General features: G+C 64.8%; 51 protein-coding genes and 1 pseudogene (2 of these 52 cut by a window edge). 20 read left to right on the forward strand and 32 right to left on the reverse strand.

All coding sequences use genetic code 11. The features are described from left to right. The 10 genes from EPN33_13980 to EPN33_14025 all read right to left on the reverse strand — a co-directional run. Positions 1–33: the beginning of a heme lyase CcmF/NrfE family subunit gene (locus tag EPN33_13980; GenBank protein TAN20891.1), read on the reverse strand. Its footprint begins 1,998 nt before the window's first position; only the first 33 of its 2,031 coding nucleotides appear in the window; the start codon lies at positions 31–33; the stop codon falls past the left edge of the window. Positions 34–245: 212 nt separating this feature from the next. Next, positions 246–674 carry a PIN domain-containing protein gene (locus tag EPN33_13985; GenBank protein ID TAN20892.1) on the reverse strand — a complete coding sequence of 143 codons (429 nt, stop codon included), beginning with the start codon at positions 672–674 and terminating at the stop codon, positions 246–248. After that, the gene (locus tag EPN33_13990; GenBank protein TAN20893.1) at positions 671–955 is read right to left on the reverse strand and encodes a type II toxin-antitoxin system prevent-host-death family antitoxin; all 285 of its coding nucleotides are present in this window, start codon (positions 953–955) and stop codon (positions 671–673) included. Before EPN33_13990 ends, EPN33_13985 begins: the two co-directional genes overlap by 4 nt. A 20-nt stretch (positions 956–975) precedes the next feature. Then, entirely contained in the window at positions 976–3,030 is a 2,055-nt protein-coding gene (locus EPN33_13995; GenBank protein ID TAN20894.1) for a S9 family peptidase, read from the reverse strand. A gap of 17 nt (positions 3,031–3,047) precedes the next feature. Next, entirely contained in the window at positions 3,048–4,193 is a 1,146-nt protein-coding gene (locus EPN33_14000) for an efflux RND transporter periplasmic adaptor subunit (GenBank protein ID TAN20895.1), read from the reverse strand. After that, a complete protein-coding gene (locus tag EPN33_14005; GenBank protein TAN20896.1) occupies positions 4,186–7,371 on the reverse strand; it encodes an efflux RND transporter permease subunit in 3,186 nt (1,061 codons plus the stop codon). The genes EPN33_14000 and EPN33_14005 overlap by 8 nt, the downstream gene beginning before the upstream one ends. Continuing rightward, positions 7,372–8,862, reverse strand: coding sequence for a TolC family protein (locus EPN33_14010; GenBank protein TAN20897.1), 1,491 nt, complete (start codon positions 8,860–8,862; stop codon positions 7,372–7,374). It abuts the gene before it with no gap. Between the two features lie 54 nt (positions 8,863–8,916). Continuing rightward, a complete protein-coding gene (locus tag EPN33_14015) occupies positions 8,917–11,652 on the reverse strand; it encodes a PAS domain S-box protein (protein TAN20898.1) in 2,736 nt (911 codons plus the stop codon). Beyond that, complete coding sequence (locus EPN33_14020; GenBank protein ID TAN20899.1) at positions 11,649–12,803, reverse strand: sensor domain-containing diguanylate cyclase; 1,155 nt, start codon at positions 12,801–12,803, stop codon at positions 11,649–11,651. The genes EPN33_14015 and EPN33_14020 overlap by 4 nt, the downstream gene beginning before the upstream one ends. Before the next feature lie 57 nt (positions 12,804–12,860). Continuing rightward, positions 12,861–14,180, reverse strand: a complete 1,320-nt coding sequence (locus EPN33_14025; protein ID TAN20900.1) for an antitermination protein NusB — start codon at positions 14,178–14,180, stop codon at positions 12,861–12,863. A 71-nt stretch (positions 14,181–14,251) separates the two neighbouring features. On the opposite strand from EPN33_14025, the gene EPN33_14030 reads away from it, so the two are divergent. Both EPN33_14030 and EPN33_14035 read left to right on the forward strand, forming a co-directional pair. Continuing rightward, a complete protein-coding gene (locus EPN33_14030) occupies positions 14,252–15,649 on the forward strand; it encodes an alternative thymidylate synthase (GenBank protein ID TAN20901.1) in 1,398 nt (465 codons plus the stop codon). A 68-nt stretch (positions 15,650–15,717) separates the two neighbouring features. Next, entirely contained in the window at positions 15,718–16,038 is a 321-nt protein-coding gene (locus EPN33_14035) for a hypothetical protein (GenBank protein TAN20902.1), read from the forward strand. A 249-nt stretch (positions 16,039–16,287) separates the two neighbouring features. Here the strand turns inward: EPN33_14035 and EPN33_14040 are convergent, their stop codons facing one another. The 5 genes from EPN33_14040 to EPN33_14060 all read right to left on the reverse strand — a co-directional run bounded on the left by EPN33_14040 (position 16,288) and on the right by EPN33_14060 (position 22,580). Further along, positions 16,288–16,752: a cytochrome c gene (locus EPN33_14040; GenBank protein TAN20903.1), complete on the reverse strand. Its 465-nt coding sequence runs from the start codon at positions 16,750–16,752 to the stop codon at positions 16,288–16,290. 80 nt (positions 16,753–16,832) lie between these two features. Continuing rightward, entirely contained in the window at positions 16,833–17,318 is a 486-nt protein-coding gene (locus tag EPN33_14045; GenBank protein ID TAN20904.1) for a carboxymuconolactone decarboxylase family protein, read from the reverse strand. Positions 17,319–17,322: 4 nt separating this feature from the next. Further along, entirely contained in the window at positions 17,323–19,443 is a 2,121-nt protein-coding gene (locus tag EPN33_14050) for an elongation factor G (GenBank protein ID TAN20905.1), read from the reverse strand. A 64-nt stretch (positions 19,444–19,507) separates the two neighbouring features. Beyond that, positions 19,508–20,278 carry a hypothetical protein gene (locus EPN33_14055; GenBank protein ID TAN20906.1) on the reverse strand — a complete coding sequence of 257 codons (771 nt, stop codon included), beginning with the start codon at positions 20,276–20,278 and terminating at the stop codon, positions 19,508–19,510. A 10-nt stretch (positions 20,279–20,288) separates the two neighbouring features. Further along, positions 20,289–22,580 (reverse strand): ATP-dependent DNA helicase Rep, encoded by a 2,292-nt coding sequence (locus EPN33_14060; GenBank protein ID TAN20965.1) that lies wholly within the window; start codon positions 22,578–22,580, stop codon positions 20,289–20,291. Positions 22,581–22,657: 77 nt separating this feature from the next. Here EPN33_14060 and EPN33_14065 point away from each other — a divergent pair, with 77 nt between their 5' ends. The 3 genes from EPN33_14065 to EPN33_14075 are packed head-to-tail and all read left to right on the forward strand — an operon-like array spanning position 22,658 to position 25,481. Continuing rightward, positions 22,658–23,959 carry a 3-deoxy-D-manno-octulosonic acid transferase gene (locus EPN33_14065; GenBank protein TAN20907.1) on the forward strand — a complete coding sequence of 434 codons (1,302 nt, stop codon included), beginning with the start codon at positions 22,658–22,660 and terminating at the stop codon, positions 23,957–23,959. Further along, positions 23,956–25,137 (forward strand): hypothetical protein, encoded by a 1,182-nt coding sequence (locus EPN33_14070; GenBank protein ID TAN20908.1) that lies wholly within the window; start codon positions 23,956–23,958, stop codon positions 25,135–25,137. The genes EPN33_14065 and EPN33_14070 overlap by 4 nt, the downstream gene beginning before the upstream one ends. Continuing rightward, positions 25,134–25,481, forward strand: a complete 348-nt coding sequence (locus EPN33_14075) for a rhodanese (protein TAN20909.1) — start codon at positions 25,134–25,136, stop codon at positions 25,479–25,481. The genes EPN33_14070 and EPN33_14075 overlap by 4 nt, the downstream gene beginning before the upstream one ends. Positions 25,482–25,500: 19 nt before the next feature. Here the strand turns inward: EPN33_14075 and EPN33_14080 are convergent, their stop codons facing one another. The 3 genes from EPN33_14080 to EPN33_14090 form a co-directional block, all read right to left on the reverse strand. Then, positions 25,501–25,809, reverse strand: a complete 309-nt coding sequence (locus EPN33_14080) for a hypothetical protein (protein ID TAN20910.1) — start codon at positions 25,807–25,809, stop codon at positions 25,501–25,503. A 305-nt stretch (positions 25,810–26,114) separates the two neighbouring features. Further along, positions 26,115–26,498 (reverse strand): DUF1634 domain-containing protein, encoded by a 384-nt coding sequence (locus EPN33_14085; GenBank protein ID TAN20911.1) that lies wholly within the window; start codon positions 26,496–26,498, stop codon positions 26,115–26,117. 1 nt (position 26,499) lies between these two features. Next, on the reverse strand, positions 26,500–27,396 hold the full coding sequence (locus EPN33_14090) for a sulfite exporter TauE/SafE family protein (protein TAN20912.1): 897 nt from the start codon (positions 27,394–27,396) through the stop codon (positions 26,500–26,502). Positions 27,397–27,458: 62 nt separating this feature from the next. Here EPN33_14090 and EPN33_14095 point away from each other — a divergent pair, with 62 nt between their 5' ends. Continuing rightward, positions 27,459–27,689 (forward strand): AbrB/MazE/SpoVT family DNA-binding domain-containing protein, encoded by a 231-nt coding sequence (locus EPN33_14095; GenBank protein ID TAN20913.1) that lies wholly within the window; start codon positions 27,459–27,461, stop codon positions 27,687–27,689. Between the two features lie 120 nt (positions 27,690–27,809). Then, on the forward strand, positions 27,810–29,171 hold the full coding sequence (gene dnaB, locus EPN33_14100; protein TAN20914.1) for a replicative DNA helicase: 1,362 nt from the start codon (positions 27,810–27,812) through the stop codon (positions 29,169–29,171). A 19-nt stretch (positions 29,172–29,190) separates the two neighbouring features. On the opposite strand, the pseudogene EPN33_14105 reads toward dnaB, so the two are convergent. The 3 genes and pseudogenes from EPN33_14105 to EPN33_14115 form a co-directional block, all read right to left on the reverse strand. Beyond that, a pseudogene (locus EPN33_14105) lies at positions 29,191–29,381 on the reverse strand (type II toxin-antitoxin system RelE/ParE family toxin). Between the two features lie 101 nt (positions 29,382–29,482). Beyond that, positions 29,483–30,424 (reverse strand): rhomboid family intramembrane serine protease, encoded by a 942-nt coding sequence (locus tag EPN33_14110; protein TAN20915.1) that lies wholly within the window; start codon positions 30,422–30,424, stop codon positions 29,483–29,485. A 21-nt stretch (positions 30,425–30,445) separates the two neighbouring features. Beyond that, positions 30,446–30,979 carry a peptidylprolyl isomerase gene (locus EPN33_14115; GenBank protein TAN20916.1) on the reverse strand — a complete coding sequence of 178 codons (534 nt, stop codon included), beginning with the start codon at positions 30,977–30,979 and terminating at the stop codon, positions 30,446–30,448. Between the two features lie 57 nt (positions 30,980–31,036). Here EPN33_14115 and trxB point away from each other — a divergent pair, with 57 nt between their 5' ends. Continuing rightward, entirely contained in the window at positions 31,037–31,978 is a 942-nt protein-coding gene (gene trxB / locus EPN33_14120) for a thioredoxin-disulfide reductase (protein ID TAN20917.1), read from the forward strand. Positions 31,979–32,088: 110 nt separating this feature from the next. Here trxB and EPN33_14125 read toward each other — a convergent pair whose 3' ends face one another. Next, positions 32,089–32,838: a class I SAM-dependent methyltransferase gene (locus EPN33_14125; protein TAN20918.1), complete on the reverse strand. Its 750-nt coding sequence runs from the start codon at positions 32,836–32,838 to the stop codon at positions 32,089–32,091. Positions 32,839–32,883: 45 nt separating this feature from the next. On the opposite strand from EPN33_14125, the gene EPN33_14130 reads away from it, so the two are divergent. The 8 genes from EPN33_14130 to EPN33_14165 all read left to right on the forward strand — a co-directional run bounded on the left by EPN33_14130 (position 32,884) and on the right by EPN33_14165 (position 42,908). Beyond that, entirely contained in the window at positions 32,884–34,080 is a 1,197-nt protein-coding gene (locus tag EPN33_14130) for an aminopeptidase P family protein (protein ID TAN20919.1), read from the forward strand. Positions 34,081–34,122: 42 nt separating this feature from the next. After that, positions 34,123–34,596 carry an acetyl-CoA carboxylase biotin carboxyl carrier protein gene (gene accB / locus EPN33_14135; protein ID TAN20920.1) on the forward strand — a complete coding sequence of 158 codons (474 nt, stop codon included), beginning with the start codon at positions 34,123–34,125 and terminating at the stop codon, positions 34,594–34,596. 14 nt (positions 34,597–34,610) lie between these two features. Next, a complete protein-coding gene (accC, locus tag EPN33_14140; GenBank protein TAN20921.1) occupies positions 34,611–36,005 on the forward strand; it encodes an acetyl-CoA carboxylase biotin carboxylase subunit in 1,395 nt (464 codons plus the stop codon). 3 nt (positions 36,006–36,008) lie between these two features. Then, positions 36,009–36,725, forward strand: a complete 717-nt coding sequence (locus EPN33_14145) for a thiamine phosphate synthase (GenBank protein TAN20922.1) — start codon at positions 36,009–36,011, stop codon at positions 36,723–36,725. Between the two features lie 58 nt (positions 36,726–36,783). After that, on the forward strand, positions 36,784–38,286 hold the full coding sequence (locus EPN33_14150; GenBank protein ID TAN20923.1) for an amino acid permease: 1,503 nt from the start codon (positions 36,784–36,786) through the stop codon (positions 38,284–38,286). Positions 38,287–38,302: 16 nt separating this feature from the next. After that, positions 38,303–39,847 (forward strand): amino acid permease, encoded by a 1,545-nt coding sequence (locus EPN33_14155; protein TAN20924.1) that lies wholly within the window; start codon positions 38,303–38,305, stop codon positions 39,845–39,847. 212 nt (positions 39,848–40,059) lie between these two features. Beyond that, positions 40,060–40,626 carry a transcriptional repressor gene (locus EPN33_14160; protein ID TAN20925.1) on the forward strand — a complete coding sequence of 189 codons (567 nt, stop codon included), beginning with the start codon at positions 40,060–40,062 and terminating at the stop codon, positions 40,624–40,626. A gap of 188 nt (positions 40,627–40,814) precedes the next feature. Further along, complete coding sequence (locus tag EPN33_14165; GenBank protein TAN20926.1) at positions 40,815–42,908, forward strand: HAMP domain-containing protein; 2,094 nt, start codon at positions 40,815–40,817, stop codon at positions 42,906–42,908. On the opposite strand, the gene EPN33_14170 is transcribed toward EPN33_14165, so the two are convergent. From EPN33_14170 to EPN33_14180, 3 genes are all read right to left on the reverse strand, one after another. Next, entirely contained in the window at positions 42,883–43,698 is an 816-nt protein-coding gene (locus EPN33_14170) for a class I SAM-dependent methyltransferase (GenBank protein TAN20927.1), read from the reverse strand. The genes EPN33_14165 and EPN33_14170 overlap by 26 nt on opposite strands. Positions 43,699–43,936: 238 nt before the next feature. Beyond that, positions 43,937–44,503: a septum formation inhibitor Maf gene (locus tag EPN33_14175; protein ID TAN20966.1), complete on the reverse strand. Its 567-nt coding sequence runs from the start codon at positions 44,501–44,503 to the stop codon at positions 43,937–43,939. A 14-nt stretch (positions 44,504–44,517) separates the two neighbouring features. Then, entirely contained in the window at positions 44,518–45,837 is a 1,320-nt protein-coding gene (locus EPN33_14180; GenBank protein ID TAN20928.1) for a hypothetical protein, read from the reverse strand. Between EPN33_14180 and EPN33_14185 the strand changes: the two genes are divergently transcribed. Beyond that, positions 45,797–47,533 carry a glycosyltransferase gene (locus EPN33_14185; GenBank protein TAN20929.1) on the forward strand — a complete coding sequence of 579 codons (1,737 nt, stop codon included), beginning with the start codon at positions 45,797–45,799 and terminating at the stop codon, positions 47,531–47,533. The genes EPN33_14180 and EPN33_14185 overlap by 41 nt on opposite strands. A 182-nt stretch (positions 47,534–47,715) precedes the next feature. Here EPN33_14185 and EPN33_14190 read toward each other — a convergent pair whose 3' ends face one another. The 5 genes from EPN33_14190 to EPN33_14210 form a co-directional block, all read right to left on the reverse strand. Then, entirely contained in the window at positions 47,716–47,904 is a 189-nt protein-coding gene (locus EPN33_14190; protein ID TAN20930.1) for a hypothetical protein, read from the reverse strand. A 521-nt stretch (positions 47,905–48,425) separates the two neighbouring features. Continuing rightward, positions 48,426–49,307 (reverse strand): energy transducer TonB, encoded by an 882-nt coding sequence (locus EPN33_14195; GenBank protein ID TAN20931.1) that lies wholly within the window; start codon positions 49,305–49,307, stop codon positions 48,426–48,428. A 146-nt stretch (positions 49,308–49,453) separates the two neighbouring features. Next, entirely contained in the window at positions 49,454–50,386 is a 933-nt protein-coding gene (locus tag EPN33_14200; protein TAN20932.1) for an energy transducer TonB, read from the reverse strand. A 285-nt stretch (positions 50,387–50,671) separates the two neighbouring features. Continuing rightward, positions 50,672–51,181: a hypothetical protein gene (locus EPN33_14205; GenBank protein ID TAN20933.1), complete on the reverse strand. Its 510-nt coding sequence runs from the start codon at positions 51,179–51,181 to the stop codon at positions 50,672–50,674. Further along, complete coding sequence (locus tag EPN33_14210; GenBank protein ID TAN20934.1) at positions 51,166–52,869, reverse strand: hypothetical protein; 1,704 nt, start codon at positions 52,867–52,869, stop codon at positions 51,166–51,168. The genes EPN33_14205 and EPN33_14210 overlap by 16 nt, the downstream gene beginning before the upstream one ends. 444 nt (positions 52,870–53,313) lie before the next feature. Between EPN33_14210 and EPN33_14215 the strand changes: the two genes are divergently transcribed. Next, positions 53,314–53,694 (forward strand): XRE family transcriptional regulator, encoded by a 381-nt coding sequence (locus tag EPN33_14215; GenBank protein ID TAN20935.1) that lies wholly within the window; start codon positions 53,314–53,316, stop codon positions 53,692–53,694. Further along, positions 53,663–54,244: an ImmA/IrrE family metallo-endopeptidase gene (locus EPN33_14220; protein ID TAN20936.1), complete on the forward strand. Its 582-nt coding sequence runs from the start codon at positions 53,663–53,665 to the stop codon at positions 54,242–54,244. The genes EPN33_14215 and EPN33_14220 overlap by 32 nt, the downstream gene beginning before the upstream one ends. Before the next feature lie 399 nt (positions 54,245–54,643). On the opposite strand, the gene EPN33_14225 is transcribed toward EPN33_14220, so the two are convergent. Further along, positions 54,644–55,594 (reverse strand): hypothetical protein, encoded by a 951-nt coding sequence (locus tag EPN33_14225; GenBank protein TAN20937.1) that lies wholly within the window; start codon positions 55,592–55,594, stop codon positions 54,644–54,646. After that, entirely contained in the window at positions 55,591–56,178 is a 588-nt protein-coding gene (locus EPN33_14230; protein ID TAN20938.1) for a hypothetical protein, read from the reverse strand. Before EPN33_14230 ends, EPN33_14225 begins: the two co-directional genes overlap by 4 nt. 580 nt (positions 56,179–56,758) lie before the next feature. Here EPN33_14230 and EPN33_14235 point away from each other — a divergent pair. Further along, positions 56,759–57,504 carry the 5' portion of an isoleucine--tRNA ligase gene (locus EPN33_14235; GenBank protein ID TAN20967.1) on the forward strand. Its footprint extends 2,020 nt past the window's final position, so only the first 746 of its 2,766 coding nucleotides appear in the window; the start codon lies at positions 56,759–56,761; the stop codon falls past the right edge of the window.

Below are 57,504 nucleotides of genomic sequence, written 5' to 3' on the forward strand. Positions count from 1 at the left end.
CAGGACGAGGGCGTAGGCGCCGAAAATCTGCATGAAGGTACAGCGCTGGCCGCGAACTCAGGACCAGATGATTATTCTACCGTTTCTGCAAGCGCAGTGGATGGCCCCAAGTGGAGCAAACCGGCGGCGGCAGCTCGGAGGAGCCCTGAGCGCCAGCGGGCGCACCCTGCCGGGAATCGAAGCCCGCACTCCAACCGGCCAACGGGAGCGACCAGGGGTAAAAAGTGGCGAGCCACATTGCCCGGTTAGGAAACGGCTGGGGTGAGCAATCCCTCAGTGCGCGCGGCGGCGTTCAGGCGTTGATCAAAACAGACGAACTCGATCCCTCTTCCCAACCGCCGCAGGAGATGCAGCGCACTCGCAAGCTGAACCGCATCACCCGCACGCAGGGCGTGGCGGCGCAGCACTTCAACCGCGATCCTGCACACGTACCCATCAACTTCGATCAGCAAGATCCCTGCCGCATCCGACTCCAGATCGGCCAACATTCGCTCGCTCTCGGTTACGGTAATTCCTCCCTCACGCAGACGGCGCGTGATTCCCGACGCCGTCTCCACGACCGTCAGCCGGCTCGTCGCGACTGAGGCCTGCTGCCCGAACCGCATGACCTCATCCGTGCCCGGTTCGAACACGTAACGCTTCGCCCAGGCGCTGGAATCAAAATAGCGGATCAATACCCCTCATCCCGGTCCTCGCGAATCGCATCGCTGAGCGAAACTCCGGGGATGCGTAACGGCGTAGCTGGCCGCAGCTTGCCAATTGGTCTGGTCACGGTTCCTTCCGCATGCAGCCGCTCCCAGGCAGCTTCTTCTGGATCGCTCGGTAACGGCCGCAATTCCGCTACTTCTTTGCCGCGGTCGGTGATAATGAGCGTGCCCCCCTTACGGACCTGTTCCAGGTATTTGCCCAGCCGGTTTTTCAGCTCGCGCGCGCCGACGGTCCCCTTGGTGGCCATGTGGCTACCATAGCACCGATTCAATTCTGCGGGTGCAGGTGCGCGCGGAAGAAGTCATCGACGCGGCGCCAGGCGTCATGGAGGACGAAGGCGCGGTCAAAGTAGTGGAATTCGCCGGGGTACATCATGAACTGCACCAGGCTGCCTTTGCCGTCTTTCAGGATGCTATCGAGCAGCAAGGTGGTCTCCCAGAAGGGTACGTTGACGTCGGCGGTGCCGGCCAGGATCAGCAGCGGCCGGGCCAGGCGGTCCATGTGGGTGCTGGTGGCGCCGCGCGCGTAGCCTTCCGGATTTTGCTCGGGCGTGCCCATGCGCTCGGCCATCCAGCCGGAGTGATACGGGTCTTTGTAGTACCAGGCGGGATTGACCAGACCGGCGACATCGACCGCGCAGGCAAACAGCGTCGGATCGGTCGTGATGGCGCGCAGGGTAAAGTAGCCGCCGTAACTCAGCCCCCAGACGCCGATACGCTGGGGATCGACGTAGGGCAGCGATTTTAGGTAGTTGGCGGCGAGGCGGGCGTCGGTGGCATCTTCGCCGCCGACATCGCGGTAGACAGCGGTGCGCCAGTCGCGGCCATAGCCGATGCTGCCGCGGTAGTCGGGCGCGATGACCACGTAGCCCTCCTGCAGCAGGTACTGGTGAAACGAGTAGTAAACCGCTTCGTTGCGGTCGGTGTGCCAGCCATCATAGTTCTGGTTGACGCCATCGGGATGAATCCAGACGATGGCGGCGTGGCGCTTGCTTTTGTCGAAATGCGGCGGCAGGAACAGCCACGCTGAGACGGATTTGCCGTCGGCGGCGCGATAGTGAATCAACTCGGGCGCGACGAAATGGCGGCCGCGCAGCGGCGGCGGCATGGAGTCGGTCAAGCGCAGCGGCGTGCCGCCGGCGGAGGGAATGACGTAAAGATCGGCGGAGTGCTGGGCGTCGGTGTGCTGGTAGGCCAAGCGGCGGTCATGCGGCGACCACATGGGGCCAAGGTTGGTGCCGCGGCCGTGCGTGAGCCAGGTAACGGTGGCATGCGCCGGGTCGCCGTGGAGCGCGACCACGCCGATCTGGCGGTCGCCGGGATGGCCGGGCGCATTGGCATCGAAGGCGATGCGCGTCGAGTCGTGCGACCAGGCTGCGCGCCAGCTCGCAAAGGCGCCGCGCGTCACCTGCACCGCGGGGCCGCCGGAGGCAGGCATGACGTAGATCTGATCCCAGCCGCTGGCGTCGCTGCCGAACTCGATCCATTGGCGGTTGGGCGAAATTTTGGGCCGCGCGTCACGGCCGAACATGCTGAAGAATTTCGGCTCGTGGTCGGTATAGACGGCGCGCGGCGCACCGCCGCGGGCATCGAGAAAATAGATGGCGCGGGATTTGGAGTCAGGTGCGACGGCGCTGGCGAGCAGCGTGTCAGCGTTTAACCATGCGGCGCCGTAACCGCCGGCGGGCATCGGCACCTTGCCCGGCGCACCGCCGCTTGCGGCCACCACGTAAAGCTGGCCGGGCTCATAGCCGGTGACGCGGAAAATGATCTTGTCGCCGACTTCGGGCGCGGAGAAATTGTGCGGTTGCGGCCCGCCGCCCAGCATGTACGCCAGCCGGCGGCCATCGGGCGACCAGCGCAGCGCGCGCGGCTGTGCCTGCAGTGGAACGGAGATCGAGGCACCGCTGGCGAGCGTGGTGATGACGATGGCGTTACCATCGACGCGGGCGCTGCGCACACCGTCGGGCGAAAGCACGGCGGCCGTACGCTCGCGCGCGGCCGGAGGCAAAGCGCGAGAGCCGGGTTGGGACTCCCCGGGCCCCCGGCCCGGCCGAGCCTCAAGCGGGTGGCGTGGCGCAGCCACGCCCGGCCCCGCACCCGTCAATAGTTGTGGTGTGGCCGGATGCTCCGCGCTCACGCTGTAGCGCTGATGCACGCCGCCAATGTCCCAGTCGAAGCTGACGCTCTGACCGTCCGGCGACCAGCGCCAGGCGGAGGGGTACCGGATGGCGACGACATCCTGAATGCGGAACGGTTTTGTCTGCGCCGCCAGGGCCGCACCCAAAACCGCCAGCGCGAGCAACAGGCGGCGAAGACTCATCCTGTGACTATAGCCAGTTAAGGAACGACAGTCACGGCCTGACCGGGACGGAGGTCATCCTCGGCCGCGGTCACGACGCGGTCGCCAGGCGCGAGAGAGCCGAAGACCTCAAGGTTGGCGCCATCGGCAAACCCGGTCGTAACATCTACCCACTGCAGCCGGCCATCGGCGCCGATGCGCTCGACAAAGGTGCGCTCGCTGCTGCGCACCACGGCAGAAGCGGGAACGAACAAAGAAGGCTGAGCGCGTTGGAAGCTCCACTGCACCCGCACGAACATGCCCGGCGCCAGCACAGAGCCGGAGTTGGCGACGTCGAGCTCAATCGGCATGGAGCGGGAGTCGCGGCGGACACTATGGGCGACGCGCGCGACCACGCCGGTGAAGGTGCGGCCGGGCTGATTGGCCACGGTAAACGGAAGCTGCGCGCCGGTGGGAATGCCGACGGCCTCGGCCTCCGGCACATCGACGACCAGGCGCAGGGGATCCAACTGCTGCAGCTCAAACAGCGGCGGGGCGCTGGGGCCGGCGAGCGCGCCCACGCTGGCATCACGGCGGATGATGGCGCCGGTGAAGGGCGCCACCACGCGAAGATAATCGGTGAGCGCAGCCTGCGAGGCGAGCGCGGCGGCGGCGGCTTGCTCCGCCGCCTGGCGCGACTCCACTTCGGCCTGATCGGCCGCGACGGCATGCTCGGCCACCTGAATATCGTTGCCCGCCACCGCGCCCGCCTCGGCGGCCGCGGCGCCCTGCAAACGCTGCAACGTCGCCTGATCGCGTTGCAGGGTCGCTTGCGCTTCGAGGCGCAGCGCTTTGGCGGACGACAGCCGATGCTGAGCCTCGGCGCGTTTGGCGCTCAGGTCGGGCGCATCGAGTTCGGCCAGCAACTGGCCGGCGCGGACCTGGCTGCCGCGGTCGGCATAGAGTTTGCGGATGAAGCCGGGCACGCGCGCCTGCAGGGTCGCATCCTGAAAGGCAGCCAGCTCCGCGGGCAGCAGCATGGTCAGGCGCGGGCGCGCGCGGCGCACGGCGACCAGCCGCACCGCGCGCGCTTCCGCGTGGGCGGTGGCCGGCAGCGAACTGGGGTGGGCGTTGCAGCCGGTCAGCACGACTCCCGCACCCAGGACAACCAGGGTCAGCCAGATGGTTGGCGTTACCTTACGCATGCGATTCCTCCGGTTCCAAGTCGAGCGCGGGCGAGCTGGCGTCGCGACGCCGCATCAGGGCAATGTAGGCTGCGGGCATGACCAGCAGCGTAAACACGGTCGAGGCGGCCAGACCGCCGATGACCGCCTGGCCTAAAGGCGCGCTTTGCCCGCCGCCCGACTCCCAGGCGAGCGCCATCGGGACCATGCCCGCGATCATGGCGCTGGCGGTCATCAGGATGGGGCGCAGGCGCAGGCCCAGGCCGGTGCTTGCTCCTTCTTCGGCGGCGCGCAGCCGCCGCTCGGGTTCCGGCAGGCCCGCCAGCTCCGCGTAGGCATGCTTGCGGGCGCCTTCCGCCACGGTCACCAACAGAATGCCGTTGGCGACGGAAATGCCCACCGCGGTGATGATACCCATGAAGGATTCGATATTGAGACTGGAGCCGAACGCCCCCAGCAACAGCAGCGCGCCGGTGAGCAGCGCCGGCACGGCCGTCAGCACCACCAGTGCCAGGCGCCAGGATTGAAAGCTGGCCGTCAGCAGCAGCAGGATCACGATCACCGCCAGCACCAGGCCGGTTTCGAGGCCGCTCAGCGTCTCCCACATGGGCTGCACCTGGCCGACCACAGCCACATGCACGCCGCGCGGCGGCTGCGGCAGGCGCGCCAGCGCACGGTTGACGTCACCCGCGGCCTGACTCAGGCTCGCACCTTGCACGTTGGCGGTGAGTGAGACCATGCGTTGCATATTGAAGTGGTCGTATTCGCCCACGACCTGGCCGAGTTGCGCGGTCGCCACGTCGCCGAGCAGCAGCGGCTTGGCGCCGTGGCCGCCGGCGAGAGGAATGGTCTGGATGGCGTCGAGGTTATTCATTTCTGCCGGCGGCATCAGCACCTGTACCTGGTAGGTCAGGCCAGTCGCGGGATTCTGCCAGAAGTTGCGCGCGACGAAGCGGCTGGAGGCCGTCGCCTCGGTAAGCGAGCGCCCGACCTGGACCACGGTCATGCCCAGCGTGGCGGCGCGCTGGCGATCGACATCGACGAGCACTGCCGGGTAGTCGTAGGGCTGGCCATACTGCAGATCGCGCAGGGTAGGCAGAGGCGCGAGGGCGGTGCGCACCTGCTCGGCGTAGGCGTGATCGGCGGCCATATCAAAGCCGCTCACCTGCACGGCGATGGGCGTGGGCGAGCCGAGATTCATCATCCGGCCGATGATGTCGCCGGCTTCAAAGCTGATCGAGACCGCCGGCAGTTCGCGGGCAAAGTCGCGGCGCAGCCGGGCTTCAAACTCGGCGAGGTGAAGGCCGCTGCCGGGACGCAGGGCAACCTGCATCACCGCCTCCTGCGGGCCGCTGGTCCAGAGATAGATCAAATTGATGGGATAGGAGCGCGGCTGCGTGCCGACGAAGCCCAGCGTGGTTTCAACGTTGCCCGGTCCGGCATCACGGTTGACGATGTCGAGCGCCTGCGCATAGGCCACCTCAGTGCGCTTCAAGCGCGTGCCCGCGGGCGCGCGCAGACGGAGCTGGAACTGGCCGGTATCGGCTGCGGGAAAGACGTCAGCACCGATCCGCAGGGCCACGCCGCCGGCAAGCAGCACCGCCAGCACGAGATAGATGGGCAATACCAGCCGCCGCTGCCGGGCGACGGCGCCCGCGGCGCGCTGCGCGGCCGCGCGCAGGTGCTCGAACATGCCCCCGGCAGCGGCGTGCCGGTGCTGCTGTTTGCGGAACTGCCAGACGGCCAGCACCGGCACCAGCGTCAATGACAACACCAGCGAGGCCAGCATGGCGAGACCCACCGCGAGGCTGAGGGGAATGAACAGCGAGCGGCTGATGCCCTGCATGAACAGCGCCGGCAGAAACACCGCGGCGACCGCGAGCATGGCCAGCACCTGGGGTCCCAGAATCTCCATGCCGGCGCTGACGACGGCGCGCGCGGGCGGCTCGCCGCGCCCGAGGTGGGTATGGATGTTCTCCATCGCCACCGTGGCTTCGTCCACCAAAATGCCGATGGCCAGCGCCAGCCCGCCGACGGTCATCAGGTTGAGGCTTTGGCCCAGCAGCCAGAGACCAGCCACTGCGGCCAGCAGCGCAAAGGGGATCACGACCACCACAATGGCGGCGCTGCGGCGGTCGCCGAGAAACAGCCACACCACCAGGCCCGTGAGCGCCGCGCCCAAAATGCCGTCGATGAGCATGGCGTCCAGCGCATCGCGCACATAGGACGATTGATCGAAGGCAAAGGACACATCCACGTCTTCGGGCACTTGCTCGCGCATGCGCCCGAGAGCGCCCTTGACCTCGCCGACGACACGCAGCGTCGAGGCGTCGGCGTGCTTGGTGACGGGAAGATAAACCACGCGGCGGCCGTTCAATTCGGCGTAGCCGGAAACCACATCGGCAGAATCTTCGAGGCTGGCCACATCACGCAGCAGCACCTTGTCGGCCGAAGCGCCGGTGCCTACCGGTAAATCCAGAAGCTGCGGGTACGCAGGCACGACGGTGTTGGCATGCACGATGCGGTTGAGATCGCCCATGCGCGCGTTGCCGGAAGGCATGACGGCATTGCCCGCCACCAGGGCGCGCACCACGTCATCGGGCGAGAGGCGGCGGGCGCTGAGGCGCGCGGGATCCAGATTCAGGATGACGCTGCGCGGGTTGCCGCCAAACGGCGGCGGCGCGGAAACGCCGGGCAGGGAAGCAAAGACGGGGCGCACGCGCGTCTGGGCGAGATCGTCCAGCTCCGCCTGGCTGCGGCTGGCGCTGGAAACGATCAGGTCGCCGACGGGCAGACTGCCGGCGTCGTAGCGCATCACGAAGGGTGGCACCGTGCCGCTGGGCATGTAGGCCAGCGCGCGCGAAATGTAGGAGGTGGTCTGGGCCGCCGCCTGGCTCATATCCGTGCCCGGATGGAAACTCAGCTTGACGAGGCCGAAGTTCTGTACCGAGCGCGACTCGACCTGCTGAACGCCGGAGACGAACAGGAAGTTGGACTCGTAGTAATTGACGATATAGCCTTCCATCTCCGCCGGCGACATGCCGCCGTAGGGTTGCGCGACGTAAATCACCGGGGCGTCCAATTGCGGAAAGACGTCAATCGGCATGCGCATCACCGCCATGGCGGCGAGCGCGGCAGCGGCGACGACGGCGACGGCAACCGTGAATGGACGGCGCAAAGCGGCGGCGATGGGATTCATTTAGTGTCCTTGCGCTGCGGTCAAAACGGGCTGGAGATCGCCGGCGGCATAGGCGGTTTCGACCAGCGCGCGCCAGACCTGCAGTTGGCCGAGAGCATTGTCGGAATCCGCCTGGGCGAGGAGTTGTTCGGCATTGGCGAGATCGACGAGGCTGGCCAGACCAGTCTGGTAGCGCACCCGCGCCTGGCGTTCGCCCGCCTGCGCCGCGGCCAGGCCGATGGGCGATTCGCGGGCGACGGTGCGGGCGGCGTTCCAGTCGGCGGCGGCTTGCTGCTGCGCCCTATGGAGTTGCCCTTCCGTCTGGCGCTGCCGCGCTTGTTCCTGCGTAAGTTGGGCTTTGGCGGCGACGCTCTGACTGCGCTGCGCGCGCCAGCGGGTGAAGGAAAAATCCACCCCCAGCCCCACCGCCCAATTGGCGGCCGTGGTCGGCGCCAGGCCGGTGAGGCCGGGGGCAAGGCGGCCGGCGGCCAGCACGCCGCTGCCACGGCCATAGGCGCTGCCGAGGGCGTACCAGCGCGGCAGGGCCGAGCGGGCAACCTCCTTTTGTTGCGCTTGCGCCGCGGCGACCGCGTCCTGGCGGACCCGCACTTGCGGCGGCGTAGCCCGATTCTTGGCCGGGACTTCAGGCGGCAGGCCGGTCAAGGCCGCCAGCGGCGGCAGCGGCTGGCCGGGCGCCAGGCCCAGGGCCTCGGCCAGACTGGCACGGGCACTCTCGAGATCGCGGCCGGCGTCGCTGGCGCGAATGCGCGCCGCCGCCAGCTCCGCCTGGGCGCGGGAACGGTCAGCGCCGGGACGCAATTGCTGGCCGACGAGGGCCTCAACAATTTTGGCTAAATCGGCCCAGCGGCGCACGTCGGCTGTACGCACCCGCACCTGCTGCCCGGCGGCCAGGACGGTCAGGTAGGCATCGGCGGCGTGCGCACCCACTTGCAGCCTGACCACCGCCGCCTGATCGCCGGCCTGCTGCGCCAGATTCTGGAAATAGCGGACATTGGCGGCACGGCGGCCAAAGTCGGCAATCTCCCACGTAAAATACAGACCGGCGGCGCTGGTCCAGGCGCTGCGCTGGGAATAGTCGCTGGCGGGGACCGTGCCGCTGATACCCGGCAGCGGGCTGCCAAAACTCAGCCCGAGGGTGGCGTTGTCGGTGGCGCGGTCCCACTGCGCCGCCAGGCCGGCGTTGGGCCAAAATGCCGTCCGCGCCAGATCGGCCTGCGCGACTGCCAGGGTTGCGGCCTGCTGCGCGGCGGTCATGCCCGGGTAGCGCATCCAGGCGCTGGTGACCGCCTCCGCCAAATGCAGCGGCGGCGTCTGCGCCCCAGCGCCCGCGCTCATCGCGAGCGCCACGGCCACGGTGATCGTCCCGACCATCCGGTGGCAGCTTGGAGGAGCCTTGAGCACCAGCGGGCGGACCCTGCCGGCAATCGAAGCCCCCACTCCAGGCGACCAACGGGAGCGACCAGGGCAAAAAGTGGCGAGCCACGATCCCATGCGTATGCAAACGCCGATTAGATCAGGTTGGTTACATCATTTGCGTGCTGTTTTCTAGCTGGCGGCGGCTGCGGTTTCTGGGCGGCCAGCGAGCACCGCCCGGACCCGTGCCGCCAGCATCTCCGGCGAAAAGGGCTTTTGCAGGAAGGCGATTTCGGGGGCAAGCTGGTAGTTCGGCGACAGAATCCGGTCGGGGAAACCGGAAACGAACAGAACCGCCAGTCCCGGGCGCTGAGCGGCGATGTGCCGCACCAGGCTGCTGCCGTCCATTTCCGGCATGGCCAGATCGGTAATGACCATCGCCAGCGCGCCCGTATAACCACGCAGTAGCTCCAAAGCCTGGGAAGGGCGGCTGGCGGTCAGGACCTCATAACCGCGCGCCCGCAACACCTCGCACGCCAGCTCACGTACCGCATCTTCATCTTCCACCAGCAAGATGGTTTCGCCGCCGCCCCCGGTCGTCGCCGGTGGCCGGCGAAGGGCGCCATCGGCGCCCGCCAGGATCCGCGGCAGATAGACCTTGACGGAGGTGCCATGCCCGGGCTCGCTATACGCCGACACCGTGCCCCCATTTTGCTTGACGATGCCGAACACCGTCGCCAACCCGAGGCCGGTACTGCCCTGCCCCAGCGGCTTGGTGGTAAAAAAGGGTTCGAAAATATGGCTGCGGATGCTGGCATCCATGCCGGCGCCGGTATCGGAAACGGTCAGCAGCACATAATCCCCCGGCGCCACCTCGGCGTGCGTCGCCACATAGCGGTCATCCAGGGAGAAGTTCGCCGTTTCGATGGTAATGCGGCCGCCGCCGGGCATGGCATCCCGGGCATTGGCCACCAGATTCATCAGAATCTGGCTGAGCTGGCCCGGATCGGCATGGACCAGGCCCAGGCCCGCATCACCGGCGATATGGAGTTCGATCTGCTCCGTCAGCATGCGCCGCAACAGGCCATCCATTTCTTCCAGCACCGAATTCAGATTGAGCGACTTGGGTTCAATCACCTGCTGCCGGCTGAATGCCAGCAACTGGCGGGTGAGCGTGGCGGCGCGCTCGCCGGCTTTGCGGATGCTGTCGAGGGCCCGCTGTTGGCGATCGGGCGACAGAGGCGCTTCGCCCTGCTGTAGCAGCATGTCGGTATAGCCGTTGATCACGGTGAGCAGGTTGTTGAAGTCGTGGGCGATGCCGGCGGCCAGCCGCCCGACGGCTTCCATCTTCTGCGCCTGCTGGATCTGGGTACGGAGATTGCGGCGCTCGCTGGCATCGGCGATGGCGATCACGACGCCAGAGAGCTTGCCCCCACGATAGAGCGGGTTGCACCGCATATCGGCGTGAAAGCTGGAGCCGTCGGCGCGCCAGAGGAGCTCTTCATCCAGGCTGACCGGTCGGCCCGTACGCGCGGCTTCCGCGAGCCGGCACTCGGCTGCAGGATAGGGCTGGCCGTCGGCGCGGGTATGGTGGGCGAGAGCGTGCACCTGCCGGCCTAGAAGCTGGCTCGCCTCCGCCAGGCCCAGCAATTTCGCCGCGGCAGGATTACACCACAGGCAGCGGCCCTCCATGTCGAGGGTGTAAATGCCTTCACTGGTGGAGTCCAGCAGCGTGCGCACCTGCTCTTCGCGTTCGCGCAACTGGTTTTCGGCGCTGCGGCGCGCGGTCACATCATTGATAAAGGAAAGAAACGCGGCCTCGCCGTGCCAGTCAATGGGCTGGGCAAAAACTTCCGCTTCCAGCACCGTGCCGGACTTGGTGAGATAGCGCCAGAGCCAGCCTTTCACGGGCTGGCCCTTGTTCACTATGGCGCGCAGGCGCTCGCGGTCCTCCGCGGGATGGATATCGAGCACCGTCATGCCGAGGAATTCCTCACGGCAATAGCCGAATTCGCGTACCGCGCTATCGTTGACGGCAAGAAAGCGCAGACTGGCGATGGAGAACACCCACATGGGCTGCGGGTTGTTGTCGAACTGCTGACGGTAGCGGCGTTCGCTGGCGCGCAGGTCGAGGCTGGCGAGCTGGGCCATGGCGTCGCGGCGGTCCAGCTCCCAGGCAATAAGCCAGAGCAAGGCCGCGCCGAAGGCGGCGGTGCTCACCACCAACATCGCTTGCGTGACATGGACCGCGAACAGATTGCCCCGCCCGCGGGCGGCGGCGGCGGCGGCCAGCAGCACCGGGTAGAGCAAGGTGAGCGGCAGCAGACGGCGCAGCACGGACGCGGCCGAGCCCGCTTCCAAATAGAAACTCACCGGCCGCCGTTGCGGCCAAGCCGCCATCCAGGCGGCGGCGAGCAGCAACAGGGCAAACGCCATGGCCCAGGACACCGCGATGGTCGCGCCCGGCGCCCGCAGGAGAGCGTCGAAGCCCAGGCCGCAACCCGCCGCAGCGACCAACAGGTCGGCGACCGTGGCGATCCACGGCAGCCGCGGTTTCAACAGCAACGATGCGCCCAGCAGCAGCAGGGCTGCGGCCGTGATGTGCGAGGCGGGCCGGAAACCGGCGGGCGCCCACCCGCGCAGCAGCGCCGCCGCCACAACCACGGCGGCGGCGCCGTAGCCCAACCGCCGGCGGCGCGGCGATGTGGGAGCGGGCGCGGGCGCCAGAAATATGACCGCCACCGCCGCGGCCAGCACGCCCGCCGCGTTCAGCAGCGTCGGGCCCGCGTACACCCCAGAAGTCCAACCCAGAGACACCGCCGCGCCCACCGCAACCGCGGTGGCCATGCCGCGCGCCGCGGTCTGCCAGACGTGCACCGCGTCGCCGCGCAGCCAGGCGCGCATACCGTGCTGGAGGGACAGGCTCATACCGCAATCGGCGCCCGCGCGCGATGGTGATGGCTTTGCTTGGCGCGATACATTTCCGCGTCGGCGGCATGGAGCAGTTCTTCAGGCGAAAAGCCGGAACCGGGGTACACCGCAAGACCAATGCTGGCGCCCAGGCTACGCTCGCGCAGCAGCGGATCGGCGGCCAGCATGGCCGCCATCCGCTCGGGCAGAAGCTGAGCGTTGGCGGGGTTGCAGGCCGGCGCCAACACCGTGAATTCGTCGCCGCCAAAGCGGGCCACAATCGAGCCGGCGCGCGCGCTGCTTTGCAGCAGATGCCCGACATGCACCAGCAGACGATCCCCCTCCAGATGGCCATCGTGATCATTCAGGCGCTTGAAGCCATCGAGATCAATCAGCACCAGCGCGAAGCCGCACTCCCCGGCTCCCTCACGGGCCGGCTGTGTCAGCGCGCTCTGCGCCCGCCGCCATTCGCTCTCCAGTGCCTGCATGAAGAAGCGGCGCGTCTTCAAGCCGGTGAGCGCGTCGGTGACCGCCTGCTGCTGGATCTCGGCAAACAGACGGGCATTGTCCAGCGCCACGCCTGCCTGCGCGGCCAGAACCTCAAGCACGTGCAGATGGCCGGTGTCGTAGGCGTATTCGCAGCGGTCGTTTTGCACCGACATAACGCCCTCAACTTTGCCCTGGGCGCGCATGGGTACGCCCATCCAGGTGCGCGCGGGCATGCCGCTGAGTACCAGGCCGTTGGCTGCGAGATAGCCCATCAGGTCGTGATCGATCAGCAGCGGACGGCCCATCTCGATGACGTGCTCGGTCACGCCACGTTTGCGCTCGCGCGTCCGCGGCGCGCGGCGCTCGCGGTTTTCTACCTCGAAGACGAAGCGGATGCGGTTGGCCTCCCGCTCCTGAAAGGCAAGGTAGAACGAATCCACGGGCATGAGAGTTTGGAGCTGCTCGTAGATGGTTTGCAGCAGGCTGTCGGTGTCGAGCGAGGAACTGAGCGTGGTGCCGATACGGGTGAGGATTTCGAACTCGCGGCTGCGGCGCACCGACTTCCGGTCGATCGGGGCTCCCGCACCGGCGGAGTTGCGGCGTTGGCCTACGGCCAGAAACACCGCCGCCACCAGCGCAGCACCGGCAACTGCGGCCACGGCCGCCAGAAGATAGACCATGCCCTCCTCCGTTCGGGAATCCCTCAAGCGGCGTATCGGCGGCGGCAGGCGAGTGCTTTAGCTCGATGCAGCCGTCAGCACGGCAGCGAAAAAGCCGTCCGTGGCGAAGCGGCCCGGCAGCACGCGCAGCCAGGGCCCCTCGGTGAGCGCCGCGGCGGGCACGCGGAGGTCCGCAATCGTGGCCAGAACCTCTATCGCGGGCAGCACGCGAAGCTGGGGGCAAACGGCCAGCAACGCGGTGATGACGTCGGGGCCTTCTTCCGGTTCCATCGAGCAGACGCTGTAGATCAGCCGGCCCCCGGGCGCCAATCCGCCTGCCGCACGGCGTAATATGCTGAGCTGCAGTTGCGCCAGCCGCTCGGGATCCTGCGGCTGCACGCGCCAGCGGATTTCGGGATTGCGCGCCAGCGTGCCCGTGCCGGTGCAGGGCGCATCGACCAGAATGCGGTCAAAGCGGCCGGTCAGCGGCCAGGGCGCCGTGGCATCCGCCGCCACGATCTGGACGCGATCACTCGCCCCGGCTCGCCGCAGCCGGCGGGCGAGCAACTGCGCGCGGCGGACGTGCCGCTCCAGGGCGAATATCTGCGCCTCCGGCGCGAGCGCAGCCAGCAGCGCAGTTTTGGAACCCGGCGCGGCGCAGACGTCCAGAATGCGCCCGCAGGCCACCGGCTGCACCAAATGCGCGATCAGTTGCGAGGCTTCATCCTGTATCCACATTCGCCCGGAGCGGAACGCCGGCGTTTGCGTCAGCTCGCCGGCTTTCACCCGGCGGGCCGTCCGCAGCAGTTGGCCGGGCGCAAATTCGACGCCCGCGACCGGCTGCGGCGGCCAGCAGGCCACGGGCGGAGGGGCGTTATCGTATTCCGCCATGGCCGCCGCGGCCTCGGGCGAATAGAAACGGCTCCAGCGTTCCAGCATCCAGGCAGGGTGCGAGAACTCCGCCTCGCGCCGGCGCGCCAGCTCCGTCTCGTTGGCAAGGAGCCCCGCCAATGGCGCCCGCGACACATGTCGCAACACTGCGTTCACGAAACCAGCGGCCTTAGGCCCTTCCGCTTTGGCCAATTCCACGCTCTCATGCACCGCGGCGGAGGCAGGCACGCGGTCGAGCATCCGCAACTGATAGGCGCCGAGCCGCAGCGCCGTGCGCGGCAGCAGCGGAATCTGCGCGATGGGCCGCCGCGCCGCCCGTCCGATGACGTAATCGAGCGCCGCGCGCCAGCGCAGCACCCCCATCACCAGCTCCGTCGCCAGCCGCCGGTCGGCCGGCGCCAGCGCGCGCGTCCGCTGCGAGTGCAGCAGGTCGCTGGCGTAGCCGCCGTGCTCTTCGACGAGCAGCAGAATCTCGCAGGCAAGCTGGCGCGCGGGTGAGGCAGGCATCGCTTTAGCATGGCATGGGGTCGCGGCCGGGTCGATCCCGGCCAGGCGGCGCGAGACGCGCCTATGGGACAATGAGCCTCATGGCCACTGCCGAGGTGTACTTCCTCACGGGCGTAGATCCGGAAATTGCTGCCTATGCGATGGCGCGCTACAGCCGCTCGGCGCTGTCCATGCGCGAGAGCCTGCACGAGCTGGATCAGCAGAAAGCGGAGAAATTTCTCAACACTTTTTACTTCGCCTACGGCCACCGCTCGATCGCCGATCTCGCCCACCTGAGCCTGGCGCTGGAGCGGCTGTCGATTCTGGCGGCCATCGAAGTGGCCGACGAGACGCGCTGGGATGGCCAGGAACGCTCGACCCGCTATCAGCAGTTCGAAAAAAGCGGCTTCGTGACTCCGCCGGAGCTGGCCGACAGCCTTGAATACCCCGACATCATGCAGGCGCTGTTCGCGGCTTACCGCGAGCTCAGCGCCCGCATGGAATCCTTCCTGACCGAGCGTCATCCCCGGCCGGAGGGCATGAAGCCCGAGGCGTACGCCCGCACCATCCGCGCCCGTGCCTTCGACTTCAGCCGCTACCTGTTGCCGCTGGGCACGGCCACCAGTCTCGGTCAGATCGTCAGCGCCCGCACGCTCGAACAGCAGATCGTCCGGCTGCTCTCCTCAGCCTGGTCGGAGTGCCACGAGTTGGGCCAGGCTTTGAAGCAGGCCGCCAGCGCGCCCGGCGCCGTACCCACGCTGGTGAAGTACACCCAACCGAGCGCGTACCAGCTTGCCTCGCGGCGCGAGTTGACCGAAGCGGCCGCGGCGCTGATGAACCATGTGACGCCGGATTCGACGCCGGGCGTGCATCTGGCGCCGCCGGTCGCGCTCGAAATCGAACTCGCCGCCTCGCTGCTGTATCCGTGTTGCGACCACTCCTACCGCCAGCTTCTCGATGCGGTAGGCGCGCTGCCGGCGGCGCGGCGCGAGGAGATCGTCGAGCTGGGCCGCGCCACGCGCGGCGATCACGATGAGTTGCTGCGCCCGTTTCAGGCGGGCCAGACCTTCCAGTTCGACATCCTGATGGATATCGGCGGCTTCCGCGACCTGCACCGCCATCGCCGCTGTGTGCAACTGCACCAGGGCTACACCGCGCGGCACGGCTTCGATACGCCGGCGGAAATCGAGGCGAGCGCGGCGGGGGAAGACTACCAGACGGCCATGCAAACCGCCGGACGCTGGGCCGCACGCAAGGGCATGGCCGGCGCCTATGCCCTGCCGCTCGGCTACCGCAAGCGCAGTCTGTTCAAAATGGATCTCGCCGAGCTAGCCTACATCGCCGAGCTGCGCACCGGCGTGGGCGGCCACTTCGCCTACCGCCGCGCCGCCTGGGCGATGTTCGCAGCTCTGCGCGAGCGTCACCCGGCGCTGGCCCGCAACCTGCGCGTCACCGACCCCGCCTCCCCCTTCGACCTGCTGCAAAGATAGAAAGCCGCCGGGCAGCCTCAACGCAAGGTGCCGCATCTCACCTCCGGCCTGACCCAAAAGGAGGGTGTATGCGGATGTTGCTCAAAGTTCATATCCCTGTCGATCGCGGCAATCAGCTTGTCCGTGACGGCAAGCTCGGCACCACGCTGAAGTCGATTCTCAGTGAGCTGAAACCGGAGGCGGCTTACTTTTTCGAGGAGCACGGCGAGCGCACCGGCCTGATGGTCGTCAATCTCCGTGACGCTTCCGAGATTCCCCGCTTTTCGGAACCGTTCTTCGTGGGCTTGGGCGCCAGCGTCAAGCTCCGGCCGGTCATGTTGCCCGAGGATCTCGCCAAAGCCGAGCCTGACCTCCAGCGTGCCGCGAAAACCTGGCGCGAAGCCGCCTGAGCGGCGCGCTAGTAAGGAGAACCGCCCGCCTGGCCCGAGGTGATCCTGCGGCGGCAGCTTGGAGGAGCCCTGAGCGCCAGCGGATGGACCCTGCCGGAAATCGAAGCCCGCACCCCAAGCGACCAACGGGAGCGACCAGGGCAAAAAGTGGCGAGCCACCCGGTGCGGAATTGGTTTGCGCTGCCAGCGCCCCAGCGCCGGCCAACCCCACGGCCAGTAGTAGCGTGAGCCGCGAGCGGAGCGGACGCATCAGGGGATGGCCGCCGCGGCGCTCTTCTGTTGCAGCGCCGCGCTGACAGCGGCGGGCAGATGATCGGCGTGCGCCAGCAGCAGACTCACCTGCCAGAGCTGAACATCGCTCAGCGAGTCGTGAAAGCCGGGCATACCGGTCAGGCGAATGCCGTTTTTCGCTTTCCAGAAGGTCACGCCGGCAGGATCGTCGGTGACCATGCCGTCCCCTTGCAGCAGTTGCGGCGGCGGTGGATACATGCCGCGCGCGGCTGCGGTCGCCGGACCGTGCGCCCAACTGTGGCAAAAGGCGCAGTGGGTGCTATACACTTGCGCGCCGGCGAGCAGGTTCGACTCCGTTAGCGGCACGGGCGCGGGAGTGCGCGGCGCCTGCCGGCGCAAGACGGCGTGCAGCGCCGTCTGCGTGATGGCGTGCTCAAACGGCAGGGGATGCGCGGCGGTCGCCACCGGTAGCCCGCCGGTCATCGCCAAGGCGACACCGGCAGCAGGAGTATGCCGATGATGAATCCGATTACAGGTTTTGTCATGCGCAGGAATCTTTCTCACTAGCGGCCAGCGGCTTTACTCTCAACCTTGGTGGGCGTGCGGAACGGAATCGCCAGCCGGTTCCAGCAGTTGATGGCGATGATGGCATAGGTCAAATCCACCAGCGCTTTGCCGTTGAAGTAGCGCGACACCCAGTCGTAGACTTCGCCGGGGACGTGATCGACGCTGACCAGCGTGACCGCCTCCGCCCAGGCGAGAGCCGCGCGTTCGGTATTGGTAAACAGGTTCGATTCGCGCCATACGGCGACGGCGTCGACGCGCTGGTTGCTTTCACCCACGCGGCGCGCATCCCGCGCATGCATATCGACACAGAACGCGCAGCCATTAATCTGCGAGCAGCGCAGTTTGATCAGCTCGGCGATTTTCGCGTCCAGGCCGCACTCGTTCACGTATTTTTGCAGATTCACGATGGCCTGCACGCCTCCCGGCGCCGCAGCGCTGTAATCCAGGCGTTGTGCCGGCGCCTCTTCCTCGACAAAGGGCATGGAATTATTCCTCCTCTTCCTCAGTATGCCCACGTTCGGCGCGCGCCTTGGTGATGATTTTTTCCGCCTGCAGCGCCGGCACCAGATCGTAGCGCGAAAACGCCATGTGGAACGCGCCCCGCCCCTGCGTCTTGGAGGTCAGATCGGACTGATAGGTCAGCATTTCCGCCAGGGGCACCTGGGCGCGGATAAACTCGCTGCCGTTGCGCGGCTGCATGCCTTCAATGCGGCCGCGGCGCGCGTTGAGATCGCCGATCAGATCACCGGCATACTCCTCGGGCGATTCCACCTCCACCATCATGATGGGTTCGAGCAGCACCGGCCGCGCCGTCTCCATGGCTTTTTTGAAGGCCAGCGAGCCAGCAAGCTTGAACGCCATTTCGCTGGAGTCAACCTCGTGATACGAGCCGTCATACAGCACCACGCGGAAATCGACCACGGGATAGCCCGCCAGGTACCCGCGCGCCGCGCTTTCCTGAATGCCTTTCTCGACCGCAGGAATGTAGTTTTTCGGAATCGAGCCGCCAAAAATTTCATTCACGAACTCAAACCCCGAGCCGCGCGCCAGCGGCTCCATGCGAATCCAGCAGTCGCCGAACTGGCCGTGGCCGCCGGTCTGCTTCTTGTGGCGGCCCTGCACGTCGGCCTTGGCGAGGATGGTTTCGCGATAGGCGACACGCGGCGCGCGCAACTGTACCTCGACGTTGTAGCGCTGCTTCAGGCGCGCGACGGCAATTTCCACATGCTGCTGGCCGGTGCCGCCCAGCAGGAACTCCTGCGTCTGGGCGTCGCGCGCAAACTGCAGCGCCCGGTCTTCTTCCAGCATCTTGTGCAGCGCCAGCGAGACCTTGTCTTCATCGCCCCGGCTTTTGGCGGCGAGGGCAAAATGAATCGCGGCTTCCGGCCAGGCAAAGGGCCGGTAGGCAATGGGCGCGGCCTTGTCGCCCAGCGTGTCGCCGGTGAGAGTGTCCTTGAGCTTGGCGACCACCCCCAGATCGCCGGCATGAAGTTCGGCGGCCGGCAGCAGTTGCTTGCCCTGCAGCACGCTCAGGTGCGCGAATTTTTCCGTGGCCTGGGTGCGGAAGTTGGTCACGGGTTCTTCGTTCTTGAGCTTGCCGCTGCGCAGCTTGAACACGCTCAGCCGTCCGGCAAACGGGTCGGCGATAGTCTTGAAGACCTCCAGCGATAGCGGTTGGCTGTCGCTCACCGTGCGCGTCAGCTCCTGCTCGGGATGGCCAGGCACCGTGCCCGGCCGCGCCGGCGCTTCACCCGGGTGCAGCGCGTAGGCGGCCACAAAATCCAGCAGCGCATCGACAGCAATATTCTGCTGGCCGCTGGTGATCAGCACCGGCACAATGCGGCGGGCGCGGATGGCGCCCCGCAAGCCCTTGACGAGATGCTCGGGCGCCAGCGTGTTCTTGTCGAAAAACTCCTCCATCAGCGCGTCGTCGCCTTCGGCAATCAGCTCGACCAGTTCTTCGTGGGCTTTTCGCGCGACCTCATCGTCGGCGGCATCAATGGCGGCGGTGCGGGTCTTGCCATTGCCGCCTGCGCTGTAGTGGCGGGCGCTCATGGCCACCAGATCGATGACGCCCTGAAAACCGCGCTGCGCACCAATCGGCAACTGCACCGGGCACAGAGCGCGGCCGAAGCGCTCGCGCAGCGCGGCCAGCACCGCCGCAACGTCGCTGTGGTCGTGATCGGCGCGCGTCAGCACCGCCATCACCGGAAGGTTGTGCGCCGCCGCCAGCTCCCACAGCCGCGCCGTCTGCACCTGCACGCCGCTCGCGGCATCGACCGCAAGCAGCATGGTCTCCGCGACTTCCAGCGTGGCCACGGCTTCGTGGGCGAACAGGCTTTGGCCGGGCGTATCGGCGAAGTTCAGCTTGCAGGGCGCGCGGTCGGGACCGGGCCACTCCGCCAGCGCCAGACCGGTGGCGATGCTGTTGTGGCGCTGAATTTCCTGCTCGTCAAAGTCGGTGACCGTGGTGCCGGCGGCGACCGAACCCTGCTGGGGCGTGGCGCCGGCGGTGTATAAGGCTGCGGCGACGAGGGTGGTTTTGCCGCAACCGCCGTGGCCCGCGAGAGCCAGGTTGCGCACGTGGAGGGTATCGAAAACCTGCATGAGGCGCTCTTTCCTCCTTCAAAAACGCCATCATAGCGCACCGAAGGCGCGCTGGGGGAAGCGCCTATTTCAGGGGTTTGGGGGTGAACAGCGAATCGGCGAAGGGGGCAAAGCTGATATCGGTGTAATACTGCTGCTCCAGCCGCTGCGGCCCCTGGTAGCGATCCACCGAAAAGGCGGCTTCAATGCCGCCAATATTGGCCCAATTGCCATAAACCACCGCCTCGACGTAACGGCCGCCGGTATCCGGATCGGTGCGCTGCCAATGTACCCGCACCGGCAAGTGGGTGAGGAGGGAAAAATCCACCGTCGCGGAAACGCCATCCTTGGTGGTAAACAAAACCGAATCGATAGGCGCCTGGTCATACAGGCCATTGCCCTCGTCCAGCATCAGCGTCGCCGGATCGGCGGCCCAGGTCTTGAGGATGACATCCAGGGAGTGCGCGCTGACTTCTTTATAGTTAGCCATGGTGCGCCGCAGCATCGGCGTGACGCCGCGAAACGTGACTTCCCAGCCCTTACCGCCGGAATAGATATAAATGACGTTGCGCTTCTTGGTGAGTTCGAGGCGCTCATCGCCGGGAAAGCGGTAGTAGGACCAGAACTGGGTTCCGGTGCCGTTCAGCTCGCCCGCGGAGTTGAAGGTGTACAGGTAACCCTTGCCGCTGCGCTCGTTCGCCTGCAGGTACTCGTCGCCGCCGAGCGCGGCAATCGCCTGCGCCACGGTGCGATGGGCGGCCGCAACCGCCGGGGTGTTGGCTGCCGCCTGCGGCAGCCGGGCAGGCACAGCAGGAGCGAACGGGAGGGCGGCGAGCAGCAGCCAGGCAAGCGGCATAGGGAAGATTCTAAACCGGGCTCAGGCCGGCCATTTTTTCCACCAGTTTCTTGAGGCCGTAGCCGGGAAACGAGATAGTGAGCTTCGTGAGGTCACCCTCGCCTTCAATCTGCAGCACCGTGCCCACGCCGAATTTGGCGTGGCGCACACGCGAGCCGGCGCGCAGACCGGACCCGGTGGCCTTGGCTTTGGGGTGCGAGCGCGGCGCGGCCGGCGGGGCGCTCGCGGCAGCCGGGGCGGGCGCCTCGGGAGGCCGCCCGCCCCGGCTGCCGAAAAACTGGTGAATACTTTCCACCGAGTTGTATTTATGACGGAAGCCGCCCGGCGCCGGTTTCACTTCCTGGCTGTAGCCCTCGCTGACGTAGCGCGGGCCCGCGGGGGAAACGTCGTGCAGCAGCTCCTGCGGCACTTCGGCCAGGAAGCGCGACGGCACCGTCGGTTCGTAGCTCTGGCCGCCATAGCGCCGCCGCCGCGCCGCGTGCGACAGCAGCAGCTCGCGGCGCGCGCGCGTCATGCCGACATAGCAGAGGCGGCGCTCTTCTTCGAGATCGGAGGGGCTGTTGGCGCTGCGGCTGTGCGGAAACAGACCCTCTTCGAGTCCGGCAAGAAAGACAACGTCAAACTCCAAGCCCTTGGCAGCATGCAGGCTCATGAGCTGAACCGCGGCTTGCGGATCGTAGTCGTCCTGATCGCTCACCAGCGCGGCGTGGTCGAGAAAGGCGGCCACCGATTCGCCGCGCGCGGCGGCGTCGGCGGCAGCGTTGATCAACTCACCCAGGTTCTCCAGCCGGGCTTCCGCCTCCGGCGTGGCCTCTTCCTGCAGCAGCTTGGCGTAGCCGGTACGCTCCAGGATGAGCCGCAACAGCGTATCGGCAGGGACCGGCTCCAGCGCCGCCGTCCGGAACTCGGCCATGAGTTTGAAAAACTCCGCCAGCGGCCCCAGCGCCCGTGACGGCAGGCCCGCGCCGCCCTCGAGCGCGATCTTCACCGCGTCCAGACAGGTGGCATTGCGTTCGAGCATCAGGCGCTCGAGGGCATCGACGGTGACCTTGCCAATGCCGCGCGCCGGGGTGTTGATGATGCGCAGCCAGGCGATGGAATCGGCCGGATTGATGCTGGCGCGCAAATAGGCCAGCAGGTCGCGGACTTCGGCGCGCTCATAAAAGCTGAAGCCGCCCAGCACCTTGTAGGTGAGGTTGCGGCGCCGCAGCGCTTCTTCAAACAAGCGCGACTGCGCATTGGTGCGGTACAACACCGCAATCGAGCCGGCGCCTGCCGCCTCGCCGGCCTTGCGGCGCGTCTCCACCGCTTCGGCGACCCAGACCGCTTCCTGCTCGGAATCCGGCGCCAGGCAGTAGCGGATCGCCGCGCCCGCCTCGGCTTCGGTCCACAGCACTTTGCCTTTGCGCTCGCGGTTGTTGGCCACTACGCTCGACGCCGCCGCCAGAATGTTCTTGGTCGAGCGGTAGTTCTGCTCCAGCCGGATCACCTGCGCGCCTTGGTAGTCACGCTCGAAATCGAGAATGTTGTGGATGTCGGCGCCCCGCCAGGAGTAAATGCTCTGATCCTCGTCGCCGACGACGCACAGATTCTGCGTCTTCTGCGTCAGCAGCCGCAGCAGCTCGTACTGCGGCCGGTTGGTGTCCTGATATTCATCGACCAGCAGATAACGGTAGCGTTCGTTGTAGCGCGCTGCGGTTTCCGGCGATTGCCGCAGCAGCCGCTCGGTCTCCAGCAGCAAATCGTCAAAGTCGAGCGCATGTGCCTGTTTCAGCCCGGCCTGGTAGCGTTCGTAGACCACCGCCAGGCGCTCGCTGCGTGGATCGACGGCATGCTTGAGGAACTCCTGCGGCGACCAGCCGCGATTCTTGGCGGCTGAAATCCGGCTCAGCACTGCACGCGGCGTAAACGCCTTGTCCTCGAGGCCCAGCGCCTTGAGCACCGTCTTCACCAGCCGCTGCTGCTCGTCGTCGGCGTAGATCACGAAATCGCGCGTGCCGCCGATGGCGGGGTAGTCGCGCCGCAGCGAGCGCACGCAAAAGGCGTGGAAGGTGGAAATCTGCGGCTGTGCGTACGCCTCATACGACAGCAGGCCGGCAACCCGGCTCTGCATCTCCTCCGCCGCCTTGTTGGTGAACGTCATCGCCAGAATCGCGTCCGGCGGGGTACGATAATGGGCGATAAGATGAGCGATGCGGTGCGTGATGACGCGCGTTTTCCCGCTGCCCGCACCTGCCAAAATGAGCAGCGGCCCATCCACCTGCTCAACGGCGGCGCGCTGCTGCGGGTTCAGCGCGGCCAGTCCGGCGCGTTGCGATGAGGGAGCTGCGGTTGCCACATCCAATTTTAACAAGGCCCTCGCTTTAGTTAGATGCTTCGATGTTCGTTCTTTACTCTATCCTTCTCGCATTGGGACTTGCAGCCTTGGCGCCGCTGCTTTGGGCGCGCAATGCTCCCGACGGCCGCTACACCCGCCATCTGGGCGAGCGCTTCGGCTGGCTGAAGCCGTTGGCCACTGCCGGCCCAGGGACGATTTGGCTGCATGCGGTTTCGGTGGGCGAGACGCTGGCGGTGGAGCGGCTGATCAGCCTGCTGAAACAGCGCTTCCCCGACCGGCTCGTAGTGTTATCAGTCACCACGGCCACCGGGCGCAGCGTGGCCGAACGGCGCATCCCGGCCGACCGGATTTTTTACTTTCCGCTCGACTTCCGCTTTGCCACGCGGCGCGCGCTCAAGGCTATGGCTCCGGCATTGGTGATCATCACCGAAACCGAAATCTGGCCCAATTTCCTGCGCGAAGCTGCCGCCGCGGGCGTCCCGGTGATGTTTCTGAACGGCCGCATCTCCGGCCGCAGCTACGCCCGCTACCGGCTGGTGCGCAAGCTGCTGCGCCCGGTGCTGGGCGCCGCCGCCGGCTTTCTGATGCAGACCCCCACCGACGCCGCGCGTATTGAAGACCTGGGGGCGCGCGCCGAATGCGTTGAAGTCGCCGGCAACCTGAAATTTGACTGGATTCCGCCCGATCTGCCCGGTTTCATCCGCTGGCTGCGGGCGGCGTTTGAGCACGCCGGCATCACTGAGGTCATCATCGCCGGCAGCACTATGGAGGGCGAAGAAGCCCAACTGCTCGAGGTCTATCGCCGCCTGGCTACGCCCTCCCGGCTGCTTGTCCTCGCGCCCCGGCATCCGCAGCGCTTCGAAGCGGTGGCGGCAGAGATCGGCGCCAGCGGCCTGCCCTGGGCGCAGCGCTCGCGCCTCATCGCCGGCGACGGGGCGTTCGTCCCGCCCGGCGGCGTGCTGCTGCTGGATTCCCTGGGCGAGCTGGCGTCGGCGTACCAGCTCGCCACGGTCGCCTTTGTCGGCGGCACCCTTGGCGCCTTTGGCGGCCATAACTTGCTCGAGCCGGCCTATTGGGGCGTGCCGGTCACCTTTGGACCACATATGGAAAACTTTGCCGCCATCGCCGAGCAGTTCCTGGCCGCAGGCGCTGCGCAAGGAGTCGCCAGCACCGTCGAACTCGAACGTGTCTGGCGCAGGCTGCTCGAAGACGCGGCGGAGCGGCAGCGGCTCGGTCAGGCGGCGCAGGCGCTGTTGGCCTCACAGCGCGGCGCCACGGAGCGCGCGCTCGAAGCCATCGCCGCCCAGATTCAGCCCGCCGTCAGCGTACAATCGAAGCTGTGACAACGACCGACTTCGCTGTGACCGTCGTGGCCGACGGTGCCTGGGCCATCCCCGAAGGCGCCGGCGCGGGGCTGGCGCGGTTGATTACCGAAGCCCTGGAGCGCACCGGACTGACGGCCCCAGCCTCCCTCGGCGGTCAACTCTGGATCAGTGACCGCTGGCAGGCGGAAATTGCTGTCAACGGCGAGCGCAAGGCCGAAGAGGCTCCCTTCGCGCTGGCCCATCACTTGTTGGCGCGGCTGGCCGAGTTCGCCGCGCACCAGCTCGGCGCGGAGCTGAGCCAGCCGGTACTGCGCAGCTTCGAGGATCTGGCCACGCCTTCCCCGGCGGCGCTGCTGCATTTTCTCGCCGGAAACTTGCGGCGCGCGTTCGAGCTCGATCCTTCCATGGTCGCCATCCGCACCGCTTTGGCGCGCGAACTGCTGGGCCAGAACAAGGCAGACGCAGCCGCGGCGCTGTTGGGCGGCCTCGTGGTTCACGACGGCTTCGCGGGCGCGGATCTCGGCATCGGCCTGTGGGCGGCGGGCGAAATACAGGTCAGCTTCGAGCTGCTGCAAGCGGCCGTGAAGTCCAACCCCGAAAATGGCCTGGCGCTGGCCGCGCTCTCCTCGCTGCTGCTGCGCCGCCTGGAGCATGCCGGCCTTGCCCAGGGCGAAGGCGCTCACGAAGGCTGGGACGAGGCGCTGCTGCTGGCGACCGAGGCCACCCAGAAGGCCTCCGACGATTTCCGCACCTGGGCCGCGCTCGCCGATGTACACCGCGCCGGTGGCGATTTTGACCAGGCCGCATTTTTCTACGGCTTTGCCCTGCGGCTCGAACCCGAGGCGGCCCGTGTGCTGAAAGACGCCAGCGCCTGCTGGTTGCAGGCGCGCCAGCCGGAGCGCGCGCTGCCGCTGATCGAACGCGCCCGCGCCGCCGCTCCCGCCGACGCCGAAAACGCCGGCAATCTCGCCTTTGCGCGGCTGCTGCTGGGCGATGCGCCCGCGGCGCTCGCTGCAGCTCGGGAAGCCGCCGAGCTGGGGCCGCGAAACGCCCGCCTGCACGTGCTGCATGGTGAGCTGGCGCTCAAAGCTGGCGAGCGCGAAGAAGCCCTCGACGCCTGGGCCCGCGCCGCCGCGCTCGAACCCGGCTTTGTCATCAACCCGGAGGGCGGCAATCTCGGCCTGGAGATCTCATGAGCCAACCCGAACCCCTCGATATTGAAATCAGCGTGGAAGAGCTCGCCGCCCGCCGCCAGGCCGGCGAAAAGCTGGCGCTGCTCGATGTCCGCGAGCAATGGGAGTTCGACGCCGCCCACCTTGACGGCGCCGAGCACATCCCGCTGCCGCAAATCCCCATGCACCTCGACGAGTTCCTGCAGAACCGCGCCGGCGAAGAGATCATCTGCTACTGCCACAGCGGCCAGCGCTCCCTCACCGCCGCCGACTGGTTGCGCCGCTCCGGCTGCGCCCGCGCCCGCTCCCTCGCCGGTGGCATCGACGCCTGGAGCCTCACCGTCGACCCCTCCATCCCGCGTTACTGACCGTGACACAAACCCCCAGTTAGCGCGGAAACGGAGCCACAAACTCGACCGCCAACTCCCGCCGCAGGCGCCGGAAATCGTCCAGATTCGAAGTGATTAGGGCGATGCGCGGCAAGCGCGTCACGGCCTCGGTTTCCGTGCGTACTCCTAACGCGCGCCGCACCTCTGGCGGCAGCTTGGAGGAGCCCTGAGCGCCAGCGGGCGGACCCTGCCGGGAATCGAAGCCCGCACTCCAAGCGACCATCGGGAGCGACCAGGGCAAAAAGTGGCGAGCCACATCCAGCAGTTTCGCGTCCAGCAACATCGTCTTTTTTTGCTTTTGCGCCATCTGTATGCAAGCATAGCGCCTGTACTTCACCCTGTTTGGCCCGGAAGACGCGGACAGAGGCCGTCGCAGCGACGGAAGAAGCAATTGGCGGCAGCTTGGAGGAGCCCCGAGCGCCAGCGGGCGGACCCTGCCGGGAATCGAAGCCGGCACTCCAAGCGACCATCGGGAGCGACCAGGGCAAAAAGTGGCGAGCCACTAAGCCACCGCAAGCTCCGACCCTCCCATAGTCGCGCCGACCGGCGGTCACGCCCGTTTCACCCCGTCAGTAGAGATGCACAAGCTGATCGCTGATGGCTGATCGCTGATCAGTGCAGCCCCAGGCGGCCGAGAATCACCGTCAGCACAATAACGCCCAGCACTGTGCCGCAGACCAGCACGAACTTGCGGTCGCGGTCCACCCAGAAAGTGAGCAGGGCCACCACCACGCGCGACACCGGCGTGAGAATCAGCACAATGGTCGCCAACTGCATGAGCTCGGTCGGATCGAGGTGGAGCAGTCCGCGCCAGAACTGGCTCCAGCTCACCGCCGCCATCGGCCTGAGGGAGATGACCATATGGCGGCGCAGCGAGAGCACCACCCCCAGCGCGAACAGCGCCGAGGAGATGACCATGCCCCACAGCAGCGCCTTATAGACGACGGCGTAAACGTTGGCCGGGGCTTCGTGAATGTGGGGTTCGGGACTCGCCATCTCAGCTCCCCAGACTCGGCAGTTGAATATGGAAGCGCAGCGCCAGCGCTTTCACCAGCATGCCGTAGGCCAGATACAACATCAGGACGGTGAAGATGCGCTTGAGGACGACCGACTTCAGCCGGTTCATCACCAGCGTGCCCAGCGTCGCGCCCGTGGTCGTGCCCAGCGCCACCGGCGCGACCACATAAAAATGAATGAGTCCGGCCAGGTAAAACAGAATCGAGCCGACCGCGGCGGTGACCCCGATCATCATCTTGCTGGTGCCGACCGCGGCCTTCATGGGCACGTTCATGTAGCGGTTCATGGCCGAGACCTTGAGCACGCCGCCGCCCACGCCCAGCAGGCCGCTCGCGACGCCCGCCAGATAGGAGATGATCATGCCGGTGCCGCTGCCGTTGACGACGTAGGTGACCTCGCGGTCGAGCGCCTCATCATGGTAGCGGCCGCTCAGCTCCAGCCGCTCCGACCAGGCGTCGGGCGCCGCCAGCACGTAGGTTCCGGCGGCGATGCGCTGGTCATCCATTTTGCGCGTCACAAACGCCGTCCAGGCCATGTAGGCCAGCAGCACCGTAAACAGCAGCAGCATCACCCATTCCTTCAGGTACAGCGCCAGCACGCTGCCGCTCAGCGCGCCGATGGTGGTCGCCACTTCCAGAAACATGCCCAGCCGCACGTTGGTGATGTGCTGCTCGACATAGCTCGAACCGCCGGCGTTGCTGGTGGCGATGACCGACACCAGACTGGCAGCCACGGCAATCTTGATGGGCAAATGAAAGGCCAGCACCAGCGCCGGCACGATGAAGATGCCGCCGCCCACCCCGAGCAGCGCGCCCAGAAAGCCCGCGCACACCGCCGCAGCAAACAACACAGCCACAAAATGCAGCGAATAGACCATGCAGGAAGCCAATAGAATACGCTATCCGCCCGGCCGACTTCGCCGGCGCTCATACTGAAAACATGAAAGTCGACAGACGCGGGCGCATCACCATCCCCAAGCGCATCCGCGAGCAATTCGGCTTCGGGCCACAGCACCCGCTCGATCTTCAACTAATGGGTGACGCCATTGTTCTGACGAACCTTCGCCAGAACCTCGGTTTCGCCGACTGGAAAGGCCGCCGTGCCCGCAGCTTCGCGCGGCTCGGTTACAGTTCGGTCGACGAATTCATCGAAGCTGTTCGCGGCCGATAGAACGCAGCCTCATCTGCTTCCGCAGCCCAAACCCTGCACAGGATTTCCGCAAACTTTCGCCGGTTTGCACAGTAATTCACAGTGGCATCCACAGGGCCGCAAGGCGTACTATGCTCGCTCATGGCGATTGCGGATCAGCTCGCGGAAAAAGGTTTGCCCTCCAACGTCACCGCGGAGCGGTCGGTGCTGGGCGCCATCCTGCTCGACAGCTTCCACTATTTCTCCACCGCCGACGTGCTCACGCCGGATGATTTTCATCTCGATGCCCACCGCAAAATCTACCGCGCCATGCGCGAACTGGCGTCGAAAAGCGTCGCCATCGACTTCATTACGCTGGGCGAGGAGCTGGAGCGGCAGCATGACCTCGAAGCCGTCGGCGGCCATCTCTACCTCACCACGCTCACCGAAGGGCTGCCGCGCACCCTCAACGCCGAGCATTACGCCCGCATCGTCAAGGCACGTTCGGTCGAGCGCGAGCTCCTGGGCGTCGCGCAGGAGATGACCCAGGCGGTGCTCGCCGGCGAAACCGGCGACGCCGTGCTGGAGCTGGCGCAGCAGCGCATCTTCGCCATCGCCGTCGACCGCGTGCAGGAGGGGCTGACCAGCGTCAGCGACCTCACCGGCGACATCATCGCCAAGCTCGACCAGTTGCACGGCCAGGAGATCAGCGGCCTGCACACCGGCTTTGAAAGACTCGATGAGATCACCACCGGCCTGCAGCCATCGGATTTGGTCATCATCGCCGGCCGCCCCTCCATGGGCAAGACCAGTTTCGCCATGAACATCGTCACCAACGCCGGCCTGCGCTACGGCAAAACTGCGGCGGTGTTCTCGCTGGAAATGTCGAAAGTGCAGCTCGTGCTGCGCATTCTCTGCTCCGAGGCCCGCGTCAACGCCAAAAAGTTGCGCAGCGGCTATCTCGGCCGCGAGGACATCGCCGCCCTCACCGATGTGGCTGGCAAGCTGGCGCAGGCCGCCATTTACATTGACGACACCTCCGGCATCGACCTCGCCACGATGCGCGCCAAGTGCCGCCGCCTGGCGGCCGAGCTGGCCGCCCAGAATCCGCCGCGCAAACTCGATCTGGTGGCGCTCGACTACCTGCAGTTGATGGGCTCCAGCGGCCGCGCCGAGAACCGCAACCTCGAAGTCTCCGCCATGTCGCGCGGCCTGAAAATTCTCGCCAAGGAGCTGAACTGCCCCGTCATCGTGCTCTCGCAGTTAAGCCGCGCACCCGAGCAGCGCACCGGCTCGCACCGGCCCATGCTCAGCGATCTGCGCGAATCCGGCGCCATCGAGCAGGACGCCGACCTGGTGATGTTCATCTACCGCGACGAAGTTTATAACAAAGGCAGCGACGATCAGGGCAAAGCCGAGATCCTGATTGAAAAGCAGCGCAACGGCCCCACCGGCATGATCAAGCTCGCCTTCCTGCGCGACTTCACCCGCTTCGAAAACCTCGCCGACGATTACGAAGGGTAACCATTCGCATCCGCAGACTTCACGAGCCGCGAGGGTAAATCTCTCGCCGGTGCCCGACTTGCAATACCAGCACCGTCAATACATGGTGCTGCAGCTCGGCAATAATTCGATAATCGCCGATAAATAGCGATAGATCCGCTGCGCTGCCGTGCGGTTGAGCTTCCGCAACTGCCGGCTTGCAGCATCGGTGTACTCAATCGTCCAGGCCAAGCTCGGCCTTCACCTCGGCGGCCGTATGGACTTTCGATTCGCCTTTGCGTATGCGTTCGAGCTCCGGGCGCCACCCCGCCTTGGAGATGCTGCCGTAGGCCTCACACCCGCGGCAGGTGTGTCCAGGTCGCCATGAGATAAAACGCCACGACCACGACCGCGATCACCACCATCGCCACCACGGCCCAGCGCCGCGTTTGCGCTTCGGTGAGCGGGGGATCATCGCCCACCAGCATGCCCAGCGCGAAGCCGGCGGCTAGACCGCCGAGGTGCGCAGCGTTGTCGACGTGCGGAATCACGAAGGCGAGAATCAGCGCGTAAATCGCCCAGCGCATCGCGACACTGCGCAGCTCGCGGCCTTGGGCGGTGTGGCTGCGGCGCACACCGTAGGCGATCATCACGCCCAAAATGCCGAAAATAGCCCCCGACGCCCCCAGGCTGACGTAGCCGCAATAGCTGGAAACGATGTAGCCGAAAATGCCGGTGACGATGTACAGAAACAGGAACTTCGCGCCCCCGTAAAACGATTCCACGATCTGCCCGATGTCGTACAGCGCCCACATGTTGAAACCAATATGCAGGATGCCGGCGTGCAGAAAGCACGCCGTGATCCAGCGCCAGTACTGGGCGTGGTAGGGCGAAGGCAGCACCAGATAGCCCAGCGGCAGGCTTTCGCCCAGCCGCATGGTCGCTGCACCGCTGGGGCTCGACATCAGGTGCGTCAGCAGCGGAACACCGCTCACCGCATACTCGATGATGAACATTACGAAGTTGGCGAGAATCAGAATGCCGGTCACCGGAACCGCGCTCGGCATGGCGCGCTTCAGCAGCTTGCCGGTGGGGCCGGTGCCGAACACTTTGAGCCGCTGCCCGCAATACGGGCACACGGCTTTGCCGCGCGGCACAAAGGCGCGGCAGGAGGGGCACATCTTGTTGGTCGCAGTAACCGCCTGCTCGGTCTGGCGCAGTCCGCCCTTCCACTGTTCCCAGCGGTTACGCAGGCGGTTCAGCTTGAATTGCCACTTCGGTGAAAGCGGAGACATCTGACGCGGACAATGCGCGAACTAGCCGACGCGCTCGATGGTGACCTTGTGCATCACAACCGGGATCTTGGGACGGTCCTGTCCATCGCGCGGCGTTTTAGAAATCTTCTCGACGACATCGTAGCCTTCCACCACTTGCCCGAACACGCTGTGCTTGCGGTCGAGCCAGGTCGTGGGCGCTACCGTCACAAAAAACTGCGAACCGTTGGTGCCCGGGCCGGCATTGGCCATCGAGAGCATGCCCGGCTGGGAATGGTTGAGGCTGGGGTGAAATTCGTCGCCGAACTTATAGCCCGGCCCGCCGGTGCCCGTGCCCTGCGGGCAGCCGCCCTGAATCATGAAGTCCGGGATGACGCGGTGAAAAATCAAGCCGTCGTAGAACGGGCGCTTGGTCTTCGCGCCCGACTTCGGATCGCTGAATTCTTTGCTGCCTTCCGCCAGCCCGACAAAATTGGCGACCGTGTTTGGCGCTTCCTGCTCGAACAGACGCGCCGTGAAATCGCCCTGGGAAGTTGAAAAATGGGCGTAAAGACCGGATTGGGCAGCAGTCGGCATGATGCGCGGATGATCCTTTCGCACTACGGAGTGTTAGTCTAACCATTCGAGCACACTATGGCGACTACACGCAACGTGGTGATCCTGGGATCGGGCTGCTCCGGGCTGACGGCGGCCATTTACTGTGGCCGCGCGGGGCTGGAGCCGCTCGTGGTCGAAGGCCACGAGAGCGGCGGCCAGTTGAGCCTGACGACACTGGTTGAGAATTTTCCAGGCTTCCCCGAAGGCATCCAGGGCCCGCAGTTGATCGAAAACATGCGCGCTCAGGCCACCTCGTTTGGCACGACGTTTGTCTCCGGGGACGTCATCGCCGCCAAGCTCAAACAGCAGCCGATTGAGTTGACGCTCGACGATCAGCCGGAGCCGCTGCGCACCCGCTCGCTCATCATCGCCAGCGGCGCACGCGCGCGCTGGTTGGGTCTGGAGAGCGAACAGGCGCTGATCGGCCATGGGGTCTCAAGCTGCGCCACCTGCGACGGCTTCTTCTTCCGCGGCAAAGACATTGTCGTTGTCGGCGGTGGCGACTCGGCCATGGAAGAGGCGCTGTTCCTCACCCGCTTCGCCTCTTCGGTCACAATTGTCCATCGCCGCGACGAGTTCCGCGCCTCGAAAATCATGCTCGACCGCGCCCGCGCGCATGAAAAAATCCGCTGGGTCACCGGCGCCGCGATCACCGAAGTACTCGATCCCGCCAGGAAAGAAGTCAGCGCCATCCGCCTCGAGTCCACCAACGACAGCAAACGGCAATGGGAGCTGCCCACGGCGGCCGTCTTCCTCGGCATCGGCCACGAGCCCAACACCAAGCCCTTCGTTGGCCAGCTTCCCACCGACGCCGCTGGCTACCTGGTGACCACCGATTACGTGCACACGCCCATTCCCGGCGTCTACGCCTCCGGCGACGTGCAGGACCGCCGCTACCGCCAGGCCATCACCGCCGCCGGCAGCGGCTGCATGGCCGCCATGGAAGCCGAGAAGTATTTGGGCGAACACCACGGCTAGGTCAGCGCGGGGCTAGAATCTAGCCATGGTGCCGCCGTTCATCCGCCGGGTCCAAATCGAGAACTTCCGCAGCATTGCCGCCTGCGAAGTCGCGCTCGGCCCCCTCATGTTCATCGTCGGCTGACGCGCGCGTGCGCCAGCAGCAGATGCCCCCAGTCGCTGCTGAAGGCAGAGGCGCGCTCGAGGCGGTGGTCGATGGTGCGGGCGAGTGGGCCCAGGAGCGGGAACCAGCGCCAGGTGTGGGGCAGCAGGTGGATGAGGCCGCACACTTCCAGCACCTCGAAGCTCGGAGTCAGGTCGTCGCGCAATTCATCCGCTTCGTAACAATGAAAGAAGATACCGCTGTCGTGGATACCCTCGCGTGGCGCGCCCCGGCGCCGGATGGGCTGGTTGAAGTTATAAACCGTCAGCAGGCAACGGCCGCCAGGCCGCAGCAGCCGCGCAAAATCCCGCAGCAACGCGCGCCGGGCCGCAGGCTCAGGGATGTGCTCGAGCACCTGGGTGCAGAGCACCGCGTCAAACGATCTTTCGGCCAGCGGCAAATGGCCCAAATCGGCCTGGCAAGGCTCGGGACGCGAACCCTTTGGCGCCTGGGTGCGCAAATACCGCATGCGGCTGAGCGCGAAGTCGAGCGACACGACTTCGGCGCCGCGGCGCAGCGCCGCGCAGCTCATCCGGCCGACACCGCAGCCGGCATCGAGCACCCGCATGCCGGGCCGCGGCTGCAAGCGGCGCATGACTGCCTCCAGCTCGATTCGCCACTGATAGCGCACCCGCCGATCGCCGGTGTGCGTTACCGCACGCTCGCGGTAGGCGCGCTCGCGGCGCTGCAACTCTGCCGGTGAAACCGCCGATGCCACTTCCGCTGGGATGCCCCGGAGCTTTGGTGGGATAGGATAACGGACATGCAATATCGAAAGAGGCAGGCCAGAGCACGTCAGCGGATGGAGCGCGGCGGCGTCGAGGCGCTGCTGATCTCCCACCTGCCGAACGTCCGCTATCTGTGCGGCTTCAGCGGCTCGAACGCACTGCTGCTACTGGCCCCCACGCAAACGATTCTTTTTACCGATGGCCGCTACCGCGAGCAGGCACGCACGGAGGTGATGGGCGCGTCGGTTGTAGTTCCTCCGAAAGGCGATCTGTGGAAGGCGGCTGCCGCCAAAGCAGCCAAGCTCAAGCGCGTCGGCCTGGATAGCGACCACGTCACCGTCACCCAACGCTCCCGCTGGCTCGCAAGCTGGAGCGGCCGGGCGGCGGGGCTGAAGTCTGCCAGCGGCTGGATCGAACCATTGCGCGCCGTCAAGGATCCGGAAGAAATCGAAGCCATCGAGCGCGCGGTCCGGCTGGCCTCTTCGGCGTTCGCGCCAACCCTCAAGCGCTGCCGGCCGGGCGTTTCAGAAACGGAGCTGGCCGGATGGCTGGAGTTCAATCTGCGCCGCGCCGGAGGCGAAGGCCTGGCGTTCGAGACCATTCTGGCCGGGGGCGCCCATGGCGCGCTGGTACATGCTCAGCCGGGCCGGCAGCCGCTGCCGCACCGCGGCCGGCGGCAGCTTGGAGGAGCCCGGAACGCCAGCGGGCGGACCCTGCCGGGATTCGAAGCCCGCGCTCCAAGCGACCAACGGGAGCGACCAGGGCAAAAAGTGGCGAGCCACTTTGTGGTGATGGACTACGGCGTCGTCCTCGCCGGATACCACAGTGACATGACGCGCACCGTGCATCTGGGCCGGCCGGACCGCAAAGCGCAGACCGTGTATCGCGCCGTGCTCGAAGCCCAGCTTGCCGCCATTGCCGCGGTGCGGCCCGGTGTCACCGGCGCCACCGTCGATGCCGCCGCGCGGTCGGTATTGCGGCAAGCGGGCTTCGCCCGTTATTTCCCCCATTCCACCGGTCATGGCGTGGGCCTGGAAATTCACGAAGCGCCCCGCATTGCCTCAACCGCAACGGGCGAAAACGACCGTTTGCAAACCGGCCAGGTGGTCACGATCGAACCCGGCGTCTACATCCCCGGCTGGGGCGGGGTACGCATAGAAGACGTTGTGCTGGTGACCGCGCAGGGGGCAAAAGTATTGACTCCTACCCCCAAAGACCTCATCGTTCTTTAAAATAGAAGGCTCATGCCTTTGCTACCCAAGAGAACCCCATCCATGGACCTTGACGCCATCAACAAACTCATCGACACGTTAATCGAAAAACAGATTGACGAATTCGAGTTGGAAGAAGAAGGCCGCCGCATCCGTATTCGCCGCAGCGCCGCAACGCCCGTGCCCCCACCGCTAGCACCGGCTGTAGGCGGCGCTAGCGCCCTGCGTAGCGCAGAGCGCGAAGCAGGGCCTCAACCGTCCAGTTCTGTCCCCGCTCCCACCGAAGAGACCGGTCTCCTCACCATCACCTCGCCCATCGTCGGCACCTACTACGACGCGCCCGCGCCCGGTGCGCCCGAATTTGTGCATATAGGCGACACCGTCTCGTCCGGCCAGGTGCTCTGCATCATCGAGGCCATGAAGTTGATGAACGAAATTGAAGCCGAGCAGGGGGGCACGATAATCAAAAAGCTGGTCTCCAACGGCCAGCCGGTCGAGTTCGGCCAGCCGCTGCTGCTGCTCCGGCCCAGCAATTAGACAGAGTTGTTTCCATGTTCAAGAAAATTCTGATCGCCAACCGGGGCGAGATCGCCGTGCGCGTGATCTGCGCCTGCAAGGAAATGGGCATCCGGACCGTGGCCATTTACTCGGAGGCCGACCGCCATGCCCTGCACGTGCGCTTTGCCGACGAAGCCATCTGCGTCGGTCCGCCGCGCCCGGCGCAAAGCTATCTGAACGTGCCTGCCGTGGTCAGCGCCGCGGAAATCACCAACGTGGATGCGATCCATCCCGGCTACGGCTTCCTGTCTGAGAACGCCAATTTCGCAGAAGTGTGCGAAACCAGCCATATCAAGTTCATCGGCCCCCGGCCGGAAGTGATCCGGGTGATGGGCGAGAAGGAGCGGGCGCGCGCGGCCGCCAAAAAGGCCGGCATCCCGATCCTCCCCGGCTCGGATGGCGTGCTGGCAGACGCGGCGCAAGCGCTGAAAGTGGCCGAAGACATCGGCTACCCGGTGATGATCAAAGCTTCCGCGGGCGGCGGCGGCCGCGGTATGCGCATGGTGCGCTCGCCCGAGGAGCTGCCCAGCCTGTTTTCGGCGGCGCAGACCGAAGCCGCCAACGCCTTCGGCTGCGGCGACCTCTACATGGAAAAACTGGTCGTCGAACCGCGCCATATCGAGTTCCAGATTCTGGGCGATGAGCACGGCCGCGTCATTCACCTGGGCGAACGCGAGTGCAGCATCCAGCGCCGCCACCAGAAGCTGGTCGAAGAATCTCCCTCCACCGCGGTGGCCCCCGAACTGCGGCAAAAGATGGGTAAGATCGTGACCGAAGCCATGGTCAACATTGGCTACACCAATGCGGGCACGATCGAGTTTCTGATGGACAAAAGCGGCGCGCTCTACTTCATCGAGATGAACACCCGCCTGCAGGTCGAGCATGCCGTCACCGAGATGGTCACCGGCGTCGATCTGGTGAAAGCGCAAATCCGCGTGGCCGCGGGTGAAAAGCTGGAGAACATCCTGACCGTGCCCAAGGGCCAGACCGGTCTGCTGCCGCACGGCCATGCCATCGAGTGCCGCATCAACGCCGAAAACCCGGTTAACTTCACGCCCTCGGCCGGCAAAGTGACGGCGCTCAATCTGCCCGGCGGCATCGGCATCCGCGTGGATTCCTACATGTACGCCGAAGGCGTAGTGCCACCCTATTACGACTCGCTGGTGGCCAAGCTCGTGGCCTACGGCAACGACCGCAGTGAGGCGATTGCCCGCATGCAGCGCGCGCTCGATATGTTCGTGGTGCAGGGCATCGAGACTTCGATTCCACTGCATAAGAAGATCCTGGCGGAAGCGGATTTTCAGGCCGGGCGGCTTTCCACTGCCTTCATGGACCGCTTCATGCCGGTCAAGAAGCAGTCTGCCGTCAGCCATCAGCCATCAGCTTGAACCGTGCAGCCGTTGTACCCGATTCTGGACGTGGAAGCGGCCGCTGCCGGCGGCCATGATCTGGTGGCCTGCGCGCAGCGATTTGCCGCGCTCGGCCTCGATTTGCAGCAGCTTCGGGCCAAGTGTCTGCCCGACCGCGAATTTCTGGATCTCGCGCAGCGGCTCGCAGCCGTGGTGCCGCAGCTCATCATCAACGATCGCGCCGATATCGCGCTTCTGTCCGGCGCCGCAGGCGTGCACGTCGGCCAGGACGATCTGCCCGTCACCACGGTCCGCGCGCTTCATCTGGCGGCAGCTTGGAGGAGCCCCGAGCGCCAGCGGGCGGACCCTGCCGGCAATCGAAGCGCGCACTCCAAGCGACCAACGGGAGCGACCAGGGCAAATAGTGGCGAGCCACATTGGCGGGTGGGCGCTTCCACGCACTCGCTGGAACAGGCGCGCGCCACCATGGCCATGAATCCCGACTACCTCGCCATCGGCCCCATTTACCCAACCCGCACCAAGCGCAACCCCGACCCGGTGGTGGGTTGCACCATGGTGCGTGCCATGCGCGAGTTGACGGACAAGCCCCTCGTCGCCATCGGCGGCATTCAACTCCACAACTGCGCCGCCGTCTGGCGGGCGGGGGCGGATGCAGTGGCAGTCATCTCGGGCCTGTGGTCGGCCGACGATCCTATCAGTGCTGCGAGGCAATTCCTGCTTGCGTTTGCGCGGGTTTAATTCTATAGTCCCCCACAGCAAGCAAACCAGGCTGGCAAGCCCAGCCGAGCTCACCCGCATGGCCACCGATCGCGCCTCTCCCCAAAACGCCGCCGACACCGGCTCCGGCACCGTCAAAGCCCTGGGGCTGACCAGCGCCACCACCATCGTGATGGGCATCATGATCGGCTCGGGCATTTTTGTTGTTTCCCCCGAGATTGCGCGCGAAGTCGGCTCGCCCGGCTTGCTGATGCTGGTCTGGGTAATCACCGGCATCATGACGCTGATGGGCGCGCTCTGCTACGGCGAGCTGGCGGCCGCCATGCCGCAAGCCGGCGGGCAGTACGTCTACCTGCGCGAAGCGCTGGGCTCGCTCTGGGGCTTTCTATTCGGCTGGACGCTGTTTCTGGTCATTCAGACCGGCACCATCGCCGCAGTCTGCGTCGCTTTCGCCAAGTACCTCGGCGTGCTCTACCCACACGCGATTTCCGACGCCCCCTTCATGCACATCTTCGGACTGGGCATCAATCCCGAGGAGCTGGTGGCGATTGCCGTCATTCTGTTTCTCACCTGGCTGAACACGCGTGGCGTAAAGTCAGGCGCGCTGGTGCAGAACGTCTTTACCTTCGCCAAGATCATCGCCCTCGCCGGTCTCATTCTGCTGGGCCTGGTGATCGCGCGCAATGTCTCCGTCATTGAAGCCAACTTCGCCCACTTCTGGCATGACTTCTTCTCGGGCTTCTGGGGTCACGGCCTCTACAACCTGACGGGCGCGGCGAATGGCAAGCTGGTCTCCACGGCCACCATCGTGGCCGTATTTGCGGCCCTCGTCGGTTCGCTATTCTCCTCCGACTCCTGGAACAACGTCACCTACACTGCCGGCGAGATAAAAAATCCGCGCCGCAATCTGCCGCTGTCGCTGGCCATCGGCACCATTACCGTGACCGTGCTGTACCTGCTGGCCAACCTCGCGTATTTGTGCGTGTTGCATTTCAACGAAATCGCGCACGCACCCGAAGATCGCGTGGCCTCCGCGATGTTGGGCGCCCTCTACGGCCACACCGGCGCGGTGCTGATTGCAGCCGCCATCCTGATCTCGACCTTCGGCTGCACCAACGGCCTGATCCTGGCCGGCCCGCGCGTGTTCCAGGCGATGGCCAAAGACGGCCTGTTTTTCCGCAAGGCGGCGACGCTCAACGCCCGCCACGTGCCCGCGACCGCGCTTTGGATTCAGGGCATCTGGGCGTGCGGGCTCTGCCTGTCGGGCACCTACACCGATTTGTTGAACTATGTGATGTTCACCGAGTTCATCTTTTACATTCTGACCATCAGCAGCCTGTTCGTGCTGCGCCGCAAGCAGCCGCATCTGGAGCGGCCCTATAAAGTCATCGCCTATCCCTGGCTGCCGGCAATCTATATTCTGCTGGCAGCGTTTTTCGCTGCCGTAGTGCTGTGGGTTTTTCCCCGCTACTCGGGCAGCGGCCTCATTCTGGTGTTGATTGGAGTTCCGGTGTTTTACATCTGGCGGCGCAGGAACAAGCCGCCGGAGAGCAACGCTCCTGCTTCAGCTAAGGTAAGCTAGGAACAAATTTATGGGCATGAACCTACTCGCACGCAAAGACGTCCACGCCATGCTGGCGGAAACGGAAGGGGAAAAGAGCGGCCTCAAGCGCACCCTCGGTCCCTTTAACCTGATCACGCTGGGCATTGGCGCTATCATCGGCACCGGCATTTTCGTGCTGGTCGGCCCCGCTGCCGCCATCTACGCCGGCCCGGCGGTGGTGCTCAGCTTCATCGTCGCCGCTATTGCCAGCGCCTTTGCCGGCATTTGCTACGCCGAATTCGCCGCCGCCATCCCCATCGCCGGCAGCGCCTACAGTTACGGCTACACCGCGCTGGGCGAAATCGTCGCCTGGATCATCGGCTGGGCGCTGATCATGGAGTACGCCTTTGGCGCCGCCACCGTCGCCGTGGGCTGGTCCGGCTATATCAATAGCCTGTTGCACACCTTGGGCATCAACATTCCTCCCGCCCTGTCCGCCGCGCCCGGCACTGAAGTCGCCCTCGTCGGCGGCATCTGGAAGCCCCTGATGTCGCTCGCCGGCAGCGAAAAAATCGCCGCCCTCACCGCTCCCCATGCGGTCGCGCACTTTAATATTCTGGCGTTTCTCGGCATTTTGATGGTCACCGCGATTCTGATCATCGGCATCTCCGAATCCGCCAACATCAACACCGCCATCGTGGTCATCAAGGTTTCGGTGCTGCTGGTGTTCGTCGGCATCGCCATCGTCTTCCTCAACGTCCACGGCTGGAACACCGCCGTCCACAACTGGACCACTCCTTCTTTCATGCCCTTCGGATGGTCGGGCGTCTTTAAAGGCGCCGCCTTCATTTTCTTCGCCTATATCGGCTTTGACGCCGTTTCCACCGCCGCGCAGGAAGCCAAAAACCCGCAGAAGGACATGCCCATCGGCATTCTCGGCTCCCTCATCGTCTGCACCATTCTCTATATCCTGGTGGGCGGCCTGCTCACCGGCCTGGTGCCCTACTCGATTCTGAACGTGCCCGATTCGCTGGCCATCGGCGTACACCATACCGGCCTCACCTGGGGCGAGGTGCTGATCGACGTCGGCGCCATTTGCGGCCTGACCTCCACCATGCTGGTCATGTTGCTGGGCCAGTCGCGCGTCTTCTACACCATGTCGGGCGATGGTCTGCTGTTCAAATGGGCCAGCAAGATTCACAAGAAATTCCGCACGCCTTACGTTTCCAGCGCCGTGGTCGGCATCTGCGTCGCCGTCGTCGCCGCCTTCTTCCCGGTGGATAAGCTCGCCGACCTCACCAACATCGGCACCCTCACCGCTTTTGCCATCGTCTGCGCCAGCGTCTGGGCCATGCGCGTTCGCGAACCCAACTTGGAGCGGCCCTTCCGCACGCCCTGGGTGCCCGTGGTCCCCATCATTGGCGTGCTGATTTCGGTCGGCCTGATCTGGGAGCTCACCCCACTGACCAAGGAGGCCTTCCTGGTCTGGCTGGCCATTGGGCTCGTCATCTACTTCACGTACGGCCGCAAGCACAGCGAAGTGCAGCGCAAACTGCAGAAGGCCACCGCCTCAATTCCCGGGGCCGTCGGCAAGCATTAATCCGCCGTCTTCATGTGTGAGGCGAAGGGGGCTCGCGCCGGCGGGTCCCCTTCTTTTTTTCCCCTTGACATGGAGGCGGTGATCGCCGCACACTGGGCTTAACCTGCAAGCGCGAATCTGTCGCATGTCATCGCTGTTCGGTTATGCGACAGCTCCGCATAATTGGCAGTCGTACAGTTGACGCTCTCGCTACGTAAGCGCACACTACCGATATGTTCTGCGATGCGGTCATTCGCGATGCTTCCAAACCCGGCCGCCGGGAACTGGACAGCGCCATCGCCTCTTCGCCGCTAATGGCGCACTCCTTCGACCGGCGCTCTCTGCTGGGAGAACTCAAAGCCAAAGGCATCCGGCTGACGTCACAGCGGCGGGCGGTGGTTGAAGTGATCCAGGAGGCCAACGAGCACCTCGACGCCAGCGCCCTGCTGGAGCGCGCCCGCGCCAAGGGCGTCAATGTCGATCGCGCTACGGTCTACCGCACCGTCGAGCTGTTGAAGCGGCACCGGCTGATCGACGAGCTCGACCTGATGCACCTGCAAGGCGAAAAACATTACTACGAGGCGCGCACCCGCGGCGATCATGTCCATCTCGCCTGCCTGAACTGCGGCCGCATCCTCGAATGCGCCACGCCCCTGCTCGACTGGCTGAAGCTGGAGCTGGCCACGCGCACCGGCTTTGAGTTGCGGGTCACCCGGCTGGAGGTCGGCGGCTACTGCGCGCAATGCCGTGCGGCCCACTCCCGCCGCGCCGAGACTGCGGAAGCGATCGCCTCGGCTTAGCGTGCGTCGTTTACAGGCGAAGCCCAGCTAGAGCAGTTTTAGCATCGCTGTAGCCCGTACCGGGCGTACCGCATGCGGTTTTTCACCAAGAAAAGCCGCACGCACTCGACCAGAGCGGGACACAACTAAGCTAAAACTGCTCTTAATGCGGCGCGAGCCGCCGCATCGGCTACGCTAGAATCAGCAGGATGGCGACGCCGGAGACCCAATCCAACCCGACCGGGCCGCCTCAGGCGAGCGCCGCCCATGCCCGCGCCCGCACCGCGCGGCTGCTGCTGGAGTTGCGGCATTCGGTGCTCTTCAAAGTCACCGCTGGCCTTGGCGTCCTGACGCTCCTGTTGGGCCTGCCCGCGTTTTTCGGCCACGCCACCCTCAGCGGCTTTGGGCTATTCCGGGCGGCCTTTTCCATCGCCGTGTTTCTCTTGCTGGTGCGCGTGGTACACCTCCTCGCCACCGAAACCCTCTGGCTGCTGCGCAACCGGCTCATCCTCGCCTATGTCTTCATGGGCGTGGTGCCGGTGCTGCTGATCGCCGGCATGCTGGCCATCGGCGCCTACATGTTTTATGGCCAGTACGCCTCCTACCTGCTGCTCAACGAGCTCAACGACCACACGCGTAACGTAGGCGCGGTAAATGCCCTCACCGTGCGCGAGCTGGACCGCAATCCCGGCCGCATCAGCGATGCACCGGGCTTGAGCCGTTACTACGCCAGCTACTACTTCCCCCGTGGCTTTGGCGGCGTGCGCTCGTTTTTCTACAGCGGTGGCAAGGCGCTCACGCCGGCCTCCGAGCGCTTCGGCGGCCCGCCCAAGTGGCTGCAGAAGGGCTTCGTCGGCCTGATCGTTCGCAACGGCCGCTACGCCATTGCCAGCTTCGGCGAGTCCGCCAACCAGCCCAAACAGGTCCTGACGCTGTACGCCCTTTCAACCAGCAACCTCGACACCCTGGCCAAGCCCTTGGGGCTGGTCTCTCTGCACCTGGGCTTCGCCACCGTGACCGGCACGGCTGCCACCGGGCCGGGCGATCTGGCCAGCCAGGCGCCGCTGCGGCCCGCCAGCAGCGCCTTTGACATCCGCATCAGCAGCTTCGCCTTTATCCCGGTGACCGACTGGCAGACTGGCGCCGCCGAGACTGCCATCGCCACCGTGACCACCCGGCCCTCGCTGCTCAACGATCAGTTGTTCGCCAGCTTCCAGGACAGCGCCGGTCCGGTGCAGCGCACGCGCTGGCCGCTGCTGGTGCTGGCCATCGTTGCCGTCGGCTTCCTGATCATTGAATTTTTCTCCTTCATTGCCGGCATCCGCATGACCCGCGTCATCACCGGCGCCGTCAACGACCTTTATGTCGGCACCGAACACGTCAATCGCGGCCAGTTCGACTACCGCATCCGGGTGCGCACCCGCGATCAGTTGGCGGCGCTGGCGCACAGCTTCAATACCATGACCGCCTCCATCGAGCGCCTGCTGGCGGAGCAACGGCAGAAGCAGAATCTGGAGAATGAACTGGCCATCGCGCAGGAAGTGCAGGCCCAGTTGTTTCCGCGCACGCCGCCGCAAATCGCGGGCCTGGAAATCGCCGGCCGCTGCCTGCCGGCGCGCGTCGTCAGTGGCGACTACTTCGACTTTCAGCAGTTGAGCCCCACCAGCCTGAGTCTGGCGCTGGGCGATATTTCCGGCAAGGGCATTTCCGCCGCCCTGCTGATGGCCACCATCGTCTCCGCGGTGCGCGCCTACCAGCCCAGCCTCGCCGACCGCGCTGTGGGTGCGGCTGCGGGGGTACGCGGGATGGCCCTACCCGCCAACGGCACTGACCCGGTCGACCCAGTGCAGTTGCTGGAGCGGCTGAACCACCAGCTCTACCACTCCACCCCGCCGGAAAAATACGTGACCTTGTTCTACGCCGTCTACGACGCCAACGACTGCTCGCTGCGCTACACCAACGCCGGCCATCTGCCGCCTGCGGTCATCGGCGGCGGCGGCGTGCGCCGGCTGGAGCGCGGCGGCATGGTCGCCGGCCTGTTTGACGACGTCCACTTCGAGCTCGGCCGCCTGCAGTTTGAGTCCGGCGACCTGCTCGCTGCCTGGAGCGACGGCGTCACCGAGCCGGAAAACGAATACGGCGTCGAGTTCGGCGAAGCGCGTCTGCTGCAAATGCTGGAGCTGCACCGCGCCCGGCCGCTGCAGGAAATCCTCGACACCGTCCTCAGCGCCGTGCTCGACTGGAGCGGCACCGCCGAACAGTCCGACGACATCACCCTTATCCTCGCTCGCGTCGCCGGCTAATCTCATCGCGCCAGCCCGCAAGGCCAGGCGGCGTGCGCGCAAGCGCCCCCAGACGCCGCATGCGTTCCACCGCCAGCTCCACAAAACGCAGCGGAAAGGCCGCACCCAGTGCCGCGGCATCGTAGAGCAGCACCGCCGATTCGCCTTCAAACGGCAGCGGCGCCACGCGCAGCGGACTCGCCGGTGGCTGTGCTGCCTGCAACAGTCCGGCCCACTGGCGCGGCCGCAGATACAGCCGCGTGAGGTGGTCGCGCTGCCCCCACTCGCTCTGCCGCTGCGCGGCGGCGATGTTAGAGACAAAAGCGGCCCGCCGCGCCAGCCGCGCGATCTCGCCCAGCGCCGCCCGCGCCGCGCCCGCCTCCAAATACTGCAAAACCCCGTTGCAATACACCAGATCGAACCGGCCATCGCCAAACGGCAGCCGCGCGCAATCCGCGCGAGCCGTCATCCTGCCCCCAGTCGCGCGCCGCGCGATGTGCGTGGCATGGCGGCTGCGATCCACGCCGGTCGCCCTCACGCCCCAATGCTGCCGCGCGTACCCAGCCAGCGCTCCCTTACCGCAGCCGACATCCAGCAGACTGCGTGCCCCCGTCAACTCCACCAGCGTGGCCAGTTGCGCCTCCACCACCGGGAAATAATTCGGGTAGTAGCCATACCCCCGGACCTCATCCCCGCCCTTCAGCCCCGGCGGGAAATCAGAGTCTTCAAAGTATCGCCGCTCGAATTCGCCCTCAACGTTCGCCACGCACGACGGATGACTGATGACTGATGACTGACGACTTTTCCTCATTCGCTGTCCGGTTCGCGCCGTAGATCATGCTTGTGTTTTTCCGGCTTGCGGCGCTGGTCGGGCACGGCCTGCTCCGGCGGCACCGGACCAATGTGCGCCCGCGCCATCGTCTTGACGAGCTTGGCGGCCGAGGGTGGACGCGACTTTTTGCGCTTGGGCATGACCGATGCGGCCTGTTCAATTACTACTCGAACCGTGGATCCAATGCCCCTATTTTAGGAGAATGCGCAAACTCGGTTCACAGCCCGCATGGTGGAATTCTGAACTGCCGCCAAAGCTGATAGACGAGAGCCAAGGGTAAACCAACGACGTTGGAATACGAGCCTTCAATGCGCGGAATGAAGCAGGCCGCGCGCCCCTGAATGGCGTAGGCGCCCGCCTTGCCCTCCGGCTCGCCGCTGGCAACGTATGCGTCGATTTCTTCCGGCGGTAGCGCCGCGAACTGGACGCGCGTGGCCTCGACCGCTGCTGCCTCCGCCCCGCCATAAATCAGGCAGACGCCCGTCAGCACCTCATGCACCCGGCCGGAAAGCTTCGTCAGCATGGCGCGGGCCTCGGCAGCATCGGCCGGCTTGGCCAGCAACACATCGCCCAGCACCACCGTCGTGTCCGCGCCCAGCACGCCCACGCCTGCAACTTGCGGTGCAATGGCGCGCGCTTTGGCGCGGGCCAAACGCAGCACGTAATCGGCAGCGGGCTCATCCGCGAGCTGGCTCTCGTCCACATCGGCCGGCCGCACCTCAACCCGCCAGCCCGCCGCCTCAAGCAGCTCGCGCCGGCGCGGCGACGCCGAAGCCAGCACCACAAACCGCTCTCCGCTCACGAAGTTGCACCCTGGACTTGCACGTCGCTCGCGGCAGAGCGTCGCGACTCCCGCCAGAGCTGCCAGCCCAGCAAGGCGTAGAGCGGCACATACTCAACCATGGTCCAACCCGGTTGCCGTCCCATCAGGTAGGCCCAGGGCACCGCCACGGAGAAATAAATCCAGGCGGGTTCGGGGAAAAACACCACCAGCGGCAGCAGCCACAGCACAAACCAGGGCTGCATCTGTGGCAGCACCAGCAGCAGCACCGTCAGAATCCAGAGCGCGCCGCGCAGCGGCTCGATTCGGCGCACAGAGAGGAACACGATCGCCGCCAGCACCAATAGCGTCGAGACCACGGCCGCCGCGTGCGCGCCCCATGCGGCATGCAGCAGCGCATACACGCTGGCATTAAACGGTGCGGCGACAGCCACAGCCGCCCGCAGGTTGCGCACAATATCCCCCAGCACGAACCGGCTGCTCGCAAACCAGTAGGGCAGCGACAGCACCACCGCGCACGCAATGGCCCAGCGCAGCGCGCGCCCCCAGCGCTTCCCCGCCCTCACAATGACCAGCGGCACCAGCGTGATCGCGTACCACAAGCTGAGCGCGGCTGCAGCGGCGGCCACGCCGGCCGAGCGCGCGCGGTGCTCGCTCCAGCCCAGCGCCAGCAGCGCCAGCAGCGCCGCCACCGGCGCGATGTGCCCCTCGCCGGCCACTTCGAAGATCGCCAGCGGCGACCAGGCATAAATCAGCACCCATTCCGCCGGCAGCTTGCGCCGCCGCAGCATGCGGATCAGCAGCACAAGCAAAAGCAGATCCGCAGCCACAAAAACGATCTTTCCCGGCCGCAAGCCGGGAAACCAGTTGTAAGTCCAGTGAAAGAGTAATTCCGCCAGCGGCGGTTGCACAGCCGCCCGGTTTTGCGCCGGCACGGCGGCATCGACAGCCGTGCGGATGGGGCTAAGCAGGCTGTTGTTGGGCGCGTAAATGTAGGGGTTGAAGCCGGCGTGGGCGATCTTGCCGTCCCAATGTACCCGCCAAAGCTGGTGCGATAGCGCCGGCGTAAGCGGCAGCAGCGTCAGCCGGAACACAGTCGCCGTCAGAAAGATAAACCAGAGTGACCGGCGGCCCAAAGCGGCGCCTGTGCCCTGGCGCACCACCGTGAATACGGCAATCAGGTAAACTATTCCTGCTGCGGAGAACCAAAGCAGAAACTGCGGCAAGGGCGCCGGCTGCGTAGCGGCGCGCCACAGTAGGACGCCAAAAATGGCCTCCAGCAGGACGGCCAGTGCAATGAGAGTCAGTACGCGTGATCGGACAGCAAGCTTTCCCACAGGCTTTAATAGCCTAACACTTGCCCTCTTCGGCTATCTGAGTCTCTGGCAGACCGGCGCGCAGCAGCAGAGCGGCCTGCTTCACTACATCCATACCCAGCTTCTGAACCGCACCTTCACCGTCGGCCAGGCGAACCTGCCGCTCTATCAGGCCAACGGCTTCGATATGGCGCTGCTGATTCCCTACTTTGTGGTGCTGGGCATCCTCGCGGGCTACGGCTTCCATCGCTATTCGCTGGTTTTCCTGTACTACAAGTACCGGAAACGCGAAACCCGCGAGCCCGCCCACCGCTTCGCCGATCTGCCCGTGGTCACGGTGCAGTTGCCCATCTACAACGAGCAGTTCGTCGTCGAGCGCTTGGTCGAATCCATCTGCAAGCTCGACTACCCGCGCGACCGGTTGGAGATTCAACTCCTCGACGACTCCACCGACGAAACCCAGCTCGTCGCCCGCGCCGCGGTCGAGCGTGCGGCTGCCGCCGGCGCTCCCATTACCTACATCCACCGCACCAACCGCAGCGGCTTCAAAGCGGGTGCGCTCGATGCCGGCATGAAAGTCGCGCGCGGCGAGCTGATCGCCATCTTTGACGCCGACTTCGTCCCGCCTGCCGATTTCCTGCGCCAAACCGTCGACTACTTCACCGACCCCAAGCTCGGCATGGTGCAGACCCGCTGGGGCTACATCAACCGCGATTACTCCTGGCTGACGCGCGTCGAGGCCATTCTGCTCGACGGCCACTTCGTGATGGAGCACGGCGGACGCCATCGCGCCGATCTGTACTTCAACTTCAACGGCACCGCGGGCGTCTGGCGTCGCCAGGCCATCGGCGAAGCCGGCGGCTGGCAGCACGACACTCTCACCGAAGACACCGACCTCAGCTACCGCGCCCAGCTCTGCGGCTGGAAGTTCACTTACCTGCCGCATGTGGTCTGCCCCTCCGAGCTTCCGGTCGATATGAACGCCTTCAAAGTCCAGCAGGCACGCTGGGCGAAAGGCCTGATCCAGGTCTCGAAAAAAATCCTGCCGCGCCTGCTGCGCCGCAAAGACGTCGATGCCCACCACAAGATCGAAGCCTGGTGCCATCTGACCAACAACATCAGCTATCCGCTGATGATCCTGTTGTGCGCGCTCCTTCTGCCCGCCATGATCGTGCGCTTCTATCAGGGCTGGTTTCAGATGCTCTACATCGACCTGCCGCTGTTCATCGCCTCCACCTGCTCCATCTCCTCGTTTTATCTGGCCTCGCAGCGTGAGCTCTATCCCCGCAAATGGTTCTCGACGCTGTTCTACATCCCCATGGTGATGGCCATCGGCATCGGCCTGACGGTGACCAATTCGCGCGCGGTGATGGAGGCGCTGCTCGGCATCAAGAGCTCCTTCAAGCGCACCCCCAAATTCCACATCGAGTCCCGCGCCGACGAGCAGGCCTCGGTGGTCAAGAAAAAGAAATATAAACGCAAGGTAGGCTGGTCGCCGGTGATCGAGCTGGTGCTCGGCTGCGTCTTTCTGGCGGTGACGGTCTACGCCTGGCAGATGGAAAACTATCTGACCATCCCCTTTGTCCTGCTCTTCGTCGTCGGCTACTTCACCACCGGCTTCCTGTCCATCTTCCAGGGCCGCTTCCCCCGCCGCCGCGCCGCCGCGGTTGTGGCTCCTCCGGAAGAAGTCCCCGCCGCCTCCCTCGCCAGCCGCTAGAATTAAAACCAGACCAGCTATAGGCCGACGGCCCGGATCGTGTGCGGCTTCGTCATGCGGAGAAGCCGCTCCCACTTCGGCCGCCGCCGAGAATCTGCTCGACCGCCGCAGAATGCCGCGGCCATACTGCGGCCCCAGCGACACGGTTTTCATCACCAGCAAATCCAGCGTTCCCCGCAACGTCAGCCGGCAACGGCGGCGACGCGCCGGGGCCATGCCTCCGCGAACAAAACGCCGCTGATCTGGGTCATGACGTCAACTCTCACCGGAGCAATGCCAATTTGATAGATGAGATTCGGGCTGGAGAAATCCTCGGACGTGAGGCCGTCCTTTTGCAGCGGCGCTCCGAAAGCGGCCAGGGCGGCGTACACCTGCTCCGCGTTCCGGGCTGAGTTGTTGATCCAGAGGTCCAGGTCCTTACGCGGAGGCCGCGCCGTTGGAACTGTGGGCCAAGTCGGCGCGGAAGTCTGCAAAACTCATGCAATGGCGGCTCGTCCCCGGCAAACCACCGGGCGCGGACCCGGCCGGGCGGGGGCTCCGGGGCCCCCAGCCCGGCCGAGCGTCAAGTGGGTGGCGTGGCGCAGCCACGCCAGGCCCCGCGCCAGTCAATGGTGAAGCGCGGCTCGCTGTACTTCATCAGCGCGTAGCCGCCAACGACGAGGTACTCAGCCTCTTGTTCGTTGAACCGAAGTAACAGTTCGCTGAAATGTGGGTTGGCTGCCATGGCGGATTTCCTCAGCCGCGAGCACGAGATCCCAGGCGGCAGCAAAGATTGCCTCGTCCCCTTGCGCCTGCCAGAACTCCACGTCGAAGCGGCGGTCGGGAAAACTGCCCCGAACCACGCGCGTTTTCCAATCGGAAGTTTGGGCAGCAGCCATGGGGATCTGTGCGGCTAGTACAAATGGAAGTTGACTTCGATCTGGGCAACGACGGCGATGGGTTTGCCGTGCTTGTCGCGCGCGGGCTGGAATCGCCAGCGGAGCACCGCCTGCAAGGCCTTCTGGTCGAGGCCCAGGCCCAGCGGTTGCACAACCTTGGGATCGCTCACACGTCCATCGGAGCCAATCACCACCGACAGCACGCAGGTGCCCTGGAAGCGGGCCTTGCGCGCGGCGTCGGTGTACTCCGGGTCGGGTTCGTAAATGCCCACCGGCGCAGAGGCGGCCACTGATCCCGCCTCCACGCAATCCGGACCGGTGCAGGTGCCTCCGGCCGAGCCGCGGCCCATGCCGCCCGGGCCGCCATTCACGCCACCACCCGAACCGGGCGGCCCGGAAATCGGGCCCAGCGAACCGAACGAGGGCAGCGATTGCGCCATCACCGGCGCCAGCAGCGTGGGCGTGATGTTGACCGGGTTGGGATGCGGCGTCTGAACCTTCTTGGGTGCATTCAAGACCGGCGCGCCGCCGCCGGAAAGCCGGATCATCCGGACCGGAACCGCCTTTACCGGCTCGAGCGCGGAGGGGAGATAAATCGATTGCACCGTCAGCGCCTTCTCCACCTTGGCGCGCACGGGCCGCCAGAAGGGTAGCAGGACAATGACGATGACCGCGACGTGAATGCCCAGCGATTTGAGCCGGCTGGAGAGCGGCTGCGGCGGCGACCAAATGTCCTTAACCGGAATCGGCTTCGACTCCAGCACCAACTCCGGAGCCTTGGGCGGACGGATGGTCTCCTTGATACGCGCCCAGAACTCCTTGAGAGCCGATTCCTGCTCCAGGTGAAAGATTTCGTCAGAAGGCCCGTTGGCGGGCGCGTTGCGCTGGTCGGCCATGCAACTTGATCCTTTGGACAGCCGGTGTGGACTGCCTTCCCACTGCTTTATACGAAGGATATCATGTTGGCGTTGCGCGAAATGAGAATTCGCCCTGGAAGTGGGTTATCGGCCGGTCGGTCTGTGCGGCATAAAGTGGCGAGCCGCTAGAACAGCCGGAAATTCACTTCAATATCGGCCAAAACCCGCACTGGGCGGCCGTTTTTCATGGCCGGACGAAAGCGCCAAAGTGTAACCGCTTGCACCGCTTTCTGGTCCAGCCCGAGGCCCACCCGGCGAATCACCTTGGGATCGTGCACGTGGCCGTCGGTGCCAATGATGACCGCCACGATTACCGTACCCTGAAATTTTGCGCGGCGGGCGGCGTCAGAGTACTCCGGGTTGGGCTCATAAATCGGAATAGGTTCGCTCACATCGCCGCCCGGCTCACACAGGCCACTCACGCAGTCACCTCCGCCGGAAGGGCTGTTGCCCGGCCCGCCCGGGCCGGCGCCACTGTGGCCGAAGCTCGTGCCCGGAGGCCCGGCAACGGGGCCGAGATTGCCGAACGCCGGCAGTGGCACATTGGCCTCCGCCGTCGCCGGCATGAGCTGCAACGGCGCCGACACCGGCTGCGCCTGCGCATCCACCGCCTGCAGGGTCGGGGGCGCCGGCAAGTGCACCGGCGTGCCGCCGCCCGCCAGGCGGTGCATTTTCGGCAGCGATCCCCCGGGCGCGAAGAGAGTGGGAATCAGCTCCGCCTGCTCCTGCTTTTGCACGGGCAGGTGAACGGCGTGCCAGATGGGCAACAGGATGACAGCGATCACCGCAACATGAATCGCTACCGAGATGATGCGCTGCCGCGTGCGCTGCTCATGACTCCAGATGTCTTTGACAGGAATCGGCTTCGACTCAAGCTGCAGTTCCGGCCGTGGAGTGGGATGCATCCACTCCCGCACCTCCTCGACGAGCTGCCGCCAGAAGGGCTGATCGGGGGACGATTCATAATCGGCAAACAGAGCCATCCCGCCCTCGCTCCCTATTGCTGAGACTGCTCCCAGGGGGGGAAGGTTGCGCAGAACCTTGCCAGCGCAGCTCATAACGGAGCTGGCGCGTAGAGGCTGCAGGCGCCAGTGGCGCGTTCGCGCGCATTGGGACGTCGGCTCTTAGTCTAACTTCACCCAAGCCGCCCAGCAACGCGACCTCGCCCCCCTCCTGATCGCCTCCTCCGCTCCCGCTAAGCAAACCACCGACTTTTTCGATGCCATCACCCGCGCACGCCAGCGTCTTCCCTTGATTTTCTGATCTCCGCAAAAGTTGCGGGCTGTGCTTATAAGACGGGAGCGCGCGGTGCGGGCCGCGCGCCCCGCTGAGGCGGGCAGGTATCAGGTCAGATTATCGTTCAGGTTCCCTCCGGAATCGCCATTAAAGACCTTAAACAAGGCGGCGACCAATGCCTCCTGGCCGCTCCGATAGAGCCAAAACTGGGTGTGCCGGTTCCTCCATCCGCTCACGATGGCCATCAGCGGCTTGGGTGACCGCGCTTGCTCGGAAGTCGCGATGTTTCGAGCGACCTTCAAATCTTTCCTGCTCGGTTCGGAAGAGCCTAAAGGATGTGTGTGCCAGTCGCCGAGGTATCCCCAATAGCGCCCCGATCGCTCATACGCGAGCGCTACCTGTTTGTCGTCGAACTCGTAATCAGGTACGAAGCTGAAAAGCCGATGGGCCGCGCGCGGGCCTGGGCGAGTTGCGGCCATCACAGCAGCGCTACCATCGTCGTTCCAGTAACCCAACAATAGACCGCCAGCTTCAAACGGACAAAATTGAGCTGCCACTTCCAACATCACTCCCTGAGCGGCGAATTCTAACCACACCGAACTCAATGGCTCCGGCATTCAGGATGCCTTTCGAGGGAGCCAACAGTCCAGGATGGCGCGCAGAGCGCGCCTTTTGGCGTTCGCAGCGTGAGCGTGCCGACATCCCAGTTGGTGGCAGGATAGCCGCCGGGACAATTCTCTAGAAGCGTGGAAACGGCCAAGCGTATGCCCGCTAGGGATACCTCCTGCACGTCGAAGGCTGCTGCGGTAAAGGTTGGCAAATTGCAGCCTTGTGGCTGGATAAGTGTCATTGGTGGGGCCTCGGGAAGAGTCGGGAGCAAACCATCGTCCTCATTCTTCAAGAAACACCACCAGCAACCCAGGGTCGCGTTGGGGCGAATCCTCACGAGCCGACCTCCCCAACCGCCATGAGTTGAGTAGGCACAAATGTAGGGCAGAGAACGTGCACGAGCCATTGCTGATACGAGCATGTGCAAACCTGGATCAGCGGTCGCATCGAAAACCAGGTCAATGCCATCTAACAATCGCGTTTCCGTCGCGAGGTCCAGGCCGCCCATTGATACAGCGGAGCCCACGCGCGTCTCGCTGACGGTTACCTTCGTTCGCGGGAAGTTCTCGCGAAGAAAGGCGTTTAGCGCCCAACCCTTCGCTTCGCCCGAATGCACAACCCCAAGCGGCCAACGGACGACCGTGCCCGGCTCGATGAAATCGGGTTCCACCAGGCGGAGGTCGCCGATTCCGGCTTTGGCCAGCTCGATAGCCACTGGGGCGCCCACGCACCCGAGTCCGATGATGGCGACCGCTTTGCCTTCAAGTGAAGAAAGTTCCGGTATGCGGAGGAGCATGTCTTGGTTGCCGGCGCGGCCGGCTCTGGCGAAATACGTCGCAGGCAGTGCCTTTCCATCTCGAAAACCGTTCCGCCGTACAGGGTGTTCGACGACAAAAAGCCATCCGTCCCCAGATGATTCTCGCTGTTTGATTTCTTCAGGAAAAATAATCCCTGTGATTAGCGGCGCGCTGCTTGGCCTCCCCAGCGGCCGTGGACTCATTTGCTGGCGTACCATCTCAAGAAAACGCGTGGCCTGAAATTCGAGGATCGGCGCAGCAACGCGTGACCAATCGCCAGAAAAAGTCGCGGCGTTGTATAGATCTCGCAAAGCAGGGTCGGCAACGGCGACGATTTGGCCCGAAGGATCTCGAAGTTCGAGCACGGCCGCGCTAATCGTCTTTTCGGTGAGGTACCGACAACCGACTAGCATCGTACCCGAGCTGCAAGTGGACAGATTCCAGGATGAATCGACCAGCACAATTGAACTGGGCGCGTACGGATAATAAGCACTGACGGGCTCCGCCTGTTCGGCCTCTTGGCCTGCGGCCGCAGATTTATCCTTGCTAATGCCTAGCTCCAATACACGCGGTAGGCGGTCACGAAGGCATTCGGCAAGGTAATCTTCCGGTCCCCAGCTCCCGGTGTTCGCGAACAGGCAGAGGTTCTTTGCGAATGGGTTCTGATGATGTTCCAGCGCGAGACTCTTCGCGAAAAGCTCGAAGCGAGTGTGCGGGTAGGTTGGTGGGAATTCCGCAACCATCTCGACAGACTGTTCCTGTGCCGTCAATGACAGCGCCATCGTCAGCACACCTCTTCTGGCGTCCTGCTCTTGAACTGTGAACTCAATCCCAGCATCCCTGAGCGCATCGAGTTCGAACTTGAGGCGCTCAGGAATGCGCTCCCACCAGGGCTTCACCCCACCTCCCTGTGATGAGGAGGTCGCGGCGGATTTGGCGGCCCCGGCGGATGGCCCGGCTTGGGTGGGTGTTCATGTTGAGGAGACGATTCCGGCTCCCGCGGCTTCTGGTCTGGTTTCGACATTTAATCTCCTAGGAATCAGGTTTGTTTAGGCCGAAAGGAAATCCTCGATCCCATGGCTCAGCAAATGCTCCGCCAGGGTCCGGCATCCACGGTCGCAGTTGGGGGTTGATAGCAATATGCAAGCGGCGCCGACCCAAAGCAACGCCGCAAGCCAGCCCGAGTTCTTCGGTGTTGTCACGCTCAATTCCCTCCGTTCCGATTTTCCGTGCATGTTTCATTTGTGAGTGCTAATCTCCCAAATGATGAACATGAGGGGACTGTACGCCACTCGGCTTCCTTTGTCAAACTGTGTTTTATATTTGAGACAGGAGGGTAGGCGATGACGCTTTTGCGCCTCGGGGCAGCGCTCCGTGATAGAAGGGGCACGCGCGGCGTTCGCGAGCTTGCGGCGGAAATTGGAATCAGTCCGGCTACGCTATCGCGCGTTGAAGGGGGCAAGCTTCCTGACCTGGTCACTTTCCGGAAAATTTGTGTCTGGCTGAAAATCGATCCGGCACAAATCCTAGGCCTTCCCGGTGCTCAGGAGGGGTCAACCGAGCCCTCAATTCCGGACTCGATGACGGTAGCCGTTCACCTTCGGGCAGATGCGCAACTGTCCCAAGAAGCCGCCGGCGATTTGGCCGCGCTAATTCTTGCCGCCCAAAGAGAACTGGCTGGCAGAGTACGGGATGGGCGTGCCGATGTTCCGTCGTGGGTTTAAGACGTGGTCGGAGGAGACCGCAGCTCATGTTAGACAAGCGCTCCAGATTGCAATGGACGCGCCTCTGGAGCCACTGCGTATGGCCGAGTATTTAAGTGTTCCGGTTCTACGGCCTCTGGATCTTTCGGGACTTGCGCCGGAGGTTATCGGCCGCCTGTCGGCCTCGCACCGCGAAGCGTGGTCGGCGATTACGGTAGCCAATGGCCGGCACAAGCTCATCGTCATTAATCCGGCGCATTCGCAGGCACGTCAAAATAGCAGCCTCGCCCATGAGCTTGCGCACATAATTCTTGACCATGAGCCCTCGTTGATGTTCATGGCGCCCGGGAGCGGCGCTGTGTTGAGGACGCACAACAAGGAGCAAGAGGACGAAGCGGGATGGCTTGCAGGGACTCTGCTGCTCCCAAGAGCGGCGCTTCTTAAGATCAGACGCAGGCGGCTCACGAACGAGGAGGCTTGCACCGAATACTTCGTCAGCGCAGCCATGCTCCGGTTCCGACTCAACGCAACCGGTGTCAATGTGCAAATCAGGCGTGCCGGTCGGATTTGAACGGTTTGCAAAGCAGGCCGCCCATGAATGCACGAAGACTGGCTGCATCAACCGATATGCATAGTGTTCCGGAACACTCCTGTCCTGCCAACGTTCGGCAAACGCTTGCTTTATCTTCTCCGGCCGACAAGCGATTGCACGGTGTTCTCAAAGAGCTTGCATTGAAAGGACGGCTGGAGTGCGACATGCGCGATGCCGAAGCTGGCCTGCCGAACCTCCCGCCGACCCTCAAGGGGAAATGAAAACACCCCCACAAGCGCTGGCTTTCTGGCGTGGCTCGCCACTTTTTGCCCTGGTCGCTCCCGCTGGTCGCTCGGAGTGCGGGCTTCGATTCCCGGCAGGGTCCGCCCACTGGCGCTCAGGGCTCCTCCAAGCTGCCACCGAATTCAGGTGTTCCGCTTAATCACGCTCAGAACTTGGCTGAATTTCACGCAAGTCGAGCAATAGAAAAGTCTCAATCGTTCGCCCCGGCTTTTTGGTCTCGCGCTTCCGTAAGACCGCCTGCCAACGCCGCCCGACGAGCTGCTCCTGATGTATGCGTTCGAGATATGTTTCACTGAAAATCTCCGCAACTTTTCCGGAGATGAGTTCGCCTCCGGGATACGTCCTGAACTCAAACCGACGCCCGTACGGTACTACCCCTATCAGTTCTCCCTCGACCGGAATGTCGTCCTCTGCAATCTCGGTGGCTTCGACTCTACTGTATGCCCTTTCGATTGCAGCTTGATCAAACGGCATCTCTCGCTCGTCCTCGACAAGCCGGAATACTGCATGCTCACTGCGAATCTCCTTAAAGAAGTCCCTCAGGGACGAAAATATCCGTGGATTTATCTCTTCAACCAGAGCGCTGAACGGACGATCGTCTTCGGCCGCGACTTGCTCCATGTAATCGGTTACCTTGCTGATTGTTTGCTTTAGCGGCGTTGGGAAGAGCGGTTCACCTCGCTCGTCAAGTTCCTCCAACAAGAACCCGACCGATCCGTGGACAAGGTTCGTGATGTGGAGTCGTGTGGCATCGCGATCCTTAATCTGTCCTCGCAATGCCAAGGCGCCACACTGGAGAGTTGCCCCGACTTTCGACACAAGATCCTGATAAGTGGATACAATGGAAGAAGCGAAATCGGCCTGAATTCCGCGGCTGCCGATGACGGGGCCACCCCCAAAGTATAGTGCGACTGCGGCTCGCCGTTCCTCCATAGTGTCGAGTTCGGCTAATCTGCCTCGTAGCTCTTGGACTCGCGAGCTAAATCCTAGCAGGCCTACGGGATCATTTGCCGGAAGTGAACCGAGGATCGCTTCAACCGACGCGATCTCAGCAACGAGCTGGTCCCGCTCGATTTTGCGAATCATGGCTGTATCCCCGGCATAAGCAGTGCGGCTGCGGCATGGTCCGCTGCCGTGATTGCAAGTGGCACCTCTAACATGCCCTTCCATTCGCCCGTCACCCTCCTGTGTGAAAAGAGGCCATACCAGTAGCGAGTCTGAGCAACCAGCGTTAGTGGATCGATGTCCAGATCCACGAAGTAGGAATCGCAGTGATAATTTTGTTTATTCGATAAAGGATGGAACAAGGTCGAGTTCGAGGCGAAGAACTCGGCCCATAATGGGTCGGAACGCAAATGCGGTGGGCGCCGGAAGAAGGTCACAACGTCGAGATCGTTCGGATTACGGCTTTCCCGAACTTCAATCAACTCTGTAAAGCTGCCATCTAGCCACTGGAACCCGTCATTCAGACCTGCCTTTTGTAAGGCCAGCCTGAACTGAAGGAATCCTCGAAAGATCTCGGATCGCTTCGCGGTGTGCGACAGTGCTCTGGCTACGACCTCGACCGAAGTAGGATATGGTGCCAAGGATTGCGGCTGCGCGGGATTGGTGCCGCAGTATGGCGGGAGTAACCCGGCCAGTGTGAATGCTGGCAAGGCCGTGAAGAGCACTGAAGGGGTGTAAGTTGGAGTACCCATCGGGCCGAAAAACAATCAGCGGAAAACATATATCGAACAGGTTTGAACGCGCCGCAAAGCCGAGGCTTGAATTCTAGCGCGCATACGATCACCTGAGCGATCTTCGAACATTAACAGCTTGCCATGAGGAAAGTGTATGGCCAAAGCGCGCTTGCCCGATGGCGATTTAGCGGGGCCGCTGGGGTTAACCAGAGGGTTACCGATCGCCGCGCGATCTCTTACGGTTCGGTTAGCGTAGAGCTTCGGATTGTACGCATCCGGATGCCGCTCGGGCCCTCAGCCTCTCGCTTCTCGCGCCGCCAGGCTATAACCGCTTTGATTCCGCTCTAAGAGCGGCGGTTTTGCGAAGCGCTCCCGGAGCAGGGCGGGCGTCCCAAGCGGAGCTGGGGCGTAGGGGCTCCAGCGCAGCGGGCCGTCGGCCTTTGAGAGCGGGGCAAACGACGCAGTGCGTCGTTTGCGGGCGAAGCCCGGCTGGGTGCCCGCGACCATATAATGAACTGTGGCCGCTTCGTCCTATAAAAGCACATTGAATCTGCCAGTGACGAAGTTTCCGATGAAGGCGAATTTGCCTGCCCGGGAACCCGAGTGGCTGGCGCGCTGGCACGATCTGGGCCTCTATGAGCGCATCCGCGAGACCCGTCGCGGGCAGCCGGTGTTCCTGCTTCACGACGGCCCGCCCTACGCCAACGGCGCCATTCATCTCGGAACCGCGCTGAACAAAGTCCTGAAGGATTTCGTCGTCAAATCCAAGACCATGGCCGGCTTCGATTCCCCTTATGTGCCCGGCTGGGACTGCCATGGCCTGCCCATTGAAATCAAAGTCGATCAGGAGCTGGGGCCGAAAAAGCGCGAGTTGAGCGCGCTCGAAATCCGCCGCCGCTGCGAAGCCTATGCCCGCAAGTACGTCGACTTGCAGCGTCAGGGGTTTGAGCGCCTGGGCGTGCTGGGGCAGTGGCAACAGCCCTACCTGACGCTGAACTCCAGCTACGAAGCTGCCATTGCGCGGCAACTGCTCGGCTTCATCGAGCAAGGCTATGCCTACAAGGGCCTGCGCGCTGTGTATTGGTGCATTCACGACCAGACGGCGCTGGCCGAAGCGGAAGTTGAGTACAAGCAGCACCGCAGCCCCACCGTGTGGGTGCAGTACGCCTACGCCGGCGGCAAGCTGCCCGCCGGACTTTCCGGCGAAAACCTCTTCGCGGCCGTGTGGACCACCACGCCCTGGACGCTGCCCGCCAGCATGGCGCTCGCCTTCCATCCCGAACTCGAGTACGTCGCCGTCAAGCACACCAACGGCCG

Source organism: Acidobacteriota bacterium (assembly GCA_004299485.1).
GTDB lineage: Bacteria > Acidobacteriota > Terriglobia > Terriglobales > SCQP01 > SCQP01.

What these genes read in the sequence shown, in the direction of transcription:
- EPN33_13990 (TAN20893.1), bottom strand. Translation starts at nt 955, where the DNA reads ATGGCCACCAAGGGGACCGTCGGCGCGCGCGAGCTGAAAAACCGGCTG.
- EPN33_13995 (TAN20894.1), bottom strand. Translation starts at nt 3,030, where the DNA reads ATGAGTCTTCGCCGCCTGTTGCTCGCGCTGGCGGTTTTGGGTGCGGCC.
- EPN33_14000 (TAN20895.1), bottom strand. Translation starts at nt 4,193, where the DNA reads ATGCGTAAGGTAACGCCAACCATCTGGCTGACCCTGGTTGTCCTGGGT.
- EPN33_14005 (TAN20896.1), bottom strand. Translation starts at nt 7,371, where the DNA reads ATGAATCCCATCGCCGCCGCTTTGCGCCGTCCATTCACGGTTGCCGTC.
- EPN33_14010 (TAN20897.1), bottom strand. Translation starts at nt 8,862, where the DNA reads ATGGGATCGTGGCTCGCCACTTTTTGCCCTGGTCGCTCCCGTTGGTCG.
- EPN33_14015 (TAN20898.1), bottom strand. Translation starts at nt 11,652, where the DNA reads ATGAGCCTGTCCCTCCAGCACGGTATGCGCGCCTGGCTGCGCGGCGAC.
- EPN33_14020 (TAN20899.1), bottom strand. Translation starts at nt 12,803, where the DNA reads ATGGTCTATCTTCTGGCGGCCGTGGCCGCAGTTGCCGGTGCTGCGCTG.
- EPN33_14025 (TAN20900.1), bottom strand. Translation starts at nt 14,180, where the DNA reads ATGCCTGCCTCACCCGCGCGCCAGCTTGCCTGCGAGATTCTGCTGCTC.
- EPN33_14030 (TAN20901.1), top strand. Translation starts at nt 14,252, where the DNA reads ATGAGCCTCATGGCCACTGCCGAGGTGTACTTCCTCACGGGCGTAGAT.
- EPN33_14035 (TAN20902.1), top strand. Translation starts at nt 15,718, where the DNA reads ATGCGGATGTTGCTCAAAGTTCATATCCCTGTCGATCGCGGCAATCAG.
- EPN33_14040 (TAN20903.1), bottom strand. Translation starts at nt 16,752, where the DNA reads ATGACCGGCGGGCTACCGGTGGCGACCGCCGCGCATCCCCTGCCGTTT.
- EPN33_14045 (TAN20904.1), bottom strand. Translation starts at nt 17,318, where the DNA reads ATGCCCTTTGTCGAGGAAGAGGCGCCGGCACAACGCCTGGATTACAGC.
- EPN33_14050 (TAN20905.1), bottom strand. Translation starts at nt 19,443, where the DNA reads ATGCAGGTTTTCGATACCCTCCACGTGCGCAACCTGGCTCTCGCGGGC.
- EPN33_14055 (TAN20906.1), bottom strand. Translation starts at nt 20,278, where the DNA reads ATGCCGCTTGCCTGGCTGCTGCTCGCCGCCCTCCCGTTCGCTCCTGCT.
- EPN33_14065 (TAN20907.1), top strand. Translation starts at nt 22,658, where the DNA reads ATGTTCGTTCTTTACTCTATCCTTCTCGCATTGGGACTTGCAGCCTTG.
- EPN33_14075 (TAN20909.1), top strand. Translation starts at nt 25,134, where the DNA reads ATGAGCCAACCCGAACCCCTCGATATTGAAATCAGCGTGGAAGAGCTC.
- EPN33_14080 (TAN20910.1), bottom strand. Translation starts at nt 25,809, where the DNA reads ATGGCGCAAAAGCAAAAAAAGACGATGTTGCTGGACGCGAAACTGCTG.
- EPN33_14085 (TAN20911.1), bottom strand. Translation starts at nt 26,498, where the DNA reads ATGGCGAGTCCCGAACCCCACATTCACGAAGCCCCGGCCAACGTTTAC.
- EPN33_14090 (TAN20912.1), bottom strand. Translation starts at nt 27,396, where the DNA reads ATGGTCTATTCGCTGCATTTTGTGGCTGTGTTGTTTGCTGCGGCGGTG.
- EPN33_14095 (TAN20913.1), top strand. Translation starts at nt 27,459, where the DNA reads ATGAAAGTCGACAGACGCGGGCGCATCACCATCCCCAAGCGCATCCGC.
- dnaB (TAN20914.1), top strand. Translation starts at nt 27,810, where the DNA reads ATGGCGATTGCGGATCAGCTCGCGGAAAAAGGTTTGCCCTCCAACGTC.
- EPN33_14110 (TAN20915.1), bottom strand. Translation starts at nt 30,424, where the DNA reads ATGTCTCCGCTTTCACCGAAGTGGCAATTCAAGCTGAACCGCCTGCGT.
- EPN33_14115 (TAN20916.1), bottom strand. Translation starts at nt 30,979, where the DNA reads ATGCCGACTGCTGCCCAATCCGGTCTTTACGCCCATTTTTCAACTTCC.
- trxB (TAN20917.1), top strand. Translation starts at nt 31,037, where the DNA reads ATGGCGACTACACGCAACGTGGTGATCCTGGGATCGGGCTGCTCCGGG.
- EPN33_14130 (TAN20919.1), top strand. Translation starts at nt 32,884, where the DNA reads ATGCAATATCGAAAGAGGCAGGCCAGAGCACGTCAGCGGATGGAGCGC.
- accB (TAN20920.1), top strand. Translation starts at nt 34,123, where the DNA reads ATGGACCTTGACGCCATCAACAAACTCATCGACACGTTAATCGAAAAA.
- accC (TAN20921.1), top strand. Translation starts at nt 34,611, where the DNA reads ATGTTCAAGAAAATTCTGATCGCCAACCGGGGCGAGATCGCCGTGCGC.
- EPN33_14150 (TAN20923.1), top strand. Translation starts at nt 36,784, where the DNA reads ATGGCCACCGATCGCGCCTCTCCCCAAAACGCCGCCGACACCGGCTCC.
- EPN33_14155 (TAN20924.1), top strand. Translation starts at nt 38,303, where the DNA reads ATGAACCTACTCGCACGCAAAGACGTCCACGCCATGCTGGCGGAAACG.
- EPN33_14160 (TAN20925.1), top strand. Translation starts at nt 40,060, where the DNA reads ATGTTCTGCGATGCGGTCATTCGCGATGCTTCCAAACCCGGCCGCCGG.
- EPN33_14165 (TAN20926.1), top strand. Translation starts at nt 40,815, where the DNA reads ATGGCGACGCCGGAGACCCAATCCAACCCGACCGGGCCGCCTCAGGCG.
- EPN33_14170 (TAN20927.1), bottom strand. Translation starts at nt 43,698, where the DNA reads ATGAGGAAAAGTCGTCAGTCATCAGTCATCAGTCATCCGTCGTGCGTG.
- EPN33_14185 (TAN20929.1), top strand. Translation starts at nt 45,797, where the DNA reads ATGAGAGTCAGTACGCGTGATCGGACAGCAAGCTTTCCCACAGGCTTT.
- EPN33_14195 (TAN20931.1), bottom strand. Translation starts at nt 49,307, where the DNA reads ATGGCCGACCAGCGCAACGCGCCCGCCAACGGGCCTTCTGACGAAATC.
- EPN33_14200 (TAN20932.1), bottom strand. Translation starts at nt 50,386, where the DNA reads ATGAGCTGCGCTGGCAAGGTTCTGCGCAACCTTCCCCCCCTGGGAGCA.
- EPN33_14205 (TAN20933.1), bottom strand. Translation starts at nt 51,181, where the DNA reads ATGCCGGAGCCATTGAGTTCGGTGTGGTTAGAATTCGCCGCTCAGGGA.
- EPN33_14215 (TAN20935.1), top strand. Translation starts at nt 53,314, where the DNA reads ATGACGCTTTTGCGCCTCGGGGCAGCGCTCCGTGATAGAAGGGGCACG.
- EPN33_14220 (TAN20936.1), top strand. Translation starts at nt 53,663, where the DNA reads ATGGGCGTGCCGATGTTCCGTCGTGGGTTTAAGACGTGGTCGGAGGAG.
- EPN33_14225 (TAN20937.1), bottom strand. Translation starts at nt 55,594, where the DNA reads ATGATTCGCAAAATCGAGCGGGACCAGCTCGTTGCTGAGATCGCGTCG.